Annotated in this window: 37 protein-coding genes (2 of these 37 only partly in view); 9 read left to right on the top strand and 28 right to left on the bottom strand. The window is 34.6% G+C overall.

Annotation, left to right across the window (positions count from 1 at the left end; genetic code table 11):
* The 8 genes from OPU68_RS09180 to OPU68_RS09145 all read left to right on the top strand — a co-directional run.
* A protein-coding gene (locus OPU68_RS09180; RefSeq protein ID WP_498473682.1) for a M1 family metallopeptidase crosses the window boundary here: on the top strand, positions 1 to 925 show its 3' portion. Its footprint begins 1,457 nt before the window's first position; the window shows 925 of its 2,382 coding nt (coding positions 1,458–2,382); its start codon lies beyond the left edge, outside the window; the stop codon is at positions 923 to 925.
* Between the two features lie 4 nt (positions 926 to 929).
* A complete protein-coding gene (locus tag OPU68_RS09175) occupies positions 930 to 1,304 on the top strand; it encodes a hypothetical protein (protein WP_498473681.1) in 375 nt (124 codons plus the stop codon).
* An 87-nt stretch (positions 1,305 to 1,391) separates the two neighbouring features.
* A complete protein-coding gene (locus OPU68_RS09170; protein ID WP_498473680.1) occupies positions 1,392 to 2,105 on the top strand; it encodes a DUF3108 domain-containing protein in 714 nt (237 codons plus the stop codon).
* A 180-nt stretch (positions 2,106 to 2,285) separates the two neighbouring features.
* On the top strand, positions 2,286 to 2,564 hold the full coding sequence (locus tag OPU68_RS09165; RefSeq protein ID WP_034977079.1) for a co-chaperone GroES: 279 nt from the start codon (positions 2,286 to 2,288) through the stop codon (positions 2,562 to 2,564).
* Between the two features lie 101 nt (positions 2,565 to 2,665).
* Complete coding sequence (gene groL, locus OPU68_RS09160) at positions 2,666 to 4,288, top strand: chaperonin GroEL (RefSeq protein ID WP_498473679.1); 1,623 nt, start codon at positions 2,666 to 2,668, stop codon at positions 4,286 to 4,288.
* Positions 4,289 to 4,443: 155 nt separating this feature from the next.
* Positions 4,444 to 6,513, top strand: a complete 2,070-nt coding sequence (locus tag OPU68_RS09155; RefSeq protein ID WP_498473678.1) for a M48 family metallopeptidase — start codon at positions 4,444 to 4,446, stop codon at positions 6,511 to 6,513.
* 311 nt (positions 6,514 to 6,824) lie between these two features.
* Positions 6,825 to 7,397 (top strand): hypothetical protein, encoded by a 573-nt coding sequence (locus OPU68_RS09150; protein ID WP_498473677.1) that lies wholly within the window; start codon positions 6,825 to 6,827, stop codon positions 7,395 to 7,397.
* A gap of 10 nt (positions 7,398 to 7,407) precedes the next feature.
* On the top strand, positions 7,408 to 9,528 hold the full coding sequence (locus OPU68_RS09145) for a cation:proton antiporter (protein ID WP_498473676.1): 2,121 nt from the start codon (positions 7,408 to 7,410) through the stop codon (positions 9,526 to 9,528).
* A 79-nt stretch (positions 9,529 to 9,607) separates the two neighbouring features.
* On the opposite strand, the gene OPU68_RS09140 is transcribed toward OPU68_RS09145, so the two are convergent.
* The 28 genes from OPU68_RS09140 to OPU68_RS09005 all read right to left on the bottom strand — a co-directional run bounded on the left by OPU68_RS09140 (position 9,608) and on the right by OPU68_RS09005 (position 56,661).
* The gene (locus tag OPU68_RS09140) at positions 9,608 to 9,976 is read right to left on the bottom strand and encodes a septal ring lytic transglycosylase RlpA family protein (protein ID WP_379964980.1); all 369 of its coding nucleotides are present in this window, start codon (positions 9,974 to 9,976) and stop codon (positions 9,608 to 9,610) included.
* 516 nt (positions 9,977 to 10,492) lie between these two features.
* Positions 10,493 to 11,794: a 30S ribosomal protein S12 methylthiotransferase RimO gene (gene rimO, locus OPU68_RS09135; protein WP_498473675.1), complete on the bottom strand. Its 1,302-nt coding sequence runs from the start codon at positions 11,792 to 11,794 to the stop codon at positions 10,493 to 10,495.
* Positions 11,795 to 11,882: 88 nt separating this feature from the next.
* Positions 11,883 to 13,274, bottom strand: a complete 1,392-nt coding sequence (locus OPU68_RS09130; RefSeq protein ID WP_498473674.1) for an exopolysaccharide biosynthesis polyprenyl glycosylphosphotransferase — start codon at positions 13,272 to 13,274, stop codon at positions 11,883 to 11,885.
* 119 nt (positions 13,275 to 13,393) lie between these two features.
* A complete protein-coding gene (gene rfbC / locus OPU68_RS09125) occupies positions 13,394 to 13,939 on the bottom strand; it encodes a dTDP-4-dehydrorhamnose 3,5-epimerase (RefSeq protein ID WP_498473673.1) in 546 nt (181 codons plus the stop codon).
* A gap of 18 nt (positions 13,940 to 13,957) precedes the next feature.
* On the bottom strand, positions 13,958 to 14,395 hold the full coding sequence (locus OPU68_RS09120; protein ID WP_498473672.1) for an adenylyltransferase/cytidyltransferase family protein: 438 nt from the start codon (positions 14,393 to 14,395) through the stop codon (positions 13,958 to 13,960).
* Positions 14,396 to 14,452: 57 nt separating this feature from the next.
* Positions 14,453 to 16,363, bottom strand: a complete 1,911-nt coding sequence (locus OPU68_RS09115; RefSeq protein WP_498473671.1) for a right-handed parallel beta-helix repeat-containing protein — start codon at positions 16,361 to 16,363, stop codon at positions 14,453 to 14,455.
* A 30-nt stretch (positions 16,364 to 16,393) separates the two neighbouring features.
* Positions 16,394 to 17,362, bottom strand: coding sequence for an NAD-dependent epimerase/dehydratase family protein (locus OPU68_RS09110; RefSeq protein ID WP_498473670.1), 969 nt, complete (start codon positions 17,360 to 17,362; stop codon positions 16,394 to 16,396).
* A 253-nt stretch (positions 17,363 to 17,615) separates the two neighbouring features.
* Positions 17,616 to 18,386, bottom strand: coding sequence for a glycosyltransferase family 2 protein (locus OPU68_RS09105; protein WP_498473669.1), 771 nt, complete (start codon positions 18,384 to 18,386; stop codon positions 17,616 to 17,618).
* 68 nt (positions 18,387 to 18,454) lie between these two features.
* On the bottom strand, positions 18,455 to 19,531 hold the full coding sequence (gmd, locus tag OPU68_RS09100; protein ID WP_498473668.1) for a GDP-mannose 4,6-dehydratase: 1,077 nt from the start codon (positions 19,529 to 19,531) through the stop codon (positions 18,455 to 18,457).
* A 12-nt stretch (positions 19,532 to 19,543) separates the two neighbouring features.
* Positions 19,544 to 20,482, bottom strand: a complete 939-nt coding sequence (locus tag OPU68_RS09095) for a GDP-L-fucose synthase family protein (protein ID WP_498473667.1) — start codon at positions 20,480 to 20,482, stop codon at positions 19,544 to 19,546.
* An 81-nt stretch (positions 20,483 to 20,563) separates the two neighbouring features.
* Positions 20,564 to 21,664 carry a glycosyltransferase family 4 protein gene (locus OPU68_RS09090; RefSeq protein WP_498473666.1) on the bottom strand — a complete coding sequence of 367 codons (1,101 nt, stop codon included), beginning with the start codon at positions 21,662 to 21,664 and terminating at the stop codon, positions 20,564 to 20,566.
* The gene (locus OPU68_RS09085) at positions 21,630 to 22,535 is read right to left on the bottom strand and encodes a glycosyltransferase family 2 protein (RefSeq protein ID WP_498473665.1); all 906 of its coding nucleotides are present in this window, start codon (positions 22,533 to 22,535) and stop codon (positions 21,630 to 21,632) included. Before OPU68_RS09085 ends, OPU68_RS09090 begins: the two co-directional genes overlap by 35 nt.
* A 6-nt stretch (positions 22,536 to 22,541) precedes the next feature.
* Positions 22,542 to 23,528: an EpsG family protein gene (locus OPU68_RS09080; protein WP_498473690.1), complete on the bottom strand. Its 987-nt coding sequence runs from the start codon at positions 23,526 to 23,528 to the stop codon at positions 22,542 to 22,544.
* Between the two features lie 112 nt (positions 23,529 to 23,640).
* The gene (locus tag OPU68_RS09075) at positions 23,641 to 24,291 is read right to left on the bottom strand and encodes a CatB-related O-acetyltransferase (protein ID WP_498473664.1); all 651 of its coding nucleotides are present in this window, start codon (positions 24,289 to 24,291) and stop codon (positions 23,641 to 23,643) included.
* Complete coding sequence (locus OPU68_RS09070; RefSeq protein ID WP_498473663.1) at positions 24,288 to 25,715, bottom strand: lipopolysaccharide biosynthesis protein; 1,428 nt, start codon at positions 25,713 to 25,715, stop codon at positions 24,288 to 24,290. The genes OPU68_RS09075 and OPU68_RS09070 overlap by 4 nt, the downstream gene beginning before the upstream one ends.
* 9 nt (positions 25,716 to 25,724) lie before the next feature.
* Positions 25,725 to 28,091, bottom strand: coding sequence for a GumC family protein (locus tag OPU68_RS09065; protein ID WP_498473662.1), 2,367 nt, complete (start codon positions 28,089 to 28,091; stop codon positions 25,725 to 25,727).
* Between the two features lie 9 nt (positions 28,092 to 28,100).
* The gene (locus OPU68_RS09060; RefSeq protein ID WP_498473661.1) at positions 28,101 to 30,437 is read right to left on the bottom strand and encodes a GumC family protein; all 2,337 of its coding nucleotides are present in this window, start codon (positions 30,435 to 30,437) and stop codon (positions 28,101 to 28,103) included.
* A 19-nt stretch (positions 30,438 to 30,456) separates the two neighbouring features.
* On the bottom strand, positions 30,457 to 31,158 hold the full coding sequence (locus OPU68_RS09055; RefSeq protein WP_498473660.1) for a polysaccharide biosynthesis/export family protein: 702 nt from the start codon (positions 31,156 to 31,158) through the stop codon (positions 30,457 to 30,459).
* 125 nt (positions 31,159 to 31,283) lie between these two features.
* Positions 31,284 to 33,215 (bottom strand): polysaccharide biosynthesis protein, encoded by a 1,932-nt coding sequence (locus OPU68_RS09050; RefSeq protein ID WP_498473659.1) that lies wholly within the window; start codon positions 33,213 to 33,215, stop codon positions 31,284 to 31,286.
* Between the two features lie 17 nt (positions 33,216 to 33,232).
* Positions 33,233 to 34,366 carry an aminotransferase class I/II-fold pyridoxal phosphate-dependent enzyme gene (locus OPU68_RS09045; RefSeq protein WP_498473658.1) on the bottom strand — a complete coding sequence of 378 codons (1,134 nt, stop codon included), beginning with the start codon at positions 34,364 to 34,366 and terminating at the stop codon, positions 33,233 to 33,235.
* A 164-nt stretch (positions 34,367 to 34,530) separates the two neighbouring features.
* The gene (locus OPU68_RS09040) at positions 34,531 to 35,190 is read right to left on the bottom strand and encodes an acetyltransferase (protein WP_498473657.1); all 660 of its coding nucleotides are present in this window, start codon (positions 35,188 to 35,190) and stop codon (positions 34,531 to 34,533) included.
* The gene (locus OPU68_RS09035) at positions 35,132 to 35,737 is read right to left on the bottom strand and encodes a sugar transferase (RefSeq protein ID WP_498473656.1); all 606 of its coding nucleotides are present in this window, start codon (positions 35,735 to 35,737) and stop codon (positions 35,132 to 35,134) included. Before OPU68_RS09035 ends, OPU68_RS09040 begins: the two co-directional genes overlap by 59 nt.
* Positions 35,738 to 35,783: 46 nt before the next feature.
* The gene (locus tag OPU68_RS09030) at positions 35,784 to 36,113 is read right to left on the bottom strand and encodes a hypothetical protein (RefSeq protein WP_498473655.1); all 330 of its coding nucleotides are present in this window, start codon (positions 36,111 to 36,113) and stop codon (positions 35,784 to 35,786) included.
* A gap of 105 nt (positions 36,114 to 36,218) precedes the next feature.
* Positions 36,219 to 42,494, bottom strand: a complete 6,276-nt coding sequence (locus tag OPU68_RS09025) for a DUF8693 domain-containing protein (RefSeq protein ID WP_498473654.1) — start codon at positions 42,492 to 42,494, stop codon at positions 36,219 to 36,221.
* Positions 42,495 to 42,925: 431 nt separating this feature from the next.
* On the bottom strand, positions 42,926 to 49,018 hold the full coding sequence (locus OPU68_RS09020) for a DUF8693 domain-containing protein (RefSeq protein WP_498473653.1): 6,093 nt from the start codon (positions 49,016 to 49,018) through the stop codon (positions 42,926 to 42,928).
* A 190-nt stretch (positions 49,019 to 49,208) separates the two neighbouring features.
* Positions 49,209 to 55,007 carry a DUF8693 domain-containing protein gene (locus tag OPU68_RS09015; protein ID WP_498473652.1) on the bottom strand — a complete coding sequence of 1,933 codons (5,799 nt, stop codon included), beginning with the start codon at positions 55,005 to 55,007 and terminating at the stop codon, positions 49,209 to 49,211.
* Between the two features lie 304 nt (positions 55,008 to 55,311).
* Entirely contained in the window at positions 55,312 to 55,698 is a 387-nt protein-coding gene (locus tag OPU68_RS09010) for an HU family DNA-binding protein (protein ID WP_498473651.1), read from the bottom strand.
* A gap of 183 nt (positions 55,699 to 55,881) precedes the next feature.
* The gene (locus OPU68_RS09005; RefSeq protein WP_498473650.1) at positions 55,882 to 56,661 is read right to left on the bottom strand and encodes a hypothetical protein; all 780 of its coding nucleotides are present in this window, start codon (positions 56,659 to 56,661) and stop codon (positions 55,882 to 55,884) included.
* 282 nt (positions 56,662 to 56,943) lie between these two features.
* Here OPU68_RS09005 and glgP point away from each other — a divergent pair, with 282 nt between their 5' ends.
* Positions 56,944 to 57,671, top strand: the beginning of a protein-coding gene (gene glgP / locus OPU68_RS09000) for an alpha-glucan family phosphorylase (protein WP_498473649.1). The gene runs 925 nt beyond the window's last position; only the first 728 of its 1,653 coding nucleotides appear in the window; it begins with the start codon at positions 56,944 to 56,946; its stop codon lies beyond the right edge, outside the window.

Here is a 57,671-nt window from a genome sequence, read left to right as displayed (position 1 = left end):
AGACGAATTGGAACCAATTATGACTAATTCAGAAAATATTGCTCGTTTTGGACCGAATGCTTACTCAAAACCTGCAACAGGGCTGAATATTCTTCGTGAAACCATTATGGGCAGAGAACTTTTTGATAAAGCTTTCAAAACTTACGCGCAAAGATGGGCGTTTCGCCATCCTGAGCCGGCAGATCTTTTCAGAACAATGGAAGATGCAAGCGGTGAAGATTTGGATTGGTTTTGGAGAGGTTGGTTCTACAGCACAGATCCTGTAGATATTGCGATTGACAAAGTAACTGTTGCCGTTCCAGATTATGATGCGATTCCAAAAGAAGCCAAAGAAACCAAATATAAAACTGATGCGCCACTTCTAAATGAGTTTGAAGATATTTCTAAAATCAGAAACAGAGATGAAAAAATCAAATTCTATGTTGACGGCGATAAAGACGTTCAGGATTTCTATTACAAATATGACAGAGGACAGGAAAAAGTGGACACTTCTAAAGAATATGTTTTAAAATCTTTAGGTTCTGAAAAATTATCAGCTCAGGAAAAAACAATTGGAATTAATAAAAACATCACAGCTTATCAAATCGATTTTACGAACAAAGGCGGATTGGTAATGCCGATCATTTTAGAATTGACTTTTGAAGATGGAACTAAATTGAAGGACAAAATCAATGTTCAGATCTGGAGAGCTAATGAGCAAAAGGTTTCGAAAACTTATTATCTTGATAAAAAACTGAAATCCATCCAACTTGATCCAATGAAAGAAACGGCGGATATTGATACTTCAAACAATTTCTGGGCAGCAACTTCATCCACAGAAGCGCCTACGAAATTCCAGGTTTTCAAACAGGCACAAAAAGAAACGGCAAGAGGCGGCGCAAGCGGAAAAGTAAATCCAATGCAGGCTGCAGGAAAGAAAAATTAATAAAATGAATCATAGCACCATTCAAATATTATTTTACACAGCCCTGGTTTTCGGACTTGGCGGCGGTGCATTTGTATTGATTTGGTGGGCAAAAAAGATCTGGAAGAGATATTACAAAAGCGTAACTAATGATCAAGTAATTATCATCAGCGCCGTATCTATGAAAGCATTTATTTATATGCTTCCGGGAATCTTACTTTTTATATTAATGAATATTCCGTTGATGTATCTTGGAAGTTTATTGAAAAAAGAAGATTACTGCAAAGAAATCATCAGAGTAAATAAAGGCATCAAAAAAGACGATCCATTCATCAAAGAAAGGTGTGATTGTCTGGATGTAGATGAATTATTTGAAAATGCTTTGAAAGAAGAAAATTAGAATATGATTTTAATTTCATTCTGCCTGTAAAAAGTAAACAGTTCACTGTAACTATATCATATTCGGCACTACTTATTATTAAAAATTATGAGAACATTTCTTATCCTTTTAGTAATTGGTAGTGCCAATTTTTTTTCTGCACAAAACCTACTTTCACCTTCCAATATTAAGCTTGATTCAAAATACATTCAGGATGAATCATCAGAAGTAAGCTGGACTATGGAAAATGCAGGAAAAAAAATAGAAATTGGAAAAGTAACAACCGAACTGAAAAAATTAAATAAGAAAGATCTTTTGGTAAAAACAACCGTCAAAATGAAACAAGCGCCTGAAGCTTGGGTTGATTCTACAATTATCAAGATTTCAGATTTCCAGCCGGTTTATCATTCTTCCTTTAATTCTATGAGAAATATGTCGCTTACATTTGGTGAAAATAAAGTGACCGGGTATTATCTAGATAAGAAAACTCAGAAAAAAGCTCTTATCAATGAAGTGACAAATTCTCCTTATTTTGACAGTAACAGTTATCCCGCATTAATTCGGTTCTTGCCTTTGAATGAAAATTACAAAACAGAAATCTCTATCTTTGATTATAATCCGACAGCAAAAAAAGGTGTTATCAAAGCTTATATCGAAAAGGTTGAAAAAGGCGAATACAATGGTAAAAAAGTCTGGATTGTAAAAACTACTGATGATATTCAGGACAGAAAAACGGAGAGCGCTTATTATATTGATTCAATTACAAGGAAAGTCATTAAGCAGGAAATAAATGCAGGTGGAAGAAAGATGATAATGGAATAAATAGAATCATCAATATAAGTTTACCCAACCGGTAAACTTTTTTTTCTGCCAAAATTTCAGTATTGAAATAAAAATCTGCCAAATCGAACAATCAACCCACAACTATCGACCGTCATCAACGTTGGCACATTCTTGGAGATGTAGGAATCAGAATAAACATTAAAAAAATCAAATATAATTATGTCAGTAAATTTCAAACCATTAGCGGACAGAGTTTTGGTAGAACCAACACCTGCAGAAACTAAAACAGCATCAGGAATCATCATCCCGGACACTGCAAAAGAAAAACCTCAGGAAGGAACAGTTGTAGCAGTTGGTCCAGGTAAAGTAGATGAGCCAACCACTGTAAAAGTTGGTGACAAAGTGCTTTATGGAAAATATTCAGGAACAGAACTTAAGTTTGAAGGGAAAGATTATCTTATCGTGAAAGAAGGCGATCTTTTAGGAATTATTGGGTAACAAATTTGTAAAAAGTAAAAGGTATTCACGTAAAATGAATTGATTTTCGTGGATATAAAATTCATTAATACATTGTACAAAGTACATTAATACGACAAAAAATGGCAAAAGAAATTAAATTCGATATTGAATCAAGAGACGCTTTGAAAAGAGGTGTTGACGCATTGGCAAATGCAGTTAAAGTAACTTTAGGACCAAAAGGTAGAAATGTTGTCATCGAAAAATCTTTCGGTGCACCACACGTTACCAAAGATGGTGTAACGGTTGCAAAAGAAATCGAACTGGAAGACAGAGTAGAAAATATGGGTGCTCAAATGGTGAAAGAAGTGGCTTCTAAAACCAATGACATCGCTGGAGATGGTACTACTACCGCTACAGTTCTTGCTCAGGCTATCGTAAGAGAAGGTCTTAAAAACGTTGCTGCTGGTGCAAATCCAATGGACCTGAAAAGAGGAATAGACAAAGCTGTTTTGGCAGTGGTTGAAAACCTTAAATCTCAGTCTCAGGAAGTGGGGAACAATTCAGAAAAAATCAAACAAGTGGCTTCTATCTCTGCAAACAATGACGATACGATCGGTTCATTGATCGCTGAAGCTTTTGGAAAAGTAGGGAAAGAAGGCGTGATCACTGTTGAAGAAGCAAAAGGAACGGATACAACTGTAGATGTTGTAGAAGGAATGCAGTTTGACAGAGGTTTCCAGTCTCCATATTTCGTGACAAATCCTGAGAAAATGGTAGTTGAATTGGAAAATCCTTACATCTTATTAGTTGAGAAAAAAATCTCTTCTATGAAAGAATTATTGCCAGTTCTTGAACCGGTTGCTCAAGGTGGAAAATCATTATTAATTATCTCTGAAGAAGTTGAAGGTGAAGCTTTGGCTACTTTGGTAGTGAACAAATTGAGAGGTTCTCTTAAAATTGCGGCTGTGAAGGCACCAGGATTTGGTGACAGAAGAAAAGCAATGTTGGAAGATATCGCAATATTGACAGGCGGAACTGTGATCTCTGAAGAAAGAGGTTTCAATATGGAAAACATTACCATCGATATGTTGGGAACTGCTGAGAAAGTAGTGATCGACAAAGACAATACAACACTTGTAAACGGTGGTGGTGAAGAAGCTCAGATCAAAGGAAGAGTTTCTCAAATCAAAGCTCAGATGGAAACGACTACTTCTGAATATGACAAGGAGAAACTACAAGAAAGACTGGCTAAATTAGCTGGTGGTGTTGCTGTACTTTACGTAGGTGCTGCGTCTGAAGTAGAAATGAAAGAGAAAAAAGACAGAGTTGACGATGCCTTGCACGCAACCAGAGCTGCAGTTGAGGAAGGAATTGTTGCCGGTGGTGGTGTTGCTTTGGTAAGAGCGGTTTCTGCCCTAAACTTCGAAGGTGCTAATGCTGACGAAACAACAGGTATCAAAATCATCAAAAGAGCGATCGAAGAGCCATTGAGACAAATCGTGACAAATGCTGGAGGCGAAGGTTCTGTAATCGTTGCGAAAGTGGCGGAAGGAACTGGAGATTTCGGTTACAACGCAAAAACCGACGAGTATGTGAATATGCTTGAAGCTGGAATCATCGATCCAACTAAAGTAACAAGAGTTGCTTTGGAAAACGCAGCTTCTGTTTCTGGAATGCTACTTACAACTGAATGTGTAATCACTGAAGTGAAAAGCAACGAACCTGCAATGCCAATGGGCGGCGGAATGCCAGGAATGATGTAACGATCAGCGATCGAAGCAAATATAAATTAAACCGTTCAGATTTTTCTGAGCGGTTTTTTTATGGATTTACTTTTTATTAAAATTAATATCAAATTATTCAGAAATTTTAAATGGTTTTTATATTTTTAATTCAAAATTAATAACCAACCAGATTTATGCTAATCCAAACCTCAGCAGATTTTAAGAAGAAGAGCAAAGCCGCTATTTTCTCTATCATTCTATTCATCATCGTTTATATTTTACTTTTCATTGCTGCGATTGCCTTAACGGCTGCGTGCATTTCAGGTGGAATTTTCTTAATCACGGCAAAACCAATGTTTTTTACCTTGATGATTGGTCTTGGAATGGCGATTTTCGGAATTCTGATTTTCTATTTCTTGATTAAATTCCTTTTCAAAAAACACATCAATGACAGAAGTTATCTTACGGAAATTAAACAAAAAGACGAACCTGAACTTTTCGCAATGATCAGCGAACTTGTAAAGGAAACCGGAACAGATTTTCCTAAAAAGGTGTACTTGTCTTACGATGTGAACGCGAGCGTTTTTTATGATTCTACATTTTGGAGTATGTTTTTGCCCATCAAGAAAAATCTGACGATCGGAATTGGACTTGTCAACGTTTGTACAAAACAGGAATTAAAGGCAATTCTCGCACACGAATTCGGACATTTTTCCCAAAGATCTATGAAAGTTGGAAGTTATGTTTATAACGTAAATCAGATTATTTTTAATCTCGTGAATGACGATGAATCTTACAGAAATACGATTCAAAGTTTGTCCAACGCAAGTGGTTATTTCGCAATTTTCGCAGGTTTGGCGATGAAGTTTACGCAAGGTATTCAATGGATTCTTGCCAAGATGTATTCTTTCGTTAACATCAGACATTTAGCACTTTCCCGGGAAATGGAATTCCACGCAGATGAAGTTTCGGCCAATATCACCGGATCACTGGCTTTGGAAGAATCGCTTTTGAGGCTGGACTTGGCTGATAATTCTTATAATAATGTCCTTAGTTTCTATGAAAATAAAATCAAGGAAAACAAAGCCAGCAAAAATATTTACAAAGAACAGAGTTTTGTAATGGGATTTTTGGCAAAAGAAAGTGATCTGGAAAACAAATACGATCTGCCTGTTGTAAAACTGGAAGAAGCGGGGCTTTTCAACAAATCAAAATTGGTTATTGAGAATCAGTGGGCATCGCATCCTTCAACAGAAGAGAGAGTTATCCGTCTGAGACAATTGAATATTCAGAAGAATGCAGACAATCTGCCGGCAAAATTTCTTTTCAAAAACTTTGAAGAAATAGAAGAAAAACTGACCACAAAATTATTTTCGAATGTTCAATATGACAGTGAAAAATCCAATCTGGAATTTGATCATTTCAAAGAAGAATTTGAAGCGAATTACAACAAAGACACTTTTGATAAGATTTTCAATAATTATTATGATAATAAAAATCCTGATAAATTTGATATTGAAACGACTTTGCCTACCAATGAAAATTTAACTTTTGACCAACTTTTCGGAAAAGAAAAAATCGAAATTGCCTACAATCTGATTGCTCTTCAAAATGATAAAAGCACCATAGAAGCGATTTCTAAAAAGGAATTGGACATCAAAACTTTCGATTACGATGGAACCAAATATAAAGCTATCGATGCCAAAAAAATAATCCCAACTTTGGAAAAAGAAATCAAAGCTCTGGAAAAGGAAGTCACGGAGAATGATATTAATATTTACCACTACTTTCTGAATCTTGCGAAAGCCCAAAATCTGGAATCCGATTTCACAAAACATTATTCCGACTTTACAGAGTGCCAGGCAAGCTACGAAAACCAATTCCAATTGTACATTGATCTCAGTGATGCATTTGCCTTCGTAAGTGTGACTACACCTTTTGACCAGATTGCGAAGAATTTCAAAAACAATATTCCTTTGGAAGCAAAACTGAAAGAGGCTTTGAAAAGCATTCTGAAAAATCCACTTCTGGAAAACGAAATCAATGAGGAAAGCAGAAAAGATTTGGATTATTACGCTAATTATACGATGATATATTTTAGCAACAACGAGTATTTTGACAAAAATCTGCAACAGTTATTTTTCGCCATCAACAGTTATCAGTATTACATTGGGAGGAATTATTTTCTTTTGAAGAAAAAGCTTCTGGATCAAATGTCGAGTTTGGAAAAAAACAAAAAACACGCTGAGGTTTCTTCATTTTAAAATCTTTAACCGCTCAATTATTCTGAGCGGTTTTTTTGAATTTTTCTCTCTGAATATTCTTGATTCCGGAAATTTGCAAAATCACATCAGCCTTTCTTCTTCTTTGGGAACCAAGTCAAAAGATTATTTAAATAAGTTTCAAACAGAAATAATTCAGGGAAAACTAAAATCCATCAAGCACAAGATTGATTTTAAAAATTTAAAAAAAAGTATCAGAAAAGCAATTTTTCTAAACCCACAGCTTGTTAGACTGACCAAATCAACAGTTTTATTATTTTTTCGCTATCTTGAGATTCCTAAAATATCAGTATATGCAGAGATTTACGAAGTTATTATTTTTATTGAGTGTGCCAGTTTTAATATTTTCCTGCAAAGAGAACGAAAGGGAAAAGCAATTGGATGCCCGCGAAAAAATCCTGTCAGAAAAAGAAAACATCTTCGCTCAAAAAGAATCCGAATTCCAAGCTTTGCTGAAAATGCGAGACAGTTTGTTTGTAAAAACAAAAGATTCTGTCATTGCTCCAACTTGGCCAGCCGAAATTCTTGGAAAATGGAACGGAAAAGTGATCTGTACAGAATCCACCTGCTCAGATTACGTAATCGGTGACCAAAGAACGGATGTCTGGGAATTTGTCAATGATTCTCTGCAAACCTCGGTCAATGTGTACAGTAATAATAATCTAGTAAGAACTTACGCTGGAAAATTGGAAAACAACGAGATCAAACTCAATTTCAAAACCGATTCTACTGCAGCTAAACTTGTTGATATGAATATTCTTCTCAATGAAATTTCGCCAGGCAAGATCCGCGGAAAAAGAACGATTTCTGTAAACAATAACTGCTCTGCTTCATTTTCTGTAGAATTGATCCGTTCATTAAAATAAAAACACACAAATGCTTTTAAGTATTCACAACCTCAGTCTTCCACTGGAAGATCCCGTTCTGAAATTTTTGGTGGTTCTCATCATCATTCTCAGTGCACCATTATTACTCAACAAAATCAAAGTTCCTCATCTTTTGGGACTCATCATCGCCGGAGCTGTCATTGGACCAAATGGTTTTAATGTTCTCTCGCGGGACAGCAGTATTGTGGTGACTGGAACAACCGGCTTACTCTATATAATGTTTCTTGCAGGACTGGAAATTGATATGGGCGATTTCAAAAAGAACAAATGGAAAAGTCTGACGTTTGGAATTTACACTTTTATTGTTCCCTTTGTTTTAGGCTTTGTGGGATCATATTACCTTTTAGGATTTTCATTACTGACTTCCGTTTTATTTGCCAGTTTATTTTCTTCTCATACATTAATTGCATATCCTTTAGTAAGTAAATTAGGTGTTGCGAAGAATCTCGCCGTAAACATTACAGTTGGCGGAACTATGATTACCGATATTTTAGCATTATTGGTTTTGGCTGTGGTTGTCGGCATGTCGCAAGGCGACGTTGGCAGCGAGTTTTGGATTAAACTTTCCGCTTCCGTTCTGGCTTTTGGATTGGTCGTTTTATTAATATTTCCCATTATTGGCCGATGGTTTTTCAAAAAAGTTGATGACAAGATTTCGCAGTACATTTTTGTTTTGGTAATGATTTACCTGGCTGCACTTTTGGCTGAATTAGCCGGTGTTGAAGCAATTATCGGAGCGTTCCTGGCAGGATTAGCTTTGAACCGATTGATTCCGCACACTTCTTCTTTGATGAATCGGGTTGAGTTTGTCGGCAACGCGATTTTCATTCCTTTCTTTTTGATAAGCGTCGGGATGTTGATCGATTTCAAAGTGTTTTTTAAAAGTTGGGAAACTATTCAGGTTGCAGCCGTGATGTTAGTCGCTTCAATCCTGGGAAAATATGTTGCGGCAGTTCTTACTCAGAAAACATTTAAACTGACCAAACACGAAGGGAAATTAATTTTCGGATTGAGTTCCGCTTCTGCTGCTGCCACATTAGCTTCAGTAATGGTAGGTTATAACATTATTCTTTCTGAAAGCGAATCGGGTGAACCTGTCAGATTACTAAACGAACATGTTTTGAACGGAAGTATTTTATTAATTCTAATTTCCTGTACGATTTCCTCATTCATATCAATGTCAAGTGCAGAGAAGATCGCGGAAGCTGAAAATGAAGATACACTGAAAGGAGATAATCACGAGCAGGAAAATATTCTTCTGGCGCTTAATTATGAAGGAATGGTTGATAAGACTGTAAACCTTGGGTTGTTGGTGAAAAATCATTCTAATACGGAAAACATGTTAGGTCTGAATGTCATTAATGAAGATAAAAATGATTCGTCAACCAAAAATGCCGAGAAAATCCTGAATTACGCTGTCAACACCGCCTCGGCAGCTGACGTTGTATTAAAACCTTTGACCCGGTATGATAATGATGTAATTAATGGAATTAATAATGTCGTTAAAGAACAGAAAATCACAGATTTGATTATCGGTCTGGAAGATGAAAAAGGATTCTCCGCTTCTTTTGCCGATAATCTTTACAATGGTTATCTGCAGAATGATGATATTAATATCTTGGTTTACCACGCTGCACAACCGCTTTCAACAGTAAAGAGGTACTTGGTTATGATTCCGGAGAATGCACATTTGGAATCCGGATTCTTCCATTCGTTAGCGAGAGTCTGGAATATTGGGAAAAATTCTGGTGCTGTACTGAGTTTTTATGCGCCTGAAAATATTATTAATGTTTTAAAGAAAATCATCAGGAAAGTCAATATCGAAGCGGATTTTATTATTACCAGTTCTTGGGCAGATGCAGAGAAGCAAGCTGAAAATATTAAAGATAATGAAGGTTTGATTTTGATCTTAGCTAAACGCGGAATGATCTCCTACTTTCCAAAGATGCGCTACATTCCGGATTTCCTCAATACCCATTTGCAAAACAAGAATTATCTTCTCATCTATCCATATTCCAAAACAGACGAAAACGATGCTGAAATCCGATCTGTGAGGAATCACGATGACTTTGTAGAGATAGGAAATATCATCAAGAAAATATTCAGCTAAGATTTTTCATTAAATTATTTAAGCCATAAAAAAAGCCATCCAGATCGGATGGCTTTTAAACTTTAAAATAAGTTGAATTTTAGTCGATAATTTCATATTCGATTGCGATTGTACCTTTTCTGGTGTCGCCTATCGAATCAAATGCAGCTTTCGAGAGATCAAAGGCTCTGGATGAGTGGTATGGTCCTCTGTCGTTAACTCTAACTACAACGCTTTTCCCGGAGATCAAATTAGTAATTTTTACTTCTGTCCCAAAAGGAAGTGTTTTATTAGCAGCGGTAAGTTCTTTGTTACTGAAAATTTCTCCGCTTGCTGTTTTCCTACCGTTAAACTTATCGTGGTAGAACGATGCAAAACTTGTTTTAGCATCTGTGGCATAACTCTTGAAAGAATAAATACCAAGTGTGGAAATCATCATTATGACTACAAGAAGAATTCTTTTTATCATGTTGAATTTTTATTGGTTTTGACTCCGCAAAGATACCTGTAATCACTTTCCGAACCTCACTTTCTGCCTGTTCAGGCTGTTTATCGACTAAAAACGAAATTTCTACTCTCCGCATCCACTTCCAGTAAGGAGATCGCGGGATTTGTTAAAAAAAGTTAATTTTTATGCATTTTTGTTAATTAAAGAGGTAGAATAATTTTCTGAATTTAAACCTAACCAATTGATAATCAATAAAATTTAAATATTTATAATTTTTAATAAATTTCATATTAATCATTATTAAGTTATTTTTAGCAAAAATATTGTAATAATGAATGCCAAATTTGTATATTAAAATTATATTAACACAATATCAATATGAAATTGATAAAATTATAATAAAAATTGCGATACAAGAACTTTAATTTCACATAAAATATTGACAATCAATCCATTATTAAAAATGATCTAAAATATTAACATAAAAATGAAAAAAGTCTCCATATATGAAGGCTTGTTTATGATATAAAATTGTGGTTATACTAATTCTCCGATTAAATCGTAATCTTCTGCTGAAGTAATTTTTACGTTTGCGAATTCTCCAATAGAGATATAAACATCTTTAGCAGGAACCAAAACTGTATTATCTACGTCAGGAGAATCGTACTCTGTTCTGCCGACAAAATAATCGCCTTCTTTTCTGTCAAAAATACACTTGAAGGTTTTCCCAATTTTTTCCTGATTTTTCTCCCAGGAAATCTGCTGTTGGATTTCCATAATCTGCTCTACTCTATTCTGCTTTACTTCGTCTGGAATAATGTCGTCCAAGACATAGGCAGTTGTATTTTCCTCGTGGGAATAGGTAAAACAACCCAATCGGTCAAACCTCTGATCTCTCACCCATTGTTTAAGTTCTTCGAATTTATCTTCTGTTTCGCCCGGGAAACCAACGATCAATGTTGTTCTGATTGCCATATCCGGAACTTTCTCACGGAATTTGTCAAGAAGTGCGTTTGTTTTTTCGAAAGTCGTTCCACGTTTCATCGCTTTCAACAATTCGGTGTTGATGTGCTGAAGCGGAATATCAATATAGTTACAAATTTTGGGCTCGTTTCTTATAATATCAAGAACATCCTCCGGGAAACCTGTAGGAAAAGCGTAATGAAGCCTGATCCACTCGATGCCTTCTACTTTTATAAGTTCCTGAAGTAATTCTCCTAAAGCTCTCTTTTTATAAATATCAAGTCCGTAGAAAGTCAAATCCTGAGCGATCAAGATTAATTCTTTCACCCCTTTCTTGGCTAATTTTTGAGTTTCGATGACTAATTTTTCGATAGGTGTAGAAATGTGATTTCCTCTCATCAGCGGGATTGCGCAGAAAGAACAAGGACGATCGCAACCTTCAGAAATCTTTAGGTAAGCGTAATGTTTTGGTGTGGTTGTCAATCTCTCGCCTACCAATTCATGTTTGTAATCGGCACCTAGATGCTTTAATAAAATAGGAAGATCTCTGGTCCCGAAATACTGATCTACATCTGGGATCTCACGAATCAAATCCGGTTTGTATCTTTCTGACAAACAACCGGTAACGAATACTTTTTCTACAAGACCCTGGTTTTTGAGATCAACATACTCCAGAATCGTATTGATGCTTTCTTCCTTTGCATTATCTATAAATCCGCAGGTATTGATCACGACAATGTCTCCTTTTTCCTCGTGCACCACTTTTTTGCCGTTTGCTTCCAGCTGACCCATCAGAACTTCTGAGTCATAGACGTTTTTGGAACATCCTAGGGTTACAATATTTATTTTTTTCTTACCTGTTGATTTTGTACGCATTAATAAAAATTTGAGGTTGCAAATTTAGTGATAAAAAAAAGAACCATAATTTGGTTCTCCATATTTATATTATCTTTAAACAAGACCATTAGTAAGCTTGTTCATCTCCTTTTATAATATTATAAAATGTAAGAAAGACAATTTTCAGATCCAGAAAGAAGGACCAGTTCTGAATATACCAGATATCTTTTTCGATTCTTTTTTCCATGTCTTTATCAGAAAAAATCTCTCCGCGAGAGCCCATTACCTGAGCCCAACCAGTGATTCCCGGTTTTACGATATGGCGCAGCATATATTTTTTGGTAATTTTTGAATATTGATTGGTTTGGGAAAGCATATGCGGTCGTGGACCTACGACTGACATATTCCCAATAAGCACATTAAAGAATTGAGGAAGCTCATCTATGCTTGTTGCTCTCATGAACTTACCAAATTTTGTAATCCGGCTGTCTCCTTTTTTTGCAGTGAGATAATCTGCATGGCTATTGACAGCCATACTTCTGAACTTGATGCAGTTAAAAGGTTCGTTTTTGATTCCGGATCTTTTCTGAAGGAAGAATACGGAGCCTTCACTTTCCAGCTTAATGATAATTGCAACAATCGGGAGAAGCCAGGAAAGAATAAAAATGATAACAAACAGTGAAAAACCAATATCAAAGAATCTTTTGAAAAACTGATTCTCCGGATTACTTAATGGCTCCTTCATCAATTTCAGGAAAGGCACTCCCTGAATAATATCAAAGGAATGTGGTCCCATATTGATGTATTTGAAATCCGGAACGATATAAATCCTAACCATTTTATGTTCCGCCACATGGACGATCTCGTTATAGAGATCTTCGTCTATGGAGTCATCGCAAAGAATAATATTATCTATTTTTTTATTTTCCAGATCATCCAGAAGCTTATTGATATCTCCTAAATATTTTCCTTTTTCAGTCGTGCTTGCTAATGAATAAAACCCCCTAATGCCCATAGAAGATCTAATCTCCTCATTAGATAATATCGTTTTTGAAAAATTATTTTCGCCGATTAGGATGGTATTGACAGAATTAAGTTTCCTATTGATTTTGATTCTGTATCTCTTCCTGATTAGAAAAATTATGATTCTCCCAAAAACCATCATAGATGTAACAGAAAGCAAATACTTAACTGTAAACCAAATACTTATAGATTTTGAATAAATTAATGTATTATAAAAAAAGAAGAAAACAATAAATATTGATAAAGCTTTGAATAACGAACTGAACTGTTTTGCTGAATCTTTGTAGTAAGTATCTTCATACAAATTTACCAGTTTTGAAATGATATACCAGGAAAAATTCAGAATTAACAATTGGGGTTTGTAATCTGGCTCAATTACATTAATTTCTGTAGGACTAATAAAAAAATTAATCCCTAAAAGAAAGAAAATATTGATAATTATATAATCCCCAAATACAAGGTACTTGGTTAATTTTTTCAAGAAATAAAAAGGCATATTCTAAAAATATGAAGTATAAATTTTTAATTTCATCAGCTAAATTTGAATTTCACACTGATAATTAATGTTTAATTCAAATATAACATTATTTAACTAATGTAATCTACAAATATAAATTAAAAATTATGATCAGAAAACTTTGTAAGTATTGCATCTTTTTCAGATAGAATAATATCGTCTAAAGGGAGTTGCCAGTCTATATTAATATCCTTGTCACTCCAAAGCACTCCTCCTTCTGACTCTTTATTGTAAAAATTGTCGCATTTGTATGCAAAAATTGCAGTTTCACTCAGAACAGAAAATCCGTGCCCAAAACCTCTTGGCACATATAGTTGTAATTTGTTTTCTGGAGTCAACTCTATACCAAACCACTTTCCAAAAGTTGAAGAATCTCTTCTTAAATCTACAGCAACATCAAAAACTTTACCTTCCAGACAGGAAACCAGTTTAGCCTGTGCATGTTCTCCTTTTTGAAGATGCAGCCCTCTCAGAACTCCATAAGACGATTTGGAAATATTATCCTGAACAAAGTGTCCATTAAGCCCTGTAGCTTCTTCAAATTTTTTCTCGTTGTATTTTTCAAAAAAGTAACCCCTGTCGTCTTCAAAAACTGTTGGTTCTATTATATAGCAATCATTTAGTGGAGTCGATTTTATTTTCATCTGAGAATGTTGGTTTGATTATTTGTTTAGTTTAACTAATTCCTGTTCAAAAACCGCCTTTTTTAAAGCAGAACTAGAAAATCTATGATCGCGTTTATTAAAATAAATCTGGATTCCTTTCATCTCACAATATTCTTTTCCGGTAAAATTTTTGTCTCTGTAATCATCACCAATGATTCTGACATCAATTACAAATGATTTCAAAATATCCATCAGGTCTTCTTCTGTATTGTACGGAATAATCTCATCTACCGAACGGCAAGCTTTGAGCTGGATGTAACGTTCCACAACTGATTGTGTGGGCTTATTTTTGTTTGGTCTGTCTATGGTTGGATCCATTTGTAATCCTACTATTAAGTAATCACAAACGGTTTTGGCTTCTTCCAGCATTTTGATATGACCCGCATGCAGCAAATCGAATGCGGAAAATGTAATACCAATTTTTTCTGTTTTCATATCGTTAGTTTTGTATAACAAAAGTATGAAAAAATATCATTTATTCAATTTTCTATTTCAGTAGATACCAGTTTTGGAAAAATCTATCATTTTAAAATTTATTTTTTTCGCAGCACTTTTATTTGTTATTTTATAATAGTTATCTTTCTTTTTTAAACCTGGATCTATATGGAGACCAGACAATTCCGGAAGTATGATTGTGTTTTTTCCGTCCGTTGAGTAGTAGATATTGTTTATACTGTTTTTCTTTACATTTAACCAGTTTGATGCAAAAAAATTATTATTGTGATGGACAATTATATTATTTTTAAAATCAAAAGAATTATGATCTTCAATCCTTGTAGCTTGTAATTCTGCTAAACCATTAAATGCAAAAATATTATTTCTTATAATATTATTTTCACCAAAATGCTGATGAAATCCAGAGCTCTTGCAATTATAAACTAAATTATTTTCTATCAGGATATTACTTGAACCTTCATCAGTGTAAATGCCCCATCCACCATAATTCTTGCTATTTACATCGTGAATAACATTATTTTTTATGACTGTTCCATTTGAGACTCCCAAGGTATATATCCCGCCCATGTCATCTAAAGTACCTTTTCCTATATCATATATGTGATTATAGGATATCATATTGTTTTTTGATAAACTTTTACCGTATCCCCAGACCCAGCCTACAGAGATACCTGTATAACTAAAATCAGATATATCATTATGAGAAATAGTGTTTGAAAAAGCATTAATAATATTTACGGGAACTGCATCATTATATAATAATCCGCCTTTTTTTATAATATTATTATCAAATATAATATTGTTCACTGTATTTGTTTCTGATGAATAATTTATATTTCCAATTTTCACAGCACCAGCACCTAAATCGGAAAAATCAGAATCTGAAATGTTAATATTTTCACAGCCTTCTTGAAACCAAAAAGTATAATTGCTAAAATTTTTGAATTTTAAATTTTTGAATTTTAAATTAGAACTATATTTCAAATCAAAAGCAGCAGGAACTTCTACTGCTGCCTGATAAGGAAAATAACCATCTTTTTTTAATCCACTACCTACAGTATTGAAGGACAAATTACGGAATTCAATATAGCTTAATTTATTATTTACATTGCCATTACCTATAAGGAACTGATTTATGGCTGGGACTACAACTATTGAAGATGATGGGTCTTCTGACGAAACCGGATTGTATATAATCTTTTTATTTTCTAAGTACCACTCACCTTCCTCTAGGTTTTTTTTAATATTATTTATTTTAAATAATGTTTCATTGGGAATAATCTTATAAACATCGGGGAGTGAAATATTTTTTATTATGATTGAACTACTGCTATAGTCATGAACATCGATATATTTGATCAAATTAGTCCATTTAACATAAACAGTTATTATCGTATTTTTGACACCAGCTTGAGAAGATTGGTTTAAAATTTCATTCAACTCTGAGGGGATTTTAATAATTATTGTATTGTCTTTATAATCCACTTGGGGAATTGTTATAAAACCATGTTTTGGATATTTAGAATAGCTTCTTGCAACTCCATTGACTGTAATAAAATTCATAACCCCATCCGGAACATTGAACTGAGAAAGATCTATTTCCCAATATTTTGTGTTTGGATTTAGGATTGGTTTTGTTTTTTTTCCTCCAAAAAAAACCGGAATGTTTTTGGAGTTACCTATTATTTGAATTTTATTGCTACTATTTCGAGTGTGTTTACTGTCTAAAATCAACGGTTTATCAACAAAATAATCTCCGGAATCTACATTTATAATTACTGGATTTTTTTCATTTTTAATAGCAATATCCAGTGCTGCCTGTAAGGAATATATAGGATTATCTTTTGTACCATTGTTGGCATCATTTCCATTTGCTGAGACATAAATGTTCTGAGTAAAGAAACAGGAATAAATCATGGAAATGGCAAGTAATATAAGTTTTTTCATACTTTAGTTAAAAATGATTCAAAGTATTTTTTATTTAAGATATTTTTTATCATTATCTATAAACCAATCATTTATAGCTTCTTCAAAAGAATACTTAAATTTATAGCCTGATTTTGCTAATTTCTTACCACAAATATTTGTCGAAAGAGTCAATTTTTTCACTCTGTCAGGATGTATTCCAAATTTTTTACCACCAAAAAAAACTATTATGCTTGCAGCAGGTTTAAGTATCCAACCTGGAACTGTAAAAATATTACGATTTAGATTGGTGGCTTTAATTATTGTATTTACTATTTGTTCTATACTTAATGACGGTGTATATACACAATTATATAATTCAAAATTGTATATCTCCAAATTGATACGATAAAGTATAAAATTCACCAGCTCTTTTACATAAATGCTGGATTTAATAGTATCTTTTCTACCAGGATAAACGAATTTTCGCCCTTTTATACCCCAATATAATCGTGTAAAATTACCATTCTCCCCTTTACCAAATACAACTCCTGGTCTTAGGATGGTAAGTTGTTTATTGTGTTGATTTTTATTTTGCCAAACTATATGAATTTTTTCAGCTACCAATTTTGATACTCCGTATGGTGTATTTGGCATTGGTAAAGTACTCTCCACTTTTAGGTTTTCACAGGATCCGTAAGTAGCAATAGAAGACGTGAATAAGATTCTTTTTATTTTGAATTCTTCTGCAAACGTTGTAATATTTTCTGCTCCTAAAATATTTGTTTCAAAGTATTCGTGATAATGATGACTTGGTGTAATATGAATTGCCGAAAGATTAAAAATAAAATCATGTGTTGTTACAGGAAAATCTATTACAATAGGTTTACGTACATCACAAAAAATGAAATTAGATTTTCCATTATGATTATTCTCAATAATATCTAAATTGTATATTATTGCTTCAGTATTTTCCTCCTTTAATAAGTTAACTAAATGACTGCCTATGAAACCTGAACCCCCAAAAATAATATAATTCATATTTAAACTTTATTAAATATTCCTGTGAAAACAAACCTGATTTTATGAAGAAAAAGTATTAAGATTACTTTTATTAATTTTTATCAGTAATATTTACTTATACAATTCTAAACTATCCCGCGTCAACTTATTATAAAACTTGTTATAAAATCAATATTTCACCTTTGATCAGCACTGATGAGTGCTGCAAGTCGATAATCCTATGCTAAGATTGAATATATAGGCGATAAAATATACCTTAAAATGATTTCTTTTAAGAAGTTTGTTTATATCTAATAATTTTTGGCCAAAAATACTGTGGGATTTTTCGTAATATTTTAAAAAATAGCGTGATCTCACCCCACAAATTATATTCTTTTATTATTTTCAAGTCCTCTTTCGATTTGGATGCTTGCTGAGATATATCTGTGCTTTTTCCGCCGAGTCTCATTTTCACAACCCATTCATCTAAAAAAACTTTTTTTAAACTGTTATTTTTAAACCATCTTAAAGATATCTCATAATCAGATGCGATTTTAAAGTCTTCTCTGTACAAGCCAAAATTATCGAAGACTTCCTTTCTTACAAATATTGTTGTATGTAATGGGATCCATCCAAAATAAAGATAGTTTCTTTTATAATTACTGGTTTTATAGATTCTTTTCACTTTACCAATATCTTTCTCATCAACGTACATTCCGTTTGCATAAACTATATCAGCATTGGTATTTTTAAATACATTAACAATTTTGGTAATTGTATTTTCATTATAAAATAAATCATCTGAATGTAACAAACCTATAATATCTCCCGAACTCATTTTCACACCTTTATTAAGAGCATTATAGATACCCGTATCTTTTTCTGATATTACGACATCTATGGTATTGCCATATTGATTAATGATATCAATAGATTTGTCTTTTGAAGCTCCATCAATAATCAAGTATTCAATATGATTATAATTTTGTGAACCTACGCTTTCTATTGCTGTGCGTATAGTCTGTTCTCTATTATAACAGGCTGTAATTATTGATACTTTCATTATTAAACAATATAGTTTTTAACATATCCAAATACCATTAATTCATATTAATAGTATGCAAATATAATTTATTTGTAGAGCGCTAAGTCATGTTGAACCATTTCCTCCACCAGACTTGCAAGGTCATATTTAGGTTCCCAACCAAGTTTTGTTTTAGATTTTGTAGGATCACCAATCAAAATATCGACTTCCGTTGGGCGATAATATTGTGGATCTATCTTTACCACCACTTTTCCTATTTCTATTTGATAATCCGGGTGATTGCATTTCGCTACTTTTGCTACTTCATTTTCATTTTCTCCTTCGAAGTTTAATTCTATGCCTGCTTGTTCAAATGCCATTCTTACAAAATCTCTGATGTAAGTTGTTTTTCCCGTAGAGATAACGAAATCTTCCGCAACGTCCTGCTGCAGGATTCTCCACATTGCTTCTACATAATCTTTGGCATGCCCCCAATCTCTCTGAGCATTGAGGTTTCCAAGATATAGCATTTCTTGTTTTCCTCTCGCAATGGCGGCTGTTGCCATTGTAATTTTTCTGGTTACAAAAGTCTCACCTCTTCTTGGAGATTCGTGGTTGAACAAGATTCCGTTGCAGGCAAACATATTATAAGCTTCACGGTAGTTTTTGGTAATCCAGAACGCATATATTTTTGCAACACCATAAGGTGAACGAGGATAAAATGGAGAACTTTCGTCATAAAACCCCGCTGCATTTTTATTCTCTTCCAAACCACCATACAATTCTGATGTTGAAGCTTGATATATTCTGGTTTTATTTTCCAATCCCAGAATTCGTACAGCCTCCAAAATTCTCAGTGTTCCAATACCATCTACATTAGCAACATATTCTGGTGAATCGAAGCTTACTTTAACGTGAGACATTGCTCCAAGATTGTATATCTCATCTGGCTGAACTTCCTGAATGATTCTTATGATATTCGTAGAATCTGTGAGATCGCCATAATGTAGTTTGAAGTTTACATGATTCTCGTGCTGGTCGACATATAGGTGATCTATTCTTTGAGTATTAAATGATGATGCTCTTCTTTTGATGCCGTGAACATGGTAACCCTTTTCTAAAAGCAATTCTGCAAGATAAGAACCATCCTGTCCAGTTACTCCCGTTATTAATGCCGTTTTCATGTATGTTATTATTTATAGTTTAACTTCTTTAAAATTGTTTTGATTTTCTAAAAACCATTGATATGTTCTGGTTATTCCTTGTTCCAAATCGATCTTTGAATGCCAGCCTTCGCTATTTAATTTTGAACTATCCATTAATTTTCTCGGGGTGCCATCAGGTTTTGATGAATCCCAATTGATATTACCCTGATGACCTGTAATCCGTTGAATAACTAATGCTAAATCTTTGATTGTAATTTCTTTTCCCGATCCAACATTATAAAGATAGTCAGACAAATTATTTTTTAAAGCAAAAACTACTGACTCTGCCATATCGTCTACAAATAAAAACTCTCTGAGCGGAGTACCACTACCCCAAAGTGTTACATCACTATGATTATTAATTTTAGCATCATGAAACTTTCTTATCATTGCTGGCAAAACGTGAGATGTATTATAATCAAAATTGTCATGAGTGCCATACAAATTCGTAGGCATCAGACTTACATAATCTTTGCCAAATTGGTTTCTTATAGCCTGGCAAGCTTTTACACCCGCAATTTTTGCAATCGCATAACTTTCGTTAGTTGCTTCTAAGGTACTGGTAAGTAGGTACTCTTCTTTGATAGGTTGTGGCGATAATTTTGGATAAATACAAGAACTTCCTAAAAAGATAAATTTATTAACCCCGTTTTCAACGGCAGAAACTATTAAATTATTTTGAATTTGAAGATTTTCCATTAAAAATTGATACGGGAAATTATTATTAGCTAATATTCCCCCGACTCTTGCAGCTGCATCAATTATGACATCAGGTTTTTCTTCTTTAATAAATTCGTTTACTTGCGACTGATTTCTTAAATCCAATTCCTTACTGGTACGGCCTATGAGTGTATAACCTTTGGATTCTAAATTTCTCCAGATTGCACTTCCTACCATGCCCTTATGTCCAGCTATATATATTTTTTTCATTATAATCTTTATAAACTAACTTTTCTAAAAACAATACTTATAATTTCTGCAAATATAATTTTATTGATCTATACAATAAAATTAAAAATGAAATTCATCAAAAAGCTCTAAATAAAATTTTTTGACTTCTTTATAATTTCTTTCCCAACTAAAGTTTTGTGCCCTTTCTTTACCTTTTATAATAAGATCATTTCTAAGTGAAGAATCCTCAAGCGAAATGATTGCTTGATAATAGTTCTCAACACAAACATTATCAACAAGAATAGCACTATTAGATGCCACCTCTGGCAATGATGAATTATTTGTCGCAACAACAGGACAACCAGATTTCATAGCTTCTAATAATGGTATACCAAAACCCTCATAAGATGACGTGTATAACAAACAGAATGCTTTGTTATAAAGTATATTTAGTTTATCATTATCTATGTTTTCTAAAATAATATTCCTATTAGGAATTTCTTTATTTAAAAATATGGTTTCTTCAGCATTTAGCTTACTTCCAACAATAACAAGTTTATAATCATCCGGAAGATTTTTAATCGTAAGAACCGCTTTATCAAAGTTTTTATAGTTAGCTCTAGATCCTATAAATATAATATATTTTGAATCCGCATTGTAATCTGGTACTATTTTACTTATATTATGAACACTTGATTCATCAACAAAAAAATCATCACTAACACCATTAGCTATGACTACAATTTTTTTTGAAGCCGACCAGGGAAAAAATTTCAGAAGATCTTTTTTTGTATTTTCTGACACACATATGATTCCATGAGAGTTTTTTATTGCTCTTTTTTTCAGAAAATAATTTAAATGTTTCTTTATCCCTCTAAAGTAATATTGATGGGTAAAGTCGTGAACAGTCGTAATGTTTATTGCGTTAGCAGACTTACAAAAGCGATAATAACTAGAATGAAAGATGAATTTTTTGTCTGAATTAACATTTGCGCTGTTTAATCGATTGAAGATCTTATTTTTTTCTACTACGATTTTTTCAGTATCGAGATTCTCAGGATAAAAAATATTTTCTGTTTTGGTATTTTGATTTATATATTGAGTATCAAAATCTTCGTTGGTTCTAACTATTAATTCTTTCCAAAGTACCGAAATCCCACCCGATTTTTGTATCCAGAATATTATATTATCCAGTACTAATTTTATTTTCTTTTCTTTCATTTAGTTTATTCTTCAAATCCAAAAATCTATTGAGATTTGTTCTGTTTTTAGAAATCAGTGTTTTATTATTTATTAACTTACAAATTATTAATATAATTTGATAAGAAATTATTTTCTTTAAAATAAATTTTTCGTAGCTAAAATTGTGCTTTTCAAGGTATTTTTTGGAAGAATCTATCAGGTTCTGAAAACTAAAGTCGCTCGTGTGATTTCTTCCATCAATTAGATGTCTGTAAGCGTAATTTTTTTCAAAAATGATTTGATAATTCTTGCTAAGAAAACGTTTACAAATATCGGATTCTTCACAATATAAAAAAAATGTTTCATCAAACAATCCTATACTATTAAATTTTTCTTTATCAATAAACAATAACGCTCCAGAAAGATATGAAAATTTGGGTAAAAACAAGTTAATCTTGTTAAGAACAACCACTAAAGGCTCCGTAAAAGCAAAAAAATCATATTCTTCTCTGAACTTGAAAGAAATATTTTTACCACCATATTGTTTACCACCAATTAATGCTAACTTTTTATTATTATTAAATAGTTCAGCAACACTAGAAAACATTTTTGATGTAAATAAAACATCAGGATTTACGATACAAACAAATTGACCTTTACTTGCTCTTATACCTACATTATTCCCTTGTCCGTAACCACCGTTTATATTTTTGATTAAAATGATTTCGTCGCCAAATTTATTGTAGACAAGACTTTTTAATTCATCAAAAACTTCAGTACTGCTATTATCTACTACAATAATCTCTATTTGTTCCCGAGGTATATCCAATGTATTATAAATTGATTCGATACAATTTATGATATCATGGTTGGAATTATAAGTTAAAATAATAATTGAAAAAATCGCCATAACATTTTAAAAAAATATTTCTCTTAAAATTTTATCAGATTTCAACATATCCACTAACTCTATTAGATAGTGATTTTCCTTTAGTACAAAATCCGGAAATATATAGAAACAACAGGCAACCGTAATATGTATTATACCAAACAATGCTAATTTCACAGACCTTCTATTGGTAGAAAGATCCTTTATCAAATATAAATAGTATATGTTCCAAAAAATAACAAATGGTAGAACATATCTGTGCCCTAATATTTGAACAAAAAATGATGCAAAAACAAAAACTAAAGGAAAAAATGAAATCTTGTGTAGAAATTGAAAGTTCTTGTCCTCATAGTAATGGGGATTATTTTTCAGCAATTTGTTGCTCTCGATAATCAAGAATGTGTAATATATGAGATATGGCAAGGCATTGAAGAGTCCTCCCATAAACGAACTGTTAAATTCCTTACCAAAATAGGCTCCAAAGTGGTCTAAAGCATCACCTAATTTTAATTTTAGCACTGTGTAGATAACTATGGTGGTTGCTAAGGCACCAAAGAAAACAAATTTAATATAATGTTTCGTTGGTATCCTATAAATGGGAATAAAAATTAATAACACCATGAGTGCGCTATGGCATAAGTAGCTTAACACAAACAGCGGAATTGCCACTAGCCAATTGTTCTTCCGGATCAAGTAATGAAAGCCTAACAATATTAACGGAAGACCCATAAAATATCTAATCTGATTGACTGCATGAACATAGTTGAGCACATAATATGTTACTATAACATAAAAATAGTTAAAGCTAAATTTTTTAATAAGTACATAGTTTAGCACACTTATAACTATAATATGGAACTGAAACAGAGCCTCATAACTATAACCGTGGTCTGCGAAATAAATAGATAACCAATAGAAGGCATAATCGGTTTCATCAAATTCAATTTTATAAAACCAATAATACATCTGCCAGTCAGCTGTGTATGTAATTCCGAGAGAAAATAACAAAACCAACCCAAAGGCTATTACATCAAAAAATAATGTAAATAGCTTCGAATTAAGATTTTGTATTAATTGACCGAAAATAAATTGCAGTATAAATATGATTAGAATATATTCCAATTTTTTAATCTTTTTCTGTAATAGTTAATTTTTCAATAATAGTCATCAAAGATTCTGTTTCATATAAGTGATCAATATTTTCCCTAATAAAGTTTTTATCTATTAACTTAAAGTTAATATTTTCTAACTTTTCAATCACAGATTCATCAAACCTTTTCTTAATTAATTTTGCAGGATTGCCTCCTATTATAGAATAGGGCGGAAAAGATTTTGTAACGACAGATCCTGCCGCAATCACACATCCTTGTCCGATAATAATTCCCGATAATAATATACAGTTGGTTCCAATCCAGACATCATCTTTTATGATAATTGGTCCTTTTGTAACTGCTTCATCTTCATTTTTAAAATAAAACTTAAAAGGATATGTTGTCACATTATCTAATTTGTGATTACCTCCTAATAAAAATTTGACACCGTCAGCTACTGAGCAAAATCTTCCAATTTCAAGTTTTTCATCCTTATGATTCCAATAGTGTATTTCCAATGGGCCGTATGAATAATCGCCTACCCTTACTTTATCAATTTTAAAATATGTTTTGACAGGATATGTATAATTATGTGGGTTTTTACTTCTCCATTGAGATTTAAAAATGGAATATTTTATCGGGTCAAGAAAAATTTTGATTACAGATTTTATTATATTCCAAATCATAGCCTTATTTTTTTAATTACTGTAGCATAAATATTTGAAATCTGCTTTTTGTAAAGTATATAAAAAACGATAGAATAAGTAAAACAAACAAATAAGAAAACAATAAAAAATTTTAAAAATCCATCCTCAATAAAATCTAAAAAATATTTACTAATGAAGTAAATAATACTTGCAAGTAAAAAATAGATTAATATGGATAGTGTTTTTAGAAAATTCTTACCGAGTGATTTGGCTACAAAATAAGATGTGATGATGTACTGTATCATAAATTGGATCAATATTCCGAAACAAATTCCTATAAGTCCATATCTGTAACAGATTATCAAAATTGATACACCTACAACCTTTGTCAGAATCTCAACAAATAAAAATTTAGATGTTTTTCCAATCACTTGGAAAACGTTCATATTCATAACAATTAATGGATAAAATAATGTAGAAACCAACAATATATTAAATGGAATCGTCATGCTGATCCAACTATCAGAAAGTACAAATCTTATCAAAAAACTAGAAAATAGTATAACAATTGTAATAACTGGCAGCAATATAACAAAAATTAATTTGTTGTAACGATTGTTGTGATCATAGAGCTGATCATAGTCTGCCTGATATTTGACTAAATAAGGAAAGAAGACTCTTTGTATAATTCCGGTAAATACCGTAACAGGGAAAATGGTAAATTGGTAGCTTTTCGTATAAATTCCTAATGCCTTAGTGGAATAGAATTTCCCTAATAGGACTGAATTAATATTGATATAAATTGCATTAATTATTGCAGCATACAGAAGATTAGATCCGTAACGGAAGAGTTCCAAAAATGATTTTTTTGAAAATCTGGATCGTGGAAACCACTTCAAATTTATGAGAAGAAAAATGAGGTTAAAAAATGCCAATCCAATATTCTGATAAATTAAAGCCCATATTCCAAATCCTTGGTATGCAAAAACAAGCCCTATAATTCCTGATAAAACAACTGCTAAAAATGAAAACTTAGCTTGAGATTTAAAATCAATTACAATGGTAAGCCTTGTGCGGTAAATGACTGATAGGCTATTTATAAGAATACCAATCCCAATAACTTGAATATATAATGTAATATTATGATTATAAAATCTACTTAAATACGGTGCGCTAAGGAACAAAATAATATAAATTAAAATTCCCATTACCGCAGAAGTATAAAATGCAGTAGAAAAATCTTCCTCTGATCTGTCTTTTTTAAAAATCAAAGCACTTCCAAAACCATTATCTATAAAAACCTGAGTAAAGGAAATGACAACCAGTAGCATTCCCATAACCCCATACTCCTGCGGTGACAAGATTCTTGCCATAAGAATTTCAAATATGATTTGAATACCTACAACAGCAAATTTATCAATAGCACTCCAGACAAGACCTTTATATAACTGGGAATTAATCACCTAAAAATTTTAAAATTTCCACCATTTCTTTTTCTCTGCCTGATAACCATAACCATACTTATTACCATATCCAAAATTAGTCTTGTGTACATCATTCAGTACAAATCCAACATTTTTGATTTTTTTGGCATCAATATTTTTATTTGCAAAATCTATAAAATCCTTTTCTGTCACTTCAGATCTGGTAACATAAATTGTTGCATCCGCCACATCGGAGATCAAGAATGAATCCGTCACAAGCATTAGTGGTGCAGTATCTAATATTATATATTCATATTTATGTTTCAGACTATCAATAAGCATCTGATACCTTCCATTTTGTAGTAAATCCGCAGGATTTGGAGGAATACTTCCCGAGTATATGAAATCACAATTAGGATTAAATCCACTTGGATTAATAATAGTATTATAATCAAGAACATCCTCGTAAAGATACTCGGTCAAGCCTTTACTTCCTTTCATCGCCGGATTATATCTCTGAAGTTGCGGATTTCTAATATCAGATCCTATAACCAAAACTTTATTTTTTGGAGAGGCCAGAGCGAGAGATAAATTAACAGAAATAAATGTTTTTCCTTCACCTTTAACTGTTGAAGTTACAAATATTATTTTTCCGTTATCTTTCTTGGGCAACATGAATTTTAAATTAGTAACCAAAATCCTAAATGATTCTGCTAATGGTGTTACATCATTTGTTAGAATTACGCCACTTTCTCTGGCTGAAATTCTAGGAATTTCTGCCAGTATAGAATTACTTGACAATTTCTCCAAGTCATGTTTACTAACTAATTTATTATTAAGGAGCTCTTTTAGATAAATGTATGCAAAAGGAATAATTAACCCCAAAAAGACTGCACCTAATAGAGTAATCATCTTTTTCGGCGAGACAGGTTTTCTGGAGGCATATGCATAATCAACGACTCTCGCTTTGTTTCCTGTAATTGCCATTGTAATAGCAGCTTCCTCGCGTTTTTGAAGTAATAATAAATATAAGCTTTCTTTTATCTGCTGTTGTCTTTCTATACTTCTAAATAGTTTTTCCTGAGTGGGAACTTTTCCGATTTTATATTCCGTGGACTGCTGTTCTCCTAAAATGATATTTCTACTTATCTCAAAAGAGGATTTACTTTTGAGCAAGCTTTCTTTAAGTGCATTTTTAATAGAATTTATTTTTTTTCCATTTTCTATCACAAGAGGATTTTCTAATGTTGCATTCTCTAGTAATCTGCTTCTTTCCATAATCGCAGCATTGTAAAGGCCAATATTAGAGCTTGCTGCTGATGAACTAGGGTTAGAACTGTCCATTCCTATATTAGTAGGCAACACCTGGTAATTATTGCTAGGAGAATTTATATATCCCAAAAGCATATTGGCAAGCTCAATCTGAGTTTCAAACTCTAGAGCCTTTTTTTGAGCCTCAGCTGATATTTGCAAATTAATTCTTGCTTCTGTAGGAATATCAACTACATCATTTGATAATTTAAACTGCTCCTTTTGTGTTTCTACAGTGCCTAATTCTTTGGAGATTATAGAGATTCTATCATCAATAAAATCCTTGGTTTTTTTAGATTCTATATTTTTATCACTTATAGCATATTCGTTATAAACCGTTATCAGATCATTCAGAAAATCTTTCGCTTTTTCTTTATTTGCGTATTCTATTCCTAAACCAATTATCGTAGCATCCTTATCTAACAAATCTACATCTAGTGATTTTTGGAAATCATAAACAGTATTTTCGCTATCAGAATAAGTAAAATAAAGATCATCAAGATCCATTTTTTTTACTTTTTTCCTATTGAATTTGGGGTTTTTTGTAATAATAAAGTTCGCATAAGGAAGGCTTATAGTCTTGTTAAAAGTTGTTATAATAGGTTGTTTAAACTCATCTGACTTTAATGTAATTTTATCGCCTTCTATTTTAATATCAATTGGTTCTTTAGGAAGTTCTTCGTCTTGTTTTTCATTAACTACTAGGATATTAAAAGGATTAGTATCTTTATACAGTTCAACATCATAAAATTTCTCTCTTGAATACAAAACAGTTTGAAAGTTTCTTTTGCCTACTACATCACGGATTATTTTTTTTGATTTAAAGATTTCCAGTTCATTTTCTATACTGTTAGTACCCATTCCTGCAAATCCGCCTAAGCTTTGTAAAACGCCAAAATCTCCTGACGCGCTAGACATTTTTTTTGCATCTTTGATAAGAACGGAGGACTGCATTTTATAAACTGGTGTGGAGAATTTCACATAAGCATAAGCAAGTATAACTGATACAAAAAATGCGATTATAAACCAATGCCATCTCTTCGTATATGGCTTTATTAACTCGACCAAATTATTAGATTCATTTCTATTTCTAATATTCTCCATTATCATTAATTATTTATTATTATAACCATAACCATACTTATTCCCATATCCGGAATTCTCTTTTTTTACATCATTTATAACAAATGCAACATTATTTAACTTACCCGATTCTACGATATCATTTGCAAATTCTATCAGTGTATTTTCCGTAAAATTGGACCGTGTTACATAAAGTTCTAAATTGGAATATTTTGCAATTGTTAACGTATCAGTAACCAATAATAACGGAGCAGTATCAATAATTATATATTGATACTCTTTTCTCAGTATTTCCAACAATACTCCTAGTCTACCGTTTTTTAGTAATTCTGTAGGATTAGGAGGAATCATTCCGGAATATATAATATCACATTTATCATTGATTGGATTCTTAAAAATGATGTTATCCACCAATGTGGAATCGTCATATAAAAATTCAGTTAACCCTTTTGGAATACTTTTATTATTTTGATTATAACGTTGCAATTGTGGATTTCTAATATCAGCACCTATAATAATGACACTGTTATCGTTACATAGCGTCAGCGCCAAATTCATTGATATAAAAGTTTTTCCTTCACCCTTTATAGATGATGTTACAAAAATCACTTTGGACTCCTGAGAAGTATTATTAAGCATGAATCCCATATTTGTAGTCAATATCCTGAAGGATTCCGCTAAGGAAGAAAAATCATTAAATTTCACCAAATGATCTTCATTCTTTTTTATTGAAGGTATTTCTGTAATAATGGGAATATTAGAAAGTTTCTTCAAATCATTTTTAGTGATTATTTTATTATTTATCAATTCCTTTATATAAATAAAGCCTAATGGCACTAATAAACCTAGGGTTATCGCAAATAGAAGTGTTAAATTCTTTTTAGGAGAAACAGGCTTATCAGATATTACAACAGGCTCAACAATACGTGCTTTTGGCGCAACAATAGCTAAAGAAATAGCAGTTTCTTCTCTCTTTTTAAGTAAAAGTAAATACAGATTTTCTTTTATCTGTTGCTGTCTTTCAAGAGATCTGAATAATTTTTCCTGTAAAGGAATTTTAACAATTCTGTTGTTTATTGTATTTTGTTCCGATTGGTATTCATTTAATGCAAACTGTAGCGCTGCTTTATTTTTCAACAGAGATTCTGAAACAGATTCTTTCATAGAATTAATCTGTTTAGTAATATCTATCACTAGTGGATTTTGAGGAGTTGCATTTTCAAGTAGTGTATTTCTATCTAATACCATTTTATTATAACTAATAATATTTGCATTAGACTCATTACTTTCCAACCCAATATTTACGGGTAGCAATTCGTAACTGTCTTGTTTTTTAAGATATGATACAAGGTCATTATTAAGTTCTAGCTGGGAATCCAATTCCAATTGTTTCTTTTTAGCATCTGCAGAACTTTCGAGGTTTATTTTAGCCTCTGTCATAAGATCTGTAATCCTATTATCCGTTTTAAATTTCTCCTTTTCAGATTCCACATCTCCTAATTCTCTGGAGATCATCAATATTCTGTCATCAATAAATTCTATTGTTTTTTGGGATTCAGAATTTTTATCTAAAATTGCATCTTTATTATAAGCTGAAATTAACCCATTAATAATGGTTTTAGCTTTTTCTACTTCCGGATAATCTATGGATAAGGAAATTACTGTTGCGTCTTTATCTGCCAATTCTACTTGCACCATTTTATGTATGCTTGTAGCAGCTGATTCTAAAGTAGAAAATTTAATTTCTAATTCACTGCTTATTTTTTCGGCTTTTACTTTATCAAATTTTTCATTATTTAGAATGATAATATTTGCAAAAGGTAAACTTATCAATTTCCCAAATTCAAATGATTTTTCAAAATTATATTCTTCTGAACGCAGAAATAATCTATTCTTCTCAATTGTTAAAAAAAAAGATTTTTTTGGGAATTTCTTATTTTTCTTTTCGTTAACTACATGAATTTTTATTGGAGCCGTATCTCCAAAAAGTTCTTTTTTCGGAAAGTCAACTTTACTATATATAGTTGTTTGAAGCTCATTGCTTGATACAATATCCCGAACTAATTTTTTTGTTTTAAAAATCTCTAATTCATTCTCGATACTATTCGTGCTCATTCCTCCAAAACCGGACAAACCCTCCAGTATTCCCATATCCCCAACTCCTGAACTAGCACCTAATGATTTTTTTGCATCTTTAATAAGAACTGCACTTTTAATGTTGTAAACAGACTGTTTATAATGGATATATATAAATGCAAAAACACTAAAAATCAGAACACTAATAAAGAACCAGTACCATCTTGTCAAATAGGGCTTAACAATGGCAGCCAAGTCAGAATCTGATGAATTATTAAAAGATTTTTCCATTAGAAATAAAAATAATGGATTATCTAAATAGGAGCGCCAAAACCCCTATCAGAACCGAAGCAACAGAAATCCAAATCCCTGTTTGAGGTCCGTAAGAAGATGCACTTTTTCTGGCATTATTAGGTGATACGTATATCACATCATTTTGCTTTACATAATAGTAAGGAGAATTAATAAATCCGGCATCAGTTAAATCGAGATACTCTTTGGATGTAACTCCATCTACATTTCTCACAACTAAGACATTTTTACGCTGTCCGTAAATAGTAAGATCACCTGCCAAACCTAAAACATTAAGTATGGTTGTTGGTTGTCCGTCGGGAATAGAAAATGTTCCGCTCCTATTTACCTCACCCAGTACTGTGACTTTGTAATTAGTCGTTTTAATATTAACACCAGGGTTTTTGATATATTTGGAAAGCTTTTCTTTCAGTTCGTCTTTAAATTGATCTACTGTTTTATCTGTGGTATTCAAAGTACCTAATATAGGAAAATCAATATTACCTTTTGAATCTACGATATAGCTTGGTTCAGTAGATGAACTACGACTTGGCATCCCAGAAAGCTGTGACATATCCGTAGAATAATAATCTCTATTAAAAGGTTTCGCGACTTCATTATCCTTCGCCAAAATAGTAATAACCAATTGATCTGATGGTTGTATAGTAGAAATATAAGTTCTATTTGAGGTTTTAATAGCTACATCTTCTATATTTTTCATGTAATCGATATCCTCTTTTACTTTACATGAAAATATTACACAAAACAATGAGGCCATAAAAATTATGGATAAAGCTCTTCTCATAAATGATTTCTTAAATTGAAGGTTTGCAAATATAGGGATTCTTATTTATCTAACGATTCATATATAGAATTATTGCTTTTAAATTCTTTTACGATAGATTTTAGTATTCTTACAATTTCCTGCTTTTCTTCTTTTTTAGAAAAATCTATTACGAGCTCGGTCAATCCGTCGATCTCATCAAATTCCATAGAAGGATCTTTGGAGATCATAATTTTCTCATGAGAGGTGGGCAAAGTGCGTGCATTATCGCTCAGCAGCTCTTCGTATAGCTTCTCACCGGGTCTTAACCCTGTGTAAATAATTTTGATATCAATATCCGGTTCAAACCCGGACAACTTTATCATCCTTTTTGCAAGATCCAGAATTTTGACAGGTTCTCCCATATCGAAAACGTAGATCTCGCCACCCATACCCATTGTACCTGCATTTAAAACTAATTCGCAGGCTTCTGCTATGGTCATAAAATACCTTACGATATCCGGATGGGTAATGGTTACAGGACCTCCTTTTTCTATCTGTTTTCTAAAATGCGGGATCACAGATCCGTTTGATCCCAATACATTCCCAAAACGGGTGGTAATGAATTTAGTCGTATTACCTTCAAGATTTTGCAAAGACTGAACAAATAATTCTGCAACCCTTTTGGACGCACCCATTACATTTGTAGGATTCACAGCTTTATCAGTAGAAACCATTACAAATCTGTTGACACCATATTTACTGGATAGTAATGCCAAATTTTTTGTCCCCATTACATTTACAAGTACAGCTTCGTGAGGGTTTTCCTCTACAATTGGAACGTGCTTATACGCCGCTGCATGGTAAACCATCGAAAAATTATATTTACTGAATAATGGTTCCAGACGACTAAGGTTAGAAATATCGGCCAATACAAATTTGAAGTTGATATGAGGATAAGTTTCCTTCATTTCCAACTCCGTGTCGTAAAGCGGTGTTTCCGATTGATCCAGAATTACAATCTGCATAGGCTCCAGCAGCGCAACTTGTCTTACAATCTCACGACCGATAGAGCCCGCGCCTCCCGTTACCAAAACGGTTTTCTGAAAATGTCTTTTTTTAATTTCAAGATTATCCAGCTTGATTGGTCTTCTGTTCAGCAAATCCTCAATCTGAATGGTATTAATCTGATTGATGATCTCGTTGCTGCGCAGTTTTTGCATAGCTGGTGCTTTATAAATCTTCAGATTATGTTCTAGAAAAACATTTACCCAGAATTCTAATTCTTCTTTTTGTAAAGCTTCCTTAATTACTAAAACACCACTAACATCATCAATACCATTTTTAAGGTCATCGATGAAATTAGCTTTTGTAATAATCGGTTTGTCTAATAGTTTAATGCTTACCTTCTTGTTGTGATAAGATATGAAACCTCGGATATCAAAGGGTAAATTGGGATTTGAAAGAATTACCTGCGCAATAGCAACAGACGTGTCATCATCACCCAAAATGTAGATTTTTTTTCTGCTTCCGCTTCTTTTATTTTCTTTAATAATATTAAAAAAACCTTTAACACATAGCCTGAATACAAATAAAAACAAACAGGAAATCGCAAAGTACAATCCCATAAAGGGAATAAGAACCACTTTTTCGTTAGCACTTAGATAATAAGTATAATTAATAATGACTACTGCTAAGACGCTACACAAATTGGCCAAAAAAATCTTAAAAAGATCGACAAAAGTAGAATGCCTGATAACACCTAAATAAGTTCTGAATATATACATAAACAAAACATTCACTGCCATGATGAAAACAAACACATAGGTGAGAGGAAATACTTTGTAGTGCTTCACATCCAGACCAAGAATCAATAAATGTGATACTAAAAGCGATGTAAATACTATTAATACATCAATAACTAAGATAACCCATCTTGGCAGGAATTTAAGATCTGCAAGATCCAATACATTATCATTGAGCGAAAATCTCTTAAGATTTTTAACATTCTCCATTTTCTGATGGCTATTTTTTAAAATTGAAAATTAATTACAACATCATAAATTCTTTTTTTATCATCATTTGTAAGATTGGAACCAGATGGCAGACAAAGCCCCTGATTGAATAACTCTTCGGCTACGTTTTCTCCGTAATACGGACAATCTTTGAAAACTGGCTGAAGGTGCATTGGCTTCCACAATGGTCGCGTTTCTATATTTTCCTCTGCAAATGCAGACATCAAGTCGTGATTTGTTTTTGAGGTAATGTCTTTATTGATTGTTATACTCGTAAGCCAATGATTGGAATAGAAGTCAGAATTGGCCTCAGTAAAAACATCCACAGCTTCTATGTCAGAAAATAATTCTTTGTAAAAATCATGATTCGCTCTTCTTTGCATCACTCTTTCTCCTAAAACTTCCATCTGTCCTCTTCCAATTCCTGCACAGATATTACTTAGTCTGTAATTGTATCCTACTTCAGAATGCTGATAATGCGGTGCCTGATCCCTAGCCTGTGTGGAAAGGAAAATAGTTTTGGCTTTTTGTTCCTTTGTATTGGATACCAATGCTCCGCCTCCTGAGGTTGTAATAATTTTGTTTCCATTAAAAGAAAGCAATGCAAACTCTCCGAAGGTCCCACATTTTCTGCCTTTATAGCTCGAACCTAAAGATTCTGCGCTATCTTCTACCAATGGAATTTCGTATCTGTTGCAGACATCCAAAATCTCATCCATCAAGGCAGGCATGCCATAGAGATGAACTACAATTACGGCTTTTGGTTTTTTATGATTTTTGATTCTATCCTGAATTGCTTTTTCAAGATATTCCGGAGACATATTCCAGTTGGTTTTATCAGAGTCTACAAAAACTGGTGTAGCTCCAAGATACTTGATCGGATTTGCAGATGCAGAAAATGTAAAAGACTGGCAAATTACCTCATCACCGTAGCCGACTCCTAATTGGATCAAAGCTAGATGTAAAGCCGCAGTTCCAGAACTGAGTGCCGCAGCAAGTTTATTCTCTCCAAGAAAATTTTCTATGGCTATTTCAAATTCATCTACATTTTTGCCTAATGGCGCAACCCAATTGTGGTCAAAAGCTTCCTGAATGTATTTCATCTCATCTCCACCCATGTGAGGAGATGATAGCCAAATTTTAGAATTCATCTATTAATTTTTTTAGTTTTGCAAAGATATTATAATTCAATCAATATATTGTTTATTATTAAATTATTAGAAACAATAATTATTCTTTCTTGAAAATTTTACTTTTTAAGCATATAATAACTTACTTATAGATATTTGCAAAATAAAGTGACAAATTTTCAAATTCAATAAATATATTTCAATACTTTAGCAGGATTACCGATAACGACTGCATAGTCCGGAACATCATTTATTACTACTGCACCAGCTCCAATAATAGCCCATTTACCAATGGTGACATTTTGTTTTACACAGGCACCAATTCCAACCTGAGCTCCCTCTCCTACTTTTATATTCCCTGCTAAAGCAGTGCCTGGAGCAATATGAACATAATCCTCAATTTCGCAATCGTGATCTATATTTGCAGATGTATTTATGATACAAAAATTACCTATTTTTACAGATGAGTTGATCACAACGCCTGCCATGACAGCATTACCACGACCCAAATCAATATTCTTAGTAATGATTGCCGAGGGATGGATTAAATTCAAAGAAGTAGTCTCAAAGTTTTCTGAATTATTTTTTCTGCTTTGGTTGCTTCCAAGTGCAAAAAATATATTTGGGTTTTTTGGGAGATTTATTAAGTTGTGGGAAACCGGATAATTTAAAATATTTTTCACATTTTCATTTTGGTCAAAAACGCCGGCAATTTTATAGTCTAATAGTTCAGCTATCTCGATTATAACTTTAGCATGACCACCAGCTCCTAAAATGTACAATTCATTATTCATTCCCTTTAAAACTTTCTGTTGTTGCCTGTCCGTCACTGTTGATTCCTTCACTTTTTGCAACCTTTTTTATGGTTAATAAAAAAATTTTGAGATCCAAAGCGAAGCTAAGATGTTTTACGTAATACACATCATAAATAAATTTCTGCTGCCAGGTAAGTGCATTTCTTCCGTTGACCTGAGCCCATCCCGTAATACCCGGTTTTATAAGATGACGTTTTTTTTGTTCATCATTATACAAAGGGAGATAACTTACCAGAAGTGGTCTTGGGCCTATAAAACTCATGTCTCCTTTCAGTACATTGATCAATTGAGGAAGTTCATCCAAAGATGTCTTTCTCACAAACTTACCCATTTTGGTAAGTCTAAGTTCATCTGGGAGAAGATTCCCGAATTCATCTTTCTGATCCGTCATTGTTTTGAATTTGATAATCCGGAAAACCCGCTCATTTTTTCCCGGTCTTTCCTGAAAAAAGAAAACATTCTTTTTATTAAAAAGATACAAAAGGACAATTAATAACAAAAATATTGGAGAAAGAGCAATCATCAAAGCCAACGCTAAGAAGAAGTCAAATATTGGCTTTAGAACATTTCTATACATATCTTAAAAATAAATCCGAAATTAATTAATTTCGGATTCAAATATTTTAAATATTAACTTTTTTATTTTTTCTCTCACGATATATAATGAAAGCAAATCCGGTAATCAATAATAACGGAATATACCCATTAATAGGAACCGGTTCTCCAGGGTTACCTGGTCCTTCTTCCTGTTCTCCTGGTCCTGGAACACCAAATGAAGATTGATTTCCACCTGATGGGGTCTCTGTACCATTTGTTCCAGCTTGTGCTGAGCTATTGGCATCTGATTGATGCTGCAAAGTAGCTGAATTATTCTGCTCGAAGGCATTATCCTGAAACTGTGCAAAACACATAACACTTGCTGTTATATATAATAGGGTAAAGTATTTTTTCATCGTTCGTTTAAAAATAAACATAATTTTCAAGGTGTAAAGATATAAAAAATTAGTAAAATCTAAAGTTCTTTATGTTAAATTATATTAATAATATGATTTCGATTGCTATTTAATAATTTTTTTTGTTTTTACATTTCCAGAGTTTTGTGCTTTTATGATGTAAACACCAGTAGGAAGCATATTGGCATTGACTCGGATTTCCTTTTGGGAAGTTGATTTGGAAACCAATAATTTACCCCCGGCATCATAAATTTCAACATTTTCAAGATTGTTGGATGATTTGATAACAAAATATTCTCCGTCTCTGTAAACCAAGAAATCTGATTTTTTCAACTCATCCGAAGCAAGAACTTCTACGCTTTTGTAAACAATTTCGAAACGTGTTTCGTCTGTTCCTTTATATACGGTAAATATATAATCTTGGTTTGTAAGGTCTGTTAAATTTCCTGTTAACTTATCTTTAAGATATATCTTTTGTCCTGATTCAAATATTCCTTCTCTGTCTCCCAGAGCGATTTTATAAGTTCCGTTTGTAGAATATTTAGTTCCAAGAGAAATGACATCCTCAGTATTCAGCGGATTATTTCTTGCCTGGATTTGCAATTTCTGAGTATTCAGCTTTGAATAGAAAGAATCATCCCCTAATGACAACAGATCTGCATCATAATCCGGATCATAAGAATTGGTGGCACCTTCCATGTGGGCTACTAAAATTGTATTTACAATATTGTAAGGTGATATTAATTTTACCCAATAACGGTTGATTTCCTTTTCATTTATTTTACTGTTATAAAAATTACCCGTCATATTATTGGTTCTAATAGAGTTATCAAACTTCAAAGTTCCTGATAATGCAGGATCCGTGCCTGTAGGTGGCGTTCCTCTCATTTGAACGATGAAACCTTGTGCTACTTTTATAAATTCATTCGGGATTGGAGATCCGGTTGTCTCCGATACATCCACACCTGTTGCTGGTGTTCCGCCTGCAAGGGAGAGGATTGCATAGTTATTTGGAGTGTAGGAGGATCCGTTTTGTGTCGTTGGAGCACCAGGAACATTGGTCCAGAACCAAGCTTTACCGAAAATCACATCACTGTTCTTGCCTGTGTTATTAGACAGATTATAAAACTTGATAAAATCAATATGCGATGGATATGGATTAGCAATCATATTGTAACCATGATCATAAGTTACACCGCCTGAAATTGTGTTCTTAGATTTTTTGACATCAAAGAAATAATTACCGTTGTTAGGGGTTCCAGTAAATTTGAATTCATCGGCCACAGGATTTGGATCATTAATGAAATAACTATCCTTTCCTCTAATCGCGTAACCTTTAGCCGAAACAAATTCCGGATCAGTAGCTGCTTTAAAAGTATCATCCGGCTCATTGTACCTGTATATTCTGTTATTAGGCGTACCTTCAGAAAAACCACCAGTAGTGTGAGTTGCGCTTGTTGTACCACTTCCGGTATTTAATAATTTCTGCCCGGTAACTGGCGTACCCCAGTAGGTATAGTCTGACTTCCGCATATGCGTTCCTCTTTTAACTATAATATTACCTACATTACCCGGACTAGCATTATCTTGCAAAAGAGCAGCATTACTTTCCAATACAAGATTATCATTTGCAGAGTTATTTACAGGAATATTAATAGCATCTACAACTTTTAAGGAACTGCTTGCTGCAATGCTCACTTTTCCGGTTTCTGCAATAGTTAATGATTTTGCTTCTGCATTATTAATATTAATAACAATTGTTTTTCCTGCAGGAATTACAGCACACTTAGTATTATCCGGAACAACCGCTGGGAACCAGTTTGAAGCAGTATTCCAATCTGCTCCTACTCCAACATATTCTTCTTTGTTTCTTACAATAGGAGACGAAACAGATGTTTTGTCACAGGTTCCAAGAGTAGCTTTGGCAGTATAGCTTGTAGCTGTTGTTGGAGCTGCATATACTGTGGATAAATAATCAGTGCCATTATAAGGTAAAGTAAGTGCCGTATCCGAATACAATCCTGTTGTTGGAGACCAAGTAATCTGGGAATCTGTGTATGTAACTATTAAAGAGCAATCCACTAATGTTCCAGTATCCGTAGCTGTATCATCATAAACTCTTACTTTCCAATTTCCATTCGGGGTAGTAAATAAATCAGAAAAATTTATGGTATTAACATTAGGAGTTGTTCCAATCACTCCTACATCACCTAGATCTGCTCTAAAAGTTCCCGTAAAAGGAGCTGAACCAGAAGATAATGCTCCAGCAGAAGTATCAGAGGTTATAATTGTATTCGTAAAATTATCATCAGAACTTCCCGCTTGGTTAATTAGATTTACAATTTTACCATTTGGAGCTTCTAAGTTTACTCTCAAATCATTATCCCAGGTATGAGTTATATTAATCTTAACTTCTACTTTTGTAACAATAGCATTGGTACTGATACCGCTTACTGCAAGTGTCTGTGAAATACCGGTAGTCAAAATTCCATCGGGGATAGATAAATTTACAGTTCCTGAGTTGACAACTTTTGTTAAGCCAGCTATACTACCTCCAACAGCCTTTAGTTCTACATAATCAACGTCACAAGAGGACGTAATAGCAGTAGCCGATTTTTGTGTTTCTGTAATTGCAGTTATTGCCGTAGGAGATGGATTTACCGTTACTGTAATAGATGATCTTTTTACACATCCTGCAGCAGAGACACCATTTACAAAATAGGTAGTGGTTACTATTGGACTTGCAATTACAGCTGCTCCACTCGTGGTAGTAAGCGTTGGACTCGCATCCCATGTATAGGTATAATTTTCTGTGCTTGATGCCGTAATATTTACTGAACTACCTTCACAAACAGAAGCAGAAGATGCCACTAATGAAATCACAGCCGGTTTAGTTCCAGTAATTTCATCTGCTCCTATATCCGGCATCGTTGTACTTCTTGTAACGCTATCATAGTCTGTAGTTACAGAAACTGGAATCCCACCTGATTCAACATCTGAGCAAGCCGTAACCGGCAAATGTAAATCCGCGGTTGTTATATCGATGAAGCTCATTGGAACATTATTAAAACTATTGGCATCATAACCAAGAGCCTGCCAAGCGGCAAATGTTCTATCTGTAATACCGTTTGTAGCTGCAATAGTTGAAGCATTAGAAGCATTCAATACATTATTAGTAGATGTAAATCCAGTGATGGCTGCAGACAGATTAGCAATTGAGTAATTTTTTCCACTACCTGTTCTGGCTGTATTTAATATATTATTTCTAATATTAGCGGCTCCCGCGCCGGAATTGTATTGTAAACCTACACTATTTTGAGTACCTGAAGAGCTACCGCCAATATAGATGGTATTATAGTAGTAGTTTCTTGTACCGGAAGATCCTGAATCAAAAATACCGGTACACTGCATTCCATTGGTATTAGAACCATTAATTAAGCTAACCATATTGTTAGCAAAAGTCCAGTTACCTCCGTTCGGAATAAATGCAGAAATAAAAGGATTAGTTCCAGTAGCTTTATTTTCGAAACCATAGATTCTATTTCCGATGATTTCTCCTCCTGCGGAAGTAGAAGATGTACCAATTGCTAAAACAGTTGTGCTGCTTGCAGATGTGGTATTGTTTTTTAAGCTATGAATAATATTCTTGTTAATTTTTTGAGACGCACCACTTGAGGAAGTAAATACACCTATTACTGATGCTGCAGAGCCTGTGCTTGTGCTTTGGGAGACACCAGTGAAGTTATAGATTTGATTATTACTCACATCAAAGTTTTGTGATCCACTTAAATTGATTCCTAAAACTTGAGAAGTTGTAGGAGTAGAATTACTTACAAAATTGCTTAATATATTATTCTTAATTGCGGCAGTAGTTCCTGATGCTGCATTTGAGCAACTTACACCTATAATTGTTGTATTGGATAAAGAATTACTGAGGTTAATATCATCAATGGTATTATTTTCTATATTTACAGTCGCAGCAGTTCCATTATTTATCCCCCTTGCTGTAGTACCAGTAGCATTAATATCGGTAATTGTATTATTAGAAATATTAACCGTAGTAGTTGAAGTCAAATGATTGATTGCCGTCAATGTATTAGTAGTTGCAGAGGTCAGGTTTTTAAGTGTATTTAATGTTATATTTTTAACTGTAGATACATTAGTATCCTGAATACCAATTAAACTTCCCGTTGCTGACGTCAGTGCCTCTACAGTATTACCGGAAACATTTAAAGTCGTGGCATTTCCTACACTACCAATTTGAATTCCTGTAAGTGCGAAGGTGCTTGATTTTGAAATATTTTTAATAGAATTATTAGACACCGATGATGTTGTCCCTCCAAAACCATTCAGATCCATAATCACACAGTTTGCTCCTGCTGTAATACTCCAGTTTTCAAACTTATTATTTTCAATAGTTTTCGTAGGATTCGATGTAGCATAATCTGTATTTACCCATCCAGTTATTGTAGTGGAAGCATTTGGCAATGTCAGATTTGAAAAATCATTGCCGTTGTTTACTACGATAGAGCCCGCTACAGATGAAGCATTATCGTTATAAATTGTGACTGTCCCTCCTGCTCCTGATTTTGTAAATCCGGTAACAATTTTGTTGTTGTTTACAGTTTTACTGCCACCAGATGGTGCCGATGTACCATTTGAAATAAAAGTAATGCTCCCAGTTGAAGCAATACTTAGGTTTTGGAATTCATTGGCATTAATAGAGCTATTTGTAGCCGTCTGTGAGTTTGACAAAAAAGTTAAAGCTCCACTAGGAATCGTAAAATTAGAAAACTCGTTATTGTTTATAGCTACGCTGTTAGCTGTACCAGAGTTGGAAGAAATATTGATTCCTTGCACGGTAGCACCATTTGCTTTTAAAGAGATTTTATTATTAGAAATACTAATATTATTAGTTCCTGTAGGAGTATTACTATAACCATCCACAAAAACTGCACGTAATGTACTTAATGTTGCTGGCGTTACTATAGCTGTATTATTGATAACATTGTATGATACAGTAAAGTTTTTCGTATTTCTAATTAAAATTCCATTTATCGTACCCGTTACAGCATTAAAAGTATTAGTAGGAGCTGTTTTTCCAAAATTTGTTATAGTATTTGCATCAGCCAAACTGCCGCCAATGATTAAACCATCATTTAGATCAGTTGCAGTGCTGGAACTTCCAATCACAACAATTGGGGTGTTGACATCCGTTATAGTATTTCCCGTAATCGTCAGATTACTATTAGCTCCAGTTGTTGCTGTAGAATTATTTGAAGTAGTTGGTGCAGTAGAATTGTGTGAACTATTTGAATAAATACCGTAACTATTACCGCCATTAATATCCATATCAATAGTACAATTTTTAATAGTGCAATTTTGGGCACCGTTCGAGGAGCTTGCGTAGAACAAAGCAACACCAAATTCCGTCACATTATTTGATGTACCTGAATAAGTAAAAGTGCCAGTCGTTCTTTCTTGCATAGTAAATCCATCTATGGTAATGTAATCTCCTCCAATGATTTTGAAGATTGCATCGTCATACGGATTTGTTGTGTCTTGTACTGGGGCTGTAAAAGTAGGATTACTCCCACTTCCACTCTTTACAAATTTTATTGGATTTGTAGCTGTACCTGTTGCTGTAATGGAAAAACCACCAACAGGTGCCGTTTCTGTATAACCAGCTGCCACATCAAACTGCACACCGCCAGTGCCTGTAATTCCGTTAGCATTGATATATGTTACTGCCGAATTGACAGTAGCGAAACAACCTGGAATGGAATAATTACCTGCCGGTAAAGCGCCGGTCGTTGGGCCGCAATAAGTAAAAGTCGCCTTATAATTAGAGCCTCCATTGCTATCATAAGCTGTCCCTGATCCGCAAGTTATGGTAGCATCACTGTACACCTCAACAGTGTAATTCCCTCCGGAAGACAAACCGGAAAGCAAATTATTTGAACCACCAATATCTCTCCACTGTTGATTCTGGCCGCCACAGCCATTGCCTCCACCAGATGAAAAGCCAATATTCATGGTAGAAAATGATCCGGGAGTGGTTCCCGTTTTATAAACCCTGTAATTAATTTTGGTGGCCGTCAAATCACAACTTCCACATTTAAAGACATTATGCTCTGCTCCTTGCAAAAGCAATGTACTACCGGCGTTGAAAGAACCGAGATCTGATCCATTGAAATTGGGATTGGTGAGATCTGCAGTATTATTTTTCAGTTTATAAAATTTGTTTGCAACACCGTTATTATTAAGGACTACATAAGCACTGTTAAAATCGGCACTTTGAGAAAACCCTAAAACAAAGCAAAAAATGAATAAGAAAAGTAAATGTTTCTTCACGGTTAGAATTAATAAATTTTTGGTCATACTTGAAGTGTTTTATAATTGATATTATTCACAATTCTCTTTTGAATTATAAATAGCCGACAAAAATAAAATAATTTTTGAATTATTTTCATAAAATTATTATTTTTTTATAATTATTTATATCAATAATAAAGTATAACATAACAATACCAAACCATTGTTTAATTTATACATATAACATATAAAAAACACTTTAAATAAACATATAATAAATAAATAATCTATTATCAATAAAAATAAATTAAATAAATACATCTATCATAGACATATCAAAAATTAAATAACTACATATAAATGTATAAAATTAACTTCCTAAAAGCCTTATATGATATGTTTTCTATTAAATTTTTTAGTTGTAAAAAATTGAGAATCATGTATAAAAAAAGACCGAAACTATTTGTTTCGGTCTTTTCAAACTGAGATTTGTAAAATTATTTTAGAATCTTCTTGGTTTTAACATCACCAGAATTCTCGGCTTTTATAATAAACATTCCTTCCGCAAATGTCGAAACATTCAATCTTAAAATCTTTTCATTTGTTTTTTGTGCTGTAATCATTCTTCCTGCAGCATCATAAACCTCAACTTTGCCTAAAGATTTAGAAGATTTTATAACGAAATCATTTCCATCCCTGTAAACAACGAACTCAGATTTCGATTCATTACCTGCTCCTAATACTGCATCTTCTTTATACACGATTTCGAAACGGGTATCATTTGTTCCTTTGGTTCCGACAAACGTATAACTGCCTGCGGAGTTAAGGTTAACATATTTGTTCAATAACTTATCTCTCAGATAAATATTTTGACTATAATCAAATATCCCTTCCGGATTTTTCAGCTTAATGGTATAATTACCTGTCACAGAATAAACATGCCCCAAAGCAACAACATCTTCTGAACTGAAATTGCCCGATTTACCTTGAATAGCCAGCTTCTTAGCACCTAAAACAGAGTAGAAAGAATCCGATCCAACTACAAATAATTCGCCATCATAATCGGTTTCAAAATCATTTGTAGCACCCGGAATGTATCCGACAAGAATAGAATTGACAAGGTTGTTTGGAGCAGTCATTTCTAACCAAAAACGATTTTTAGGTCCGGTTTTTTCAAAGAAAGTCCCATTATCCGGCACTCTTAGAATATTTGTTGGACTGTATGAATTTTTAAATTCTAAAATACCGTTTCCAAAATCTTTCTTCTGAATGATAAATGATTGCCCCACTTTCACAATACCATTAGGAACAGCTGTAACTCCCACGCCTGAAGCCGCAGTTGTCGCAGCATTTCCACCTGTACCATTATAGATTGCATAGTTATTTGGTGTATAACCGGACCCCATCTGAGTAGAAGTGTAGCTATTGTTGGTCCAGAAATATGCAGTGTTCCATATCAATGAAGAATTCGCTAAATGAAGTTCGTCAAAATTAATATTAGACGGATATGGATTACCTATCAAATTATACCCATGTACAACTCCTGTAGAAGAATCGGCAGATCTATTTATATTAATATCAATAGTTCCGTTATTAGGCGTTCCGGTAAAACTATACGTTTTGGAACTTCCATTGGTGACTGTACTTTCTGCACGGAAAGCATAGCCTTTTCCCGGTATGAAATTAGGTTCTGTTGCAAAATTAACACCTGTAAAATAATCTGTTGCTTCATTATACTGATAGATTCTGTTAGTAGGTGTGCCGGGAGAAAACAGTTTCAAATCCTGTCCTGATACCGGAGAACTCCAATAGATATAATCCATCTGTGAAGTCACATTATTAATATTACTCGCTAACCTTTGAGATTGGATATTACCGTAGTTTACAGCATCTGCATCCTGCAACAGCTGTGCGTTGTTTTCAAAAATAACTGTTCCTGCTGAATTTGTATTATCAATTCCTTTGTAAGCGTAAAGCACATTAGCCGGAGCATTTTCCGCAGTTGCAAGAAGTTTAAGTGTTGCTCCTGTCATCCTCACCATATTATTAACAGTAAGATTAGCAGCCGGAGATTTGGTACCAGAACCAGAAATAGCAAGATTTTGATAATTACCTGTTGCCGGTACTGCCACAGTTTCTACAGTAATAGTCTGATCTGTTGTACCGTTATATTCTACCGTTGAGCCAGTTTCCAGATTGATCGTCGGATTATTTGTATTCTTAATTGATGTAAGCGTACCACCACTGAAACCCGCCGGATTTGGCACCTTATAAACACCAGTTCCTGTAACCGTAAAGACACCTCCGGATTGGAATGTCAAACCAGTAGCATTCGTTGTCCCTGCTTTAACATTGGTTCCAGAGATTATTACTTTTGCATAAGGAATCGGATTAGTAGAAGTTGTCTGAACTCTTATCTGAGTAGAGGAACTTCCGGTAAATTCTATTGTGGAAGAACTTCCTAAATTATAAACACCATCCATTCTCGGTTTCGGATCTGTACCACTTCCAAGAATTAATTTTGATGTATCAGACATCGTTAAATTAGTTCCAGCTCCTCCAAAAGTATTAGTAGAGGCATCAACAGTTGTATTATCCTTAATTGTTACTGTCCCTAGAATATTCTCATTCGTATTCCCGATTGTTTTTGTACCTCCATTACTAAAAATCAAATTACGGTAAGTAATAGTATTTGTGGCGTTGAAGTTTTGATTTGTATTAGCGTTAAGCTCAATTGTACTACCTGCTGCAAGTGTATAAGCTCCCGAAAGCTGTGGTGTAATATTAGAAGTTACTGCCGTTTTGTAAGTCGCATCTGCAGACATTGTGAGTTTACCAGTTGTTCCGGCAATTTTATTAGACTCCGTTTCTACAAATGTTCCTTTTATAATATTAAGCTCTCCGGTTGTTTTGGTATTGGTATTTAGATTGACAATGTCTGTAGCATTATCTTTATTGATTACCAAATTAAGAGCAGTTGCTGTTCCGGTATTTTCAAAAGCATTACCTGTAGATTGTGGTGTCAATGCTCCTACGAAATGATAAGTCGCAAGATTACTGTAAGTTCTGGTCGTAGTTTGCACATTACCCAAGCTACCAGTTTTATTGATACCGTTTGCAGAGGTAATTCTTAGATTACTTCCATTCTGAGATACAAAGGTACCATTACCTGTCATATTTAATGGATTAAAGGAAGAATCAAATCCAAAATCTAAAGTACCTCCTGAGTTCACCGTGAATGATGATGAAGATGCAAGTGCAATATTTGTGTCTAATTTTACATAAGAATCTGCATAAACTTTGAACTGCACATTTGACACAGTGGCAGTGTTTGATATGGAAATATTTTGAGTTGTATCTGGTGTAAGTCCATTTCCTACCCCTTCAAACGTCAATTCACTATCAGGATCAGTTGTTGTCAATGTGGATGAGTTTAAAACTTTTAAATCACCTTTTAGTTTCATTCCAAAAACTATTGAACCATTACTTGTCGCACCTATATTAACCGTTCCACCGTTTATTTCTAGGTTACCGTTTAAAGTAATTGATGATAAAGCAGTCGTTCCTCTCAATGTACCTGCATTAACAATAGCATTTCCATTAATTAAAATATTTTTAGAAACAGCAGATGCAATGAGAATGTTATTACCGGATCCATTTAAGATTAGGTCATTTTCTGTTAAATTAAAATTGGTAGCAGAGTTAGTTCCTACTAAAGTAATAGCCGTAGAGCCCGAAAATTTAAGATTACCAAATAAGTAACCGTCTGTATTGTTACTAATCTGAGATGTGCTTGCAAGCAAAGTTCCTGAATAATTAGCAAAATCGACTGTAGAGCCATTCTGAAAATCTTCTGTACCTACCCAGAAGTTTGAAGCATTTGTAAGTGCTACATTTACACTTAGAAGCCCACCTGATTCAACAATTTTTTTACCACCAAAAGCTAATGTTACACCCGTAGCCCCTACTACAAACTCGCCACCATTTTTAACTTGAATCAATGATAATGTTGATGCATTATTATCTGTGAACTTACCCCCATTTTCAACAACAATCTGATTACCTCCAGAAGCTGCAAAACTTCCATTTGATGTTATTGCATGTCTTATGATTAGTAAATCCGTAGTACTTGAAGAAGGCGTTGCAGAAATCCAACTTCCAGAAAGCAATCTCTCCCATGTTGCCGTACCGGAAGATGGCCAGGTTCCACTTGTCAAAGTTCTATAAGTTCCTTCTTGAATATCAGTTACTGTAACAGAAACTGCCGTACTGCCGCCAAAATAATTTGTATCCTCAGCTTGTGTAACAGTAACACTGGTAGATCCAACTGATACACCAGTTACGATTCCCGTCGTACTTCCCACTGATGCCACTGTTGTATTTAAAGAAGAAAAAGTCAATACCCCTGGAGAATTAGAAATACTTGAAGCTATTGTTTGAGTATTTCCAACAGTAACCGAAATAGGTGTCGGTGTATATACAGGAGTCGCCTTTGTAATATTAGCAGTCAATCCTGTAGGTTGCGTCAATGTATAATTACCTGCATTTGCACCTGTAAGTGTAGAAGTTGATGTCACAGCAATTCCTGTTCCTGCATTAGCGGAAGCAAAAGTTCCTGTTCCTGATAAAGTAACTACATCGGGATTTATAATCCCGGTCAGATTACCAGAGATTACCGCAGCAGTAGTGGTATCATAGGTTTTATTGCTTGCCGCAGCGCTAGCCAGGGTTAGTGGTTTTGCAGTAATATTAGCAGATAGGCCAGTAGGTTGAGACAAGGTGTAGTTACTTGCCGTAGTTCCAGAAAGAGTATAACCGGTTACAGTAATAGCTCTTGTTCCTACATTAAAATCCACAAAATTAGCAACCGGCGTTCCTGACAAAGTCACATCATCTCCTGAAACTATTGTATTAAGTACAGCCGTTCCAGTTAAGGTTGTGGGTGTAGTTCTGTCATAAACTTTATCAACACCTGATAATCCTGAGATGGTTAAATTTTTTGCAGTTACTGTCCAAGTCAAATTTTTAGTATCGGTTCCTCCAGAGTTGGAGGCAGAAATACTGATGTTATAAGTACCTGCACTTACTGTATTAGCTTTAGAAATGACATTACCAACAAACGAAAACCCCGTTGGCAAAGTCCCAGTACTGTAACCTGTAGGAGAACCAGAAGCTGTGATAGTATAAGTATCCGCTGTACCATATACAGTAGATTTAGTTGTAGAACTTGTAATTACCGGCGCAACAGTTCCAACAATATCAAATGGACTTGATGTTACACTTGCTAAACCAGGTGCAGAAAACATTATCGTTGCACCAGTTACCGCCGATGCACTTGTAGCCGTTAAACCACTGTAAATAATATTCCCACTGGCATTTGAATTCACAGTGGTGATACCTCCTAAAGTCCACGATCCTGCACCAACTGCCGCTGTTACGGAAGCACTGGTTGCGCTGGTTGGATTATTATATTGATCGCCAATATACAATTGAGGCTGCGTTGCCAATGCAGCGCCGTTTGTTACTGGTCCTACAGGCTGAGTATTGATAATCAGTTTTGTCGCGACTCCAGCAGAGATTGGTTGTGAAACTGTAGCATCATTATATCCTGTTGCTTTTACTACAATTGTTCTTGTGGCATCAGTCTGTAAAAGACTAGCAGGAACGGAAGCGGAAGGCGTAAAAGTAATATTACCAGCTGTTACTGCAGAACCGGCAGTCAATGTAGTTCCCCCAACAGTGATACTTGTAATTGCACTTCTCCAAGCAGCGTCATCTGTAAATGTTACCGAGAATGGATTATCTACAGTGGCACCTATCGCAGCCGTCAATGCCGGAGGTGTTAAAGCAGAAGCAGCTGTCCAAGCTATTGTAACATCGTCTATCCCAATACCATGGTCTGTCCCACTAATATTTTGATCAACCCATTTAAACACTATATAACTTCCAGAAGGAAGAGATAGTGAAGGAATTGATACACTAGATATTACAATTCTGTTGGCTGCTGCATTTCCATCAAGAATAGCTGCAGTTGTTGCTCCTGCTATTGGAGCTGTAAAATTCAATGATGTAACAGCAGTCCAACCAGAAGTAGCAATATCTATGTTGCTTTGAACAGTAGAATACACACGATAGTAAAATAGTATTTGATCTGCTGTAGCATTATTATCTTTTCTCCATTGTTCACCTGTATATCCCACAGTCATACTAGTCATAGTAGAACCTGTGTTGTTTTGTAATTGGACACCATAACCAATGTTACCACTGGCATTAGTATTTATTGACCCCAAAGCTCTATCAGTGTTCGTGCCTGATCCGTAACTATACAATCCAGCTGTAGTAGAAGCTCCTGCATTTGCGGTTATGTTACCTGCATACGATGAATACCAAGCTGAAAGAGTAGAATTATCTGACCAAGTGGTAGAACCAGATGTGGATAAGGAATTAAAATTTTGAGTATTAGTGCCAGTTGCAGTCATACTAATTGACTGCCCCCAAACCCCAACACTCAAAAGCATTGTAAGCAATACAAGAAATAGGTTGAAACGGTTCTCTGGAACTGTTTTTAATAAATTTTTTTTCGCAATCATGTGTTCTCAAAATAAGACTGCTAAATTAATTATTTTTTATTAATTATCTTAAAAAAAGTTAATTAATATTCAATAAAGCATTAAATTTAGTATATTAATAACAATAATCAATTATGTATTGAATATATGAAAATACATGAAAACAAAAAAAAGGCACCTAAAGTGCCTTTTATATTGGTAATTTTAAGAATTATCTGTTGATTTTCTTAGTTCTAATATCTCCAGAGTTTTCCGCTTTTATAATAAATATGCCATTAGAAAAAGTAGACATATCAAGTCTGGCAGTAGTCTGATTAGTTATAAAAGATTTAATTAATCTCCCAGAAATATCAAATACATCTATTTTTCCTAATTTTTTAGAAGAACGGATTACAAAATCCTGTCCGTCTTTGTAAACCAAAAACTCAGATTTATTATTTTCATTTGTAGTAAGTGTCGCATCTTTATAAACAATTTCAAAACGTGTATTATCAGTTCCTTTTGTTGCTTCGAATGTATAACTTCCCACATTGCTTAGATTAATATACTTATTAAGAACTTTGTCACGCAGATAAATTGTTTGATTATTATTAAAGTTACCTTCCGCCGTTTTTAATTTGATAGTATAAGTTCCATTCATAGAGAAGACATTCCCCAAAGCAACTACATCTTCTGCATAAAAATTATCAGCTCTTCCTTGTATCGCCAACTTCTTCGCACCTAACACAGAATAAAACGAATCGGATCCCACAGCAAACAACTCGCCGTCAAAATCTGTTTCATAATTGTTCGTAGCTCCGGGAACATAACCTATAAGTATGGTATTAACCAGATTATTCGGAGATTTCATTGTCAGCCAGAATCTGTTTTTAGTGGATGATTTCTGGTAGAAAGTACCGTCATCAGTAATTCTCATACTGTTTTTGAAGTCCAATGCACCTGCAATTTTTGACTGTACAATAAACCCTTGCCCCACTTTTATTTTACCATTTGGTGCTACAGAATAATTAGTATGACCTTCATCATAAGTGGCCGGCACGCCTCCCGTGATGTTGTAGATCGCATAGTTATTACCTGAATATCCGGAACCCATCTGCTGAGGCTCATATTGATTATTGGTCCAGAAGAATGCCGTTGCATAAATCTTGGAAGCGTTCAGCGAATGGAAGAGATCAAAATCGATATTAGAAGGATAAGGATTTCCTATGAGATTGTAACCTTTATCTGCGCCTGCCGATTTATTTAAAATTGGAGAAGAGACATCACCATTATTCGGGATACCTGCAAAGCTGTAAGTTTTGGTGTATGGATTTGGCAATACATTCTCTGCGCGGATTGCATAACCTTTTCCTGTGAGGAAGGTCAAATCATTTGTTACAACAAATTTATCATTACTTTCATTGTACTGCATATACCCGGTTGCAGGTGTATTAGGAGAAAACCCTGTCTGTCCTTTGATCTCCTGACCACTTACAGGTGAGCTCCAATATACATAATCTATAGCTCCGGCACCATTGTTCATACCCGCTACACTCCTCTCTACTTTAATATTCCCCTCATTAGAAACATCTTCTGTCTGAATAAGATTCGCATCGCTTTCCACTACGAAACTATCCGCATTTGCATTATTATTAATAATTTTCTTCTTGATTGTAACTGGGAAATTTGGCTTTACTCTGATACTTCCGCCTGCATTTACAGTCAGATCACAGACATCCAGAACACCATTTGCCTGGGTATCATAAGTTCCGGCAATGATTACTTTATTCCCCAAAACAGGAGTTCCGTTGGACCAGACATTGCTAGCCCAGGTATTTCCAGCTTCTTTGATCTGAGTGGCATTGGTAGCTGTATAACATGTTTGCGTATTCTCTCTTACCTGACAGTAATATTGATTATTATTAAGTCCTTCGGTATTACTGATGGTCAAAACAGGTGTAGCAGCTCCCAAATAAACACCGCCATCTGTAATCGGAGTCCAACTGCCGTTATTTCCCAACACATACCACTGGTAAGCCAAAGTATTTCCTCCCGAAAGCCCTTCTGTAGCTGTAAGTGTAAGGGACGCATTGACGACATCACACAAAAGCGAATAACTAGGTTGCGCAGTAACAACAGGTGCAGTCCTGACACCCGGAATCCGTCCTACCTGATCCACCGGCAAACATTGTCCAGCAGAAAGGCTTTCTGTAATCCATTGCGTATCACTGTAGGTAAGATTAGGAGCGAGATACTCATTCTTTCTTTTCATATAGTATCCAGAATAGTTAGGCGTCCTCACATCATCTACCACTACAGATCTTTTCATCAGACGGAAACCATCATTATCATTGAAACCGCCGTTAATAGTACCATTTGTGGAAATATATCCGCAATTTGATGAAACCGTACCAATCAAAGCAACAGCACCGGAAGCAAGACTCCCTGATATAGTTGCATAATCAGAATAAGTTTCTCCATAATTGGCTGCTCTGTAGATATCATAATTGCTGAGATCTACTGCTGCATTGGTTCCATTGAAGATGGAAACAGTACCTCCTGTTCCGCCATTCTCATCATATATCTCATAAATAATAAGATCCGAAGCATAAGTTCCTCCCGGACTGGCTCCTGTCATAGGTTCACAATTTGAAACATCTTCTTTTATTAATGTAAAATCAGCTTCCGAGTCACAATCCAAGGCAGTATTCACGATGATATTGCCATTAGCTGCTGCAGGAACTATCGCCTTCAATTGAGTTGGGCTGATATATTCTACTGTTGTTGCAAATGTAGTCCCAAAATGTACTTCGGAAGCAGATGTAAAATCACTTCCATTAATTACAACCAAGGTACCTGCTGGTCCGGTAACTGGAAAGGCCGTAATAGTTGCAGGCTTACAGGAAGGTGCACAATAAATCACTACATCATCTATTGTTCTTTCGTGAGCACCGGAGGTTCTGTTGTCCAGGAATCTTATTTTCCGGCTTCCGGTGTATGCGCTCAAATCAATATTAAGTTCCGTAGAGCAAGTGGTTGAAATATCTGCTATTGTTAATGTTTTAACAGTTGTCCATGTAGTGTAGGCTGCATTGGTAGAAACCTGAATCTGCATAGACCAAGCTGTTGTATTACTGCTTCTTCTTTTTGAAAAAGATATAGTCTGCGGATTGGTAACTACTGGTGTAATTGCCAGATCACCACTACCATTGAAGACAATACCATCTGTCCCACTGCAAGACTGCCCTCCCCATACAGTTCCGGTAAAAGTCCAGTTGGCTGGCGCATCAGCACCTTCAAAATCTTCATTAATACAAGGTCCTTCTAAAACAGATAATGTTACTACATTAGAAGTTACGCTGCCACAGCCATTACTTACGATCACTCGGTATTTGTAGCCGTTTTTAGACAAGGATACACTATTAACATTCAGCGTTGCGGCAGTTCCTACATTGATCCAGCTACCAGACAATCCTGTAGGACTCTCCTGCCATTGGTAAGTAAATGGTGCCGTGCCAGATGCAACTACCGTAAAACTTGCATTAGCTCCCACCACAGCATTTTGATTTGACGGCTGTGTAGCAATGCCTGCTGTTGTACTTATAGAAATAGGTTCCTGCGTGACATAAGATCCATTACTCCAACAAAAACCGTTATAGGCACGCACATAATAATTACCTGATACCGTGACTGAGTAAGGCTCGGAAGCTTGTGAGCTACCTGTAAAAACAACAGGATTGACAGTTGAGGTTCCTGTAGCTGTAGTTTGCCAGTAATAAGTAGCACCTGCAGTTATATTCGCTGCATCTTGTGTTCCTAGCTCATAAATAAGACTTGCCGAAGAACAAGCCGGATTTTCTGACGGTGTAATTTCACCATTTGGAACTGTCGGGATTTGGCACAATGTGGCCTGACTGCGGGGATTGTTTGTAACGGTTCCTGTAGCGTAAGTATAGTTACCGGAACAAATATTATATTCATAAACCCGATAGTGATAAGTCGTAGATGGCAACAAGCCTGTAACTATCACTGCATTACCGCTTCCAGCAAAGACTACCTGATCGCCACTGCCCGAATAGGCAGCATCAGCAACAGGCAAAACATTTGAGCTTACCGGGTCTGTAAAACTATTGCTTGTGTTGATCTTCACTATTCTGCCAACGCCATTTCCTGTAGTGATATTCACTGTCATTCCAGATGACGTGACAGAACCAAAAGACGACACAGATGACTGAGCAGTAGGCGCCAGACATACGGAAACAGAACCGGAAAGATTGACCTCAGCAAAGTTTGCTTCAACTGCACTTCCTCCACTTACGAGAACAGTGTCTGTATAATTAGCACTAGCTGTTAACCCAGCTTTCAAGCGTACATAAATTGTTTTATTTGCACCTGTATAAGTGGACGGAAGTACCATGGCGTGGCTCCATGGTCCTGCGGCAGCTTCGGAGATTTCGAATCTGTCATTTATGGTTACAAGCTCTACAGGATCTGTATCTGTACCCTGCAAGTCGCTGCCGGAAAGTACAAAGGATTGTATAGAAGACGGCCCATTGCTTTCAGAATATGTAAAACCGGATAAGGCACCAGGTGCCACAGTAAGTTTTGGAGGATTAGGTATCCAATAGGCATACAGTGTTCTTGTAGAACTACTTCCAGTGTGAGTATAATTATTGCCTGCAATATAATTCGCGGCAGTACCATTAGCGCTGGTCATCCATCCACCGAATGTATAGCCAGACCTAGTAAGAGCAACACCACTACTTACAACAACTGTTCCCGACTTTACTCCTGCAGTTCCATTGTAGTAAGCGGTCTGACCACTAACTGAGCCGCTACCACCATTGCTGTTGTAAGCAACCATAAATCTCCACCTGGCAAATATTGTAATATCAGCACTTGGCATTGGAGCCGGACCATAGTTTGATCCGGGTGTATTACTTACCCCTCCGGAAATACCATTGGCAATACTGTACCAGGATGCAAGATCATATCCTTCCTTGGCAAGTGTTGCAGGATTAGCCAGCAGTACACCGGTATTTTGTCCTCCGGTGAAACTTACACTGCCAGGCACTGTATCCGGATCACTTGTATTATCATTACCATTGTAGGTCAGCGTATAAGCAACCGGGACAGATACCGACCCTGCTACAGAAACATTTTTCTCGATTGCCCCGGTACTTGTATTTGTTACAGAACCACTGTAAGAATTTGCCGTCAAGCCGCTCTTCAGTCTTACATAAACTGTTTGCCCAGATGTTGCATTTCCCTCCGCTGCAGTGTAAGTAATACTGGCTGCATAGGTACCGCCAGATGTTTTTGAAACTTCGAAATTTGTAGGTGCAGTGACAGTAATACCTGCTGTAGGATCTGCTCCTTTCAGATTATAAGATTGAGCTGTAGAAGGTCCTGCGCCCTGAACATAGCTTAGCCCAGTGATAGAAGCCGGGGTAACCGTAAGTGTTGGCGTTGCAGCTAATTTATATAATGTGATATCCTGCTGAGAACCCGTATAACAGGCAAATCTGGGTGAAGCTGTATTATATTGTAAATAGCGGGTAGTAACTCCTAAGTTCTGAACCTCAAATACACCGCCTGTATAAGAAAAGCTCCATCTCTGATTATTCCCACTTACCGACGTTACGGCCTGAATATTATTACTGGATCCTGTGTAGGATGCAAAAACAGATGTATCTGCACTTGAGATGGATTTACCTGTGCCGCTGGTTTCTATTTTCCAGACTATGGCCTTGGATGGGTTTGTGATGGTTGTACCGGAAGTTGGCGAAATTGCTGTGTTTGCAAAATAAGTACTGCTGGTGTAAGTGCTGTTCATAGCCTGAGTCGTGCCATAAGCAATTACATAATAGCCATCTGTAACATCTGCGGCAGAAGTCACTTTGGTAAATGTACCTGTGCCTGAGTACTGCGCAAAAGTTTTCACTCCCAGCATCAGGAAGGATAATAAGAAGAAAGCGTTTAACAGCCTTAGAAAAAGAGGTGTCGTTTTAGATAATAAATTTGTTTTCATTTCATTTTGTTTTCAGTAGCAAGCAAATATACCTTTTGGCGCAAGCTGAAAACAGGTGAAATGGATTATTAATAAAAAAATAACTGTCGCGTTATAAATGATTTAAAATTAATTAACAAAGCACTAAAATCATACAGTAGTAAAGACGTTCTCTACTTTAGATTTACAATCAATTCATTTTAAATTAAAATCTAAATCTATACTTTTAAAAAAAAACACGTGTGGTTTTACACAAAACCACACGTGAAGTTGATCAAAACCACACGTGATTCTCGTTAACTTCACGTGTGGTTTTTTTGACATATCAGCCTTTCTTCTTGAATGTGGCTGTGGAAAGGGCATTGCTGATACGAATGCCCGGGCGGTAATTAACCTTCGCACTCTTGATATTGGCGACCGTAAAATCTTCCTCTTTCATTACGCCTTCGCTTGAAAGACTGGGGTAGAAACTCCCCAATTTGTCTAGGCGGATAATCTTGCCGTTGACAATCTGGTCCTGCATCACATTTTCCAGGGCAATGATAACCCCGCGGATATCTGCCTCGGACAGTGCAGAGAACTTTTCGATCATTTTTACGAGATCATCCACAGTTAACTCTCCATCGGATGCTACTGATGCATACCATTTCTTTGTTCCTCCCCCGGCAACACCCGGCTGTGCTTTTTGTGCTAATTTGTACTTGATTGACATTTGTAAAAAAGTATTTGTGTTTTCTGCATTATTGCATTGGGATGAAATTAATAAAATAATTTAATACAAAAACAATACAAACAAGAAAATAATTTAAAATATACTATTTAACATAATATAATATACCATAAAATAGAATTTAAGAAGCATAATATTGTACAGCGGAACAAGTCTTCATCTTTTTTATTTGATGACCATCATCTGGCTATGCAGGTTTTCTATGTGCAGAATCCTTGAAAAAGGGCTGCTGATATTCTTCAGTTCTTCTTTCGCATGGATGTAAGTATATCGGGAAGCGATGTTGTACATATTGGAAACCAGTACCAGCCAGCATTCTTTGGCCTTGGAATTATAGAGTTTGTACTTGCTGTTCTTCTTCTCGATGACCTGGCGGATCTTTTCGGAATGCAACTCATCAAACAAAGAAAACCTGTACTCCAAAAACAAAAGAACGCCCTTATGATGGGGCGTTCTTCTGATATGTTTTACAAATTTGGTGTTTTTGTTATTGGTAATTGCAGACGAGATTTCTTTGATCAACTGCTCCGGCTGCTGGTAAAAATCCTCCTGATGATAATCGATGCTGAGGTAATAGATTCCGGAAAGGCTTTTGTAATCCGACAGCAAAGCCTCCACAGTCCGGAAAATATGATTGATATAGCTTTCTTTTTTCTTGAGTTCAAAATGGTTGATAATCTCCGAAACCTCTACACCGATGGTTTTTCCCTGATAATTAATAATGAAATCCGGACTTTCGCCTGTCAGATTTTCGATCTCGATATCAGGATAATGAGCGAATAAAGTGCTCAGCAAAAGAAGTTCGGTTTTCTTCTGATATTCCTCGCGCTCGTGCAGATTGGCGCTGCCAATGGAGTCATACCACTTTACCATATTATCTGATTTGCAGGTTGTGGAGGCAACGTACACGTCCAAATTCTTCTGAAGGTCTTCACAATAGATCATCTTGAATTTATTAGAAATTAAACCTTTTTAAAATTAATAAATAATTGATTACAAAATACTTATATGAATTAAATTTAACAAAAAAGAAACAAAACAAATTAGAAAGAGTCAAGATTAAGAATCCGTGAAACAAATGGCAAACATCAAAGCAAGCAATAATAGTAGAATCCAGGATCTGGCTGTTGATTTTTTTGATATAATTAGATCCTGAATTACTGTACCAAAAACTAATTCCTATATTTGCAAGCATATAGAAAAAGACCTTAAAAAAATATAACACTAATGGATTTCAAAAACTTCAAGATGCCTTATAGCATCAATCCGGATTACTCAAAAAAAACGGCTTATTTCTCAATGGAATTTGCGATAGATCAGGCGCTGAAAATCTACAGCGGCGGTCTTGGATTCCTTGCCGGTTCTCACATGAAAAGTGCGTACAACCTGAAACAGGATTTTGTAGGAATCGGAATTCTCTGGAAATACGGTTATTATGACCAAAGCCGAAATCAGGATCAAACTCTGAACCCGATCTGGACCAAGAAAATGTACAGCTTCCTGGAAGATACGGGCATCAAATTCCAGATCGAGATCCACAACGCTCCGGTTTGGGTAAAAGTTTGGTACCTGGCTCCGGAAACCTTCAAAACGTGTCCAATGTTCTTCCTAAGCACGGATGTTCCGGAAAACGACCATATTTCAAAAACAATCTGCCACAAATTATACGACGCCAACGAATCTACCAAAGTAGCACAATACATTCTCCTTGGGAAAGGTGGTGCAAAACTGTTGGACGAAATGAATTTCGAAAGAGATATTTATCACCTGAATGAGGCGCACGGTCTGCCGGCAGCATTTTACTTATTAAGAAAATATGGCGGTGATCTTGCTAAAGTGAAAGAGAAATTGGTTTTCACAACGCATACACCGGAAGAAGCAGGAAACGAAAAACATAACATTTACCTTTGCCACGATATGTCTTACTTCTGTGGACTCACGATCAATGAGGTAAA

The sequence above is a fragment of the Chryseobacterium sp. TB1-D10 genome (assembly GCF_059803555.1).
The sequence above is the reverse complement of the archived record's forward strand: the minus strand, read 5'-3'. Positions and strand labels throughout refer to the sequence as shown.

Excerpts from the sequence above, each read along its gene's own strand:
- OPU68_RS09175 (WP_498473681.1), top strand. The coding sequence starts at position 930 with ATGAATCATAGCACCATTCAAATATTATTTTACACAGCCCTGGTTTTC.
- OPU68_RS09170 (WP_498473680.1), top strand. The coding sequence starts at position 1,392 with ATGAGAACATTTCTTATCCTTTTAGTAATTGGTAGTGCCAATTTTTTT.
- OPU68_RS09165 (WP_034977079.1), top strand. The coding sequence starts at position 2,286 with ATGTCAGTAAATTTCAAACCATTAGCGGACAGAGTTTTGGTAGAACCA.
- groL (WP_498473679.1), top strand. The coding sequence starts at position 2,666 with ATGGCAAAAGAAATTAAATTCGATATTGAATCAAGAGACGCTTTGAAA.
- OPU68_RS09155 (WP_498473678.1), top strand. The coding sequence starts at position 4,444 with ATGCTAATCCAAACCTCAGCAGATTTTAAGAAGAAGAGCAAAGCCGCT.
- OPU68_RS09150 (WP_498473677.1), top strand. The coding sequence starts at position 6,825 with ATGCAGAGATTTACGAAGTTATTATTTTTATTGAGTGTGCCAGTTTTA.
- OPU68_RS09145 (WP_498473676.1), top strand. The coding sequence starts at position 7,408 with ATGCTTTTAAGTATTCACAACCTCAGTCTTCCACTGGAAGATCCCGTT.
- OPU68_RS09140 (WP_379964980.1), bottom strand. The coding sequence starts at position 9,976 with ATGATAAAAAGAATTCTTCTTGTAGTCATAATGATGATTTCCACACTT.
- rimO (WP_498473675.1), bottom strand. The coding sequence starts at position 11,794 with ATGCGTACAAAATCAACAGGTAAGAAAAAAATAAATATTGTAACCCTA.
- OPU68_RS09130 (WP_498473674.1), bottom strand. The coding sequence starts at position 13,274 with ATGCCTTTTTATTTCTTGAAAAAATTAACCAAGTACCTTGTATTTGGG.
- rfbC (WP_498473673.1), bottom strand. The coding sequence starts at position 13,939 with ATGAAAATAAAATCGACTCCACTAAATGATTGCTATATAATAGAACCA.
- OPU68_RS09120 (WP_498473672.1), bottom strand. The coding sequence starts at position 14,395 with ATGAAAACAGAAAAAATTGGTATTACATTTTCCGCATTCGATTTGCTG.
- OPU68_RS09115 (WP_498473671.1), bottom strand. The coding sequence starts at position 16,363 with ATGAAAAAACTTATATTACTTGCCATTTCCATGATTTATTCCTGTTTC.
- OPU68_RS09110 (WP_498473670.1), bottom strand. The coding sequence starts at position 17,362 with ATGAATTATATTATTTTTGGGGGTTCAGGTTTCATAGGCAGTCATTTA.
- OPU68_RS09105 (WP_498473669.1), bottom strand. The coding sequence starts at position 18,386 with ATGAAAGTATCAATAATTACAGCCTGTTATAATAGAGAACAGACTATA.
- gmd (WP_498473668.1), bottom strand. The coding sequence starts at position 19,531 with ATGAAAACGGCATTAATAACGGGAGTAACTGGACAGGATGGTTCTTAT.
- OPU68_RS09095 (WP_498473667.1), bottom strand. The coding sequence starts at position 20,482 with ATGAAAAAAATATATATAGCTGGACATAAGGGCATGGTAGGAAGTGCA.
- OPU68_RS09090 (WP_498473666.1), bottom strand. The coding sequence starts at position 21,664 with ATGAAAGAAAAGAAAATAAAATTAGTACTGGATAATATAATATTCTGG.
- OPU68_RS09085 (WP_498473665.1), bottom strand. The coding sequence starts at position 22,535 with ATGGCGATTTTTTCAATTATTATTTTAACTTATAATTCCAACCATGAT.
- OPU68_RS09075 (WP_498473664.1), bottom strand. The coding sequence starts at position 24,291 with ATGATTTGGAATATAATAAAATCTGTAATCAAAATTTTTCTTGACCCG.
- OPU68_RS09065 (WP_498473662.1), bottom strand. The coding sequence starts at position 28,091 with ATGGAGAATATTAGAAATAGAAATGAATCTAATAATTTGGTCGAGTTA.
- OPU68_RS09060 (WP_498473661.1), bottom strand. The coding sequence starts at position 30,437 with ATGGAAAAATCTTTTAATAATTCATCAGATTCTGACTTGGCTGCCATT.
- OPU68_RS09055 (WP_498473660.1), bottom strand. The coding sequence starts at position 31,158 with ATGAAAAATATAGAAGATGTAGCTATTAAAACCTCAAATAGAACTTAT.
- OPU68_RS09050 (WP_498473659.1), bottom strand. The coding sequence starts at position 33,215 with ATGGAGAATGTTAAAAATCTTAAGAGATTTTCGCTCAATGATAATGTA.
- OPU68_RS09045 (WP_498473658.1), bottom strand. The coding sequence starts at position 34,366 with ATGAATTCTAAAATTTGGCTATCATCTCCTCACATGGGTGGAGATGAG.
- OPU68_RS09035 (WP_498473656.1), bottom strand. The coding sequence starts at position 35,737 with ATGTATAGAAATGTTCTAAAGCCAATATTTGACTTCTTCTTAGCGTTG.
- OPU68_RS09030 (WP_498473655.1), bottom strand. The coding sequence starts at position 36,113 with ATGAAAAAATACTTTACCCTATTATATATAACAGCAAGTGTTATGTGT.
- OPU68_RS09025 (WP_498473654.1), bottom strand. The coding sequence starts at position 42,494 with ATGACCAAAAATTTATTAATTCTAACCGTGAAGAAACATTTACTTTTC.
- OPU68_RS09020 (WP_498473653.1), bottom strand. The coding sequence starts at position 49,018 with ATGATTGCGAAAAAAAATTTATTAAAAACAGTTCCAGAGAACCGTTTC.
- OPU68_RS09015 (WP_498473652.1), bottom strand. The coding sequence starts at position 55,007 with ATGAAAACAAATTTATTATCTAAAACGACACCTCTTTTTCTAAGGCTG.
- OPU68_RS09010 (WP_498473651.1), bottom strand. The coding sequence starts at position 55,698 with ATGTCAATCAAGTACAAATTAGCACAAAAAGCACAGCCGGGTGTTGCC.
- OPU68_RS09005 (WP_498473650.1), bottom strand. The coding sequence starts at position 56,661 with ATGATCTATTGTGAAGACCTTCAGAAGAATTTGGACGTGTACGTTGCC.